39 protein-coding genes are annotated in these 43,614 nt (G+C 62.3%); 13 read left to right on the top strand and 26 right to left on the bottom strand.

The window, feature by feature from the left end; translation table 11 throughout:
* Positions 1 to 163 precede the first annotated feature (163 nt).
* From H3V08_RS07410 to H3V08_RS07310, 21 genes are all read right to left on the bottom strand, one after another.
* Entirely contained in the window at positions 164 to 802 is a 639-nt protein-coding gene (locus H3V08_RS07410; RefSeq protein WP_198182262.1) for a hypothetical protein, read from the bottom strand.
* A 366-nt stretch (positions 803 to 1,168) separates the two neighbouring features.
* Positions 1,169 to 1,933: a hypothetical protein gene (locus tag H3V08_RS07405; protein WP_198182261.1), complete on the bottom strand. Its 765-nt coding sequence runs from the start codon at positions 1,931 to 1,933 to the stop codon at positions 1,169 to 1,171.
* 658 nt (positions 1,934 to 2,591) lie between these two features.
* A complete protein-coding gene (locus H3V08_RS07400; protein WP_198182260.1) occupies positions 2,592 to 3,212 on the bottom strand; it encodes a class II glutamine amidotransferase in 621 nt (206 codons plus the stop codon).
* A 2-nt stretch (positions 3,213 to 3,214) separates the two neighbouring features.
* Positions 3,215 to 4,081 (bottom strand): hypothetical protein, encoded by an 867-nt coding sequence (locus H3V08_RS07395; protein ID WP_198182259.1) that lies wholly within the window; start codon positions 4,079 to 4,081, stop codon positions 3,215 to 3,217.
* A gap of 413 nt (positions 4,082 to 4,494) precedes the next feature.
* A complete protein-coding gene (locus H3V08_RS07390) occupies positions 4,495 to 5,919 on the bottom strand; it encodes a ParB/RepB/Spo0J family partition protein (protein WP_198182258.1) in 1,425 nt (474 codons plus the stop codon).
* A gap of 961 nt (positions 5,920 to 6,880) precedes the next feature.
* Positions 6,881 to 7,456: a recombinase family protein gene (locus tag H3V08_RS07385; protein ID WP_198182257.1), complete on the bottom strand. Its 576-nt coding sequence runs from the start codon at positions 7,454 to 7,456 to the stop codon at positions 6,881 to 6,883.
* A gap of 309 nt (positions 7,457 to 7,765) precedes the next feature.
* A complete protein-coding gene (locus H3V08_RS07380; protein ID WP_198182256.1) occupies positions 7,766 to 8,530 on the bottom strand; it encodes a hypothetical protein in 765 nt (254 codons plus the stop codon).
* A gap of 57 nt (positions 8,531 to 8,587) precedes the next feature.
* Positions 8,588 to 8,926, bottom strand: a complete 339-nt coding sequence (locus tag H3V08_RS07375; protein ID WP_198182255.1) for a hypothetical protein — start codon at positions 8,924 to 8,926, stop codon at positions 8,588 to 8,590.
* A 45-nt stretch (positions 8,927 to 8,971) separates the two neighbouring features.
* On the bottom strand, positions 8,972 to 9,520 hold the full coding sequence (locus tag H3V08_RS07370; RefSeq protein WP_198182254.1) for a hypothetical protein: 549 nt from the start codon (positions 9,518 to 9,520) through the stop codon (positions 8,972 to 8,974).
* Positions 9,521 to 9,880: 360 nt separating this feature from the next.
* Positions 9,881 to 10,081, bottom strand: coding sequence for a hypothetical protein (locus H3V08_RS07365; RefSeq protein ID WP_198182253.1), 201 nt, complete (start codon positions 10,079 to 10,081; stop codon positions 9,881 to 9,883).
* A gap of 455 nt (positions 10,082 to 10,536) precedes the next feature.
* Entirely contained in the window at positions 10,537 to 11,190 is a 654-nt protein-coding gene (locus tag H3V08_RS07360) for a DUF2786 domain-containing protein (protein ID WP_198182252.1), read from the bottom strand.
* 164 nt (positions 11,191 to 11,354) lie between these two features.
* Positions 11,355 to 11,981: a hypothetical protein gene (locus tag H3V08_RS07355; RefSeq protein ID WP_198182251.1), complete on the bottom strand. Its 627-nt coding sequence runs from the start codon at positions 11,979 to 11,981 to the stop codon at positions 11,355 to 11,357.
* A 59-nt stretch (positions 11,982 to 12,040) separates the two neighbouring features.
* Entirely contained in the window at positions 12,041 to 12,595 is a 555-nt protein-coding gene (locus H3V08_RS07350) for a hypothetical protein (protein ID WP_198182250.1), read from the bottom strand.
* Positions 12,592 to 13,203: a hypothetical protein gene (locus H3V08_RS07345; protein WP_198182249.1), complete on the bottom strand. Its 612-nt coding sequence runs from the start codon at positions 13,201 to 13,203 to the stop codon at positions 12,592 to 12,594. The genes H3V08_RS07350 and H3V08_RS07345 overlap by 4 nt, the downstream gene beginning before the upstream one ends.
* Before the next feature lie 131 nt (positions 13,204 to 13,334).
* The gene (locus H3V08_RS07340) at positions 13,335 to 14,102 is read right to left on the bottom strand and encodes a hypothetical protein (protein WP_198182248.1); all 768 of its coding nucleotides are present in this window, start codon (positions 14,100 to 14,102) and stop codon (positions 13,335 to 13,337) included.
* A gap of 70 nt (positions 14,103 to 14,172) precedes the next feature.
* Complete coding sequence (locus H3V08_RS07335) at positions 14,173 to 14,910, bottom strand: Fic/DOC family protein (protein WP_198182247.1); 738 nt, start codon at positions 14,908 to 14,910, stop codon at positions 14,173 to 14,175.
* Complete coding sequence (locus H3V08_RS07330) at positions 14,907 to 15,095, bottom strand: antitoxin VbhA family protein (RefSeq protein ID WP_198182246.1); 189 nt, start codon at positions 15,093 to 15,095, stop codon at positions 14,907 to 14,909. The genes H3V08_RS07335 and H3V08_RS07330 overlap by 4 nt, the downstream gene beginning before the upstream one ends.
* 328 nt (positions 15,096 to 15,423) lie before the next feature.
* Complete coding sequence (locus H3V08_RS07325) at positions 15,424 to 15,633, bottom strand: hypothetical protein (protein ID WP_198182245.1); 210 nt, start codon at positions 15,631 to 15,633, stop codon at positions 15,424 to 15,426.
* Positions 15,634 to 15,763: 130 nt separating this feature from the next.
* Entirely contained in the window at positions 15,764 to 16,372 is a 609-nt protein-coding gene (locus tag H3V08_RS07320; RefSeq protein ID WP_198182244.1) for a ParA family protein, read from the bottom strand.
* Positions 16,373 to 17,706: 1,334 nt separating this feature from the next.
* Positions 17,707 to 18,813, bottom strand: coding sequence for a replication protein RepA (locus H3V08_RS07315; RefSeq protein ID WP_198182243.1), 1,107 nt, complete (start codon positions 18,811 to 18,813; stop codon positions 17,707 to 17,709).
* A 252-nt stretch (positions 18,814 to 19,065) separates the two neighbouring features.
* Positions 19,066 to 19,404: a hypothetical protein gene (locus H3V08_RS07310; RefSeq protein WP_198182242.1), complete on the bottom strand. Its 339-nt coding sequence runs from the start codon at positions 19,402 to 19,404 to the stop codon at positions 19,066 to 19,068.
* Between the two features lie 548 nt (positions 19,405 to 19,952).
* On the opposite strand from H3V08_RS07310, the gene H3V08_RS07305 reads away from it, so the two are divergent.
* The 3 genes from H3V08_RS07305 (at position 19,953) to H3V08_RS07295 (ending at position 25,440) form a co-directional block, all read left to right on the top strand.
* Positions 19,953 to 20,297: a hypothetical protein gene (locus H3V08_RS07305; protein WP_198182241.1), complete on the top strand. Its 345-nt coding sequence runs from the start codon at positions 19,953 to 19,955 to the stop codon at positions 20,295 to 20,297.
* Between the two features lie 12 nt (positions 20,298 to 20,309).
* Complete coding sequence (locus H3V08_RS07300; protein ID WP_198182240.1) at positions 20,310 to 21,353, top strand: hypothetical protein; 1,044 nt, start codon at positions 20,310 to 20,312, stop codon at positions 21,351 to 21,353.
* Between the two features lie 118 nt (positions 21,354 to 21,471).
* On the top strand, positions 21,472 to 25,440 hold the full coding sequence (locus tag H3V08_RS07295) for an LPXTG cell wall anchor domain-containing protein (protein WP_198182239.1): 3,969 nt from the start codon (positions 21,472 to 21,474) through the stop codon (positions 25,438 to 25,440).
* Between the two features lie 363 nt (positions 25,441 to 25,803).
* Here H3V08_RS07295 and H3V08_RS07290 read toward each other — a convergent pair whose 3' ends face one another.
* Complete coding sequence (locus tag H3V08_RS07290) at positions 25,804 to 26,958, bottom strand: hypothetical protein (protein ID WP_198182238.1); 1,155 nt, start codon at positions 26,956 to 26,958, stop codon at positions 25,804 to 25,806.
* 15 nt (positions 26,959 to 26,973) lie between these two features.
* Complete coding sequence (locus tag H3V08_RS07285; RefSeq protein ID WP_198182237.1) at positions 26,974 to 27,366, bottom strand: hypothetical protein; 393 nt, start codon at positions 27,364 to 27,366, stop codon at positions 26,974 to 26,976.
* Between the two features lie 102 nt (positions 27,367 to 27,468).
* Here H3V08_RS07285 and H3V08_RS07280 point away from each other — a divergent pair, with 102 nt between their 5' ends.
* The 9 genes from H3V08_RS07280 to H3V08_RS07240 all read left to right on the top strand — a co-directional run bounded on the left by H3V08_RS07280 (position 27,469) and on the right by H3V08_RS07240 (position 36,927).
* On the top strand, positions 27,469 to 27,696 hold the full coding sequence (locus tag H3V08_RS07280) for a helix-turn-helix domain-containing protein (RefSeq protein WP_198182236.1): 228 nt from the start codon (positions 27,469 to 27,471) through the stop codon (positions 27,694 to 27,696).
* A gap of 21 nt (positions 27,697 to 27,717) precedes the next feature.
* Positions 27,718 to 28,806 carry a peptidoglycan amidohydrolase family protein gene (locus H3V08_RS07275; protein ID WP_232340452.1) on the top strand — a complete coding sequence of 363 codons (1,089 nt, stop codon included), beginning with the start codon at positions 27,718 to 27,720 and terminating at the stop codon, positions 28,804 to 28,806.
* A gap of 1 nt (position 28,807) precedes the next feature.
* Entirely contained in the window at positions 28,808 to 29,146 is a 339-nt protein-coding gene (locus H3V08_RS07270) for a hypothetical protein (protein WP_198182235.1), read from the top strand.
* Positions 29,147 to 29,236: 90 nt separating this feature from the next.
* A complete protein-coding gene (locus tag H3V08_RS07265) occupies positions 29,237 to 29,569 on the top strand; it encodes a hypothetical protein (protein WP_198182234.1) in 333 nt (110 codons plus the stop codon).
* Between the two features lie 26 nt (positions 29,570 to 29,595).
* Positions 29,596 to 31,134 carry a hypothetical protein gene (locus H3V08_RS07260; RefSeq protein WP_198182233.1) on the top strand — a complete coding sequence of 513 codons (1,539 nt, stop codon included), beginning with the start codon at positions 29,596 to 29,598 and terminating at the stop codon, positions 31,132 to 31,134.
* A gap of 30 nt (positions 31,135 to 31,164) precedes the next feature.
* Positions 31,165 to 32,625, top strand: a complete 1,461-nt coding sequence (locus H3V08_RS07255) for an SCO6880 family protein (protein WP_198182232.1) — start codon at positions 31,165 to 31,167, stop codon at positions 32,623 to 32,625.
* Positions 32,622 to 34,199, top strand: a complete 1,578-nt coding sequence (locus tag H3V08_RS07250) for an ATP-binding protein (RefSeq protein ID WP_198182231.1) — start codon at positions 32,622 to 32,624, stop codon at positions 34,197 to 34,199. The genes H3V08_RS07255 and H3V08_RS07250 overlap by 4 nt, the downstream gene beginning before the upstream one ends.
* 20 nt (positions 34,200 to 34,219) lie before the next feature.
* The gene (locus H3V08_RS07245) at positions 34,220 to 36,124 is read left to right on the top strand and encodes a type IV secretory system conjugative DNA transfer family protein (RefSeq protein ID WP_198182230.1); all 1,905 of its coding nucleotides are present in this window, start codon (positions 34,220 to 34,222) and stop codon (positions 36,122 to 36,124) included.
* Positions 36,121 to 36,927, top strand: coding sequence for a hypothetical protein (locus H3V08_RS07240; protein ID WP_198182229.1), 807 nt, complete (start codon positions 36,121 to 36,123; stop codon positions 36,925 to 36,927). The genes H3V08_RS07245 and H3V08_RS07240 overlap by 4 nt, the downstream gene beginning before the upstream one ends.
* Before the next feature lie 589 nt (positions 36,928 to 37,516).
* On the opposite strand, the gene mobF is transcribed toward H3V08_RS07240, so the two are convergent.
* Genes mobF through H3V08_RS07225 form a run of 3 tightly spaced genes read right to left on the bottom strand, consistent with a single transcriptional unit; the run spans position 37,517 to position 43,097 of the window.
* Complete coding sequence (mobF, locus tag H3V08_RS07235) at positions 37,517 to 41,908, bottom strand: MobF family relaxase (protein ID WP_198182228.1); 4,392 nt, start codon at positions 41,906 to 41,908, stop codon at positions 37,517 to 37,519.
* A gap of 3 nt (positions 41,909 to 41,911) precedes the next feature.
* Positions 41,912 to 42,343 carry a hypothetical protein gene (locus tag H3V08_RS07230; RefSeq protein ID WP_198182227.1) on the bottom strand — a complete coding sequence of 144 codons (432 nt, stop codon included), beginning with the start codon at positions 42,341 to 42,343 and terminating at the stop codon, positions 41,912 to 41,914.
* Complete coding sequence (locus H3V08_RS07225; RefSeq protein WP_198182226.1) at positions 42,324 to 43,097, bottom strand: hypothetical protein; 774 nt, start codon at positions 43,095 to 43,097, stop codon at positions 42,324 to 42,326. Before H3V08_RS07225 ends, H3V08_RS07230 begins: the two co-directional genes overlap by 20 nt.
* 213 nt (positions 43,098 to 43,310) lie before the next feature.
* Between H3V08_RS07225 and H3V08_RS07560 the strand changes: the two genes are divergently transcribed.
* On the top strand, positions 43,311 to 43,614 hold a 304-nt coding region (locus H3V08_RS07560; RefSeq protein ID WP_232340451.1), incomplete at its 3' end, for a hypothetical protein.

The raw sequence follows: 43,614 nt of genomic DNA, 5'->3' as shown, positions 1-43,614 counted from the left end.
GTGCGGCAGCCAATGATCGACCTGATTCAGGTCGCCGGGGTGCGGGGCGGGTGCCCCGCCGTCACTCACGACCGCACGTTGATGACCGGCCCGGCCGCACCGGATACGAAGACACCCCCCGCCCGGCCGGTGCCGGAACGGGGGGTGTCTTGAACGGGGGTGTCTATGCGACGGGCTGGAGTTGCGCGTCGGTTTCCTGGATACGGTCATTGGTGGCATGGACCAGGGCAAGGGCACCCTGCCAGGAGTCCGTATCTGACTGTCGAATGGTAATGAGTCCGTTCATGGTGTCTATCACCAGTCTCCACTCCGGGTCCTCCGGCCATGCGTCGGGTCTCTTCGGACTGGACGGGGCAGAAGGTCTAAGCGCAGGGTTACCGAGAAGAACGAACACGTCGTTGTACTGGTAATCCCCGACGGATAAGGCTCTCTGCATGTCGGCCGCCTGCTTGTCCCAGTCGGCTACGGCCCCGAGTAACATGCGGTCGCCGACCAGGGCGAAATCGTACCCCACCTGCTGCATGGCTTCGGCCGCGTCACTAATGACGGTCTCGGTGACAGGCATGTGATGTCTCCATGCCGGGTTGATTCGATCCCAGGATTCCACATACCGGCGAACGTCCTGCTTTATCTCTTCCAGGGGCACCGAGCTTGGCTCCAGGGCGCACCATGCGCAGGGTTCATCCTCGTCCTGCTCGTATCCTTCGAATTCATCGTTTTCCATGAACGCCTGCTCTTCATCAACCAGCCGACCGTCTTCTACGGAGCTGTCGATTTCTGTGTCGTTGTAGTCGTAATTCATGGCTATGATTCCTTACCTCATTTGCGTAACCGGACCTCTGTATCCGGTGGGGAACCCCTCCCCTTACCTCACTGTCTATTGTACCTTTTCGGGGGCTGTTAATCAAGCTGGTTTCCCTTATTTTTCAATGGTTTTCGGACTTTTTTTGATCTCTTTTCCGGGTCTTTCCGGGCCGGGTCCGGAGGGTCTGGCCAACACTCTCCCACCTCCCTCCTCGATGCTGGTTTTTGAACGGGGCACGACACCGGAATGTTCAGCCCCTGGCCGTCGTGGTGTGTGCCGCAACCAGGATCGCAGGGACCGGGCGGATACGAAGACACCCCCGCCCGGCCGGTGCCGGAACGGGGGTGCGCAGGAGGGAAAGGTTCACATGTTCATCGGTTCCATCGCGAAGTCGGGGTCGTAGTCCCTGTATATTTCCAGTTCCTTTTGCTCCTGCTCTCTTGCATTGATTTCGTCGTACTTCTTCCTCAATAACAAGTCCTTGTCCTCCCTTGCTCTCTGGAACCCATCCATCACTGCTTTTATGAGGGAGTCATCTTGGACGGTGCGGCTCAGCATCCGCTGGGCGGCGATTTCGATTTCGGCCTGTGTGAACGGGCGACCTCCGGGTTCCGGCCCGTCCGTCCCGACATACTTCTTGGCTGCATCCTGCATCCACTCGTTGGCTGGGGGGACGAAGGCGGCCAGGTAGATGGTCCGGTCTTTCATAAGACCGTCGTGGGTGACCGCCTCCGCGATTCCGAGAAAATCACTGTCTGTCGTAGCCCAGTCGGTCAGGCTTTGGATTCTCTGGGGGTCGTTATCCAGAGCGGTCTGATAGGCGCGTTTGATTTCGTCTATACGGTCCCGGCGGCCGACGAAGTACTGCTCAACCACCTGCTTCATTACCTCCGGCCGGTCTCGGATTGTGCGATCTATTTTGCCGGTGATTTCCTCGAGTGTGTCGTACACGGACGACCGATTTGCGATCACACCCTGTCCTTTGATCTCGCCCAGGGCGATTACCTGGTCCCAGGCGGCCATGTCCCGTCTGATCTTCTCGGTCAGGGACCCCACCACTTCCCGGACCGCCTGGGCGGTCCACTTGTCGGAGTCATCAATCATGGTTTTGCCCTGGTCGTAATTCATGGCTATGGTTCCTTACCTCATTTGCGTAACCGGACCTCTGTATCCGGTGGGGAACCGCTCCCCCCTTACCTCACTGTCTATTGTACTTTTTTAGGGGCTGTTAATCAAGCTGGTTTCCCTTATTTTTCAAGGGTTTTCGGACTTTTTTTTGCTTCTTTTCCGGGTCTTTCCGGGCCGGGTCCGGAGGGTCTGGCCAACACTCTCCCACCTCCCTCCTCGATGCTGGTTTTTGGACGGGGCACGACACCCGAACGGGAGACCTCCGCCCGTGGTGGTGTGTGCCGCAACCCGGTTTGTCGGCATCCGTGTGCGGACCGGGACACGGCAGGTGCAGCCCGGGTGGCAGGCTTGTTGGCCGGCCGGGCGGAGCCGGGCGTGGATCGGGACGCTCCGGATTCCGGGCGGTTGAGAGTGGTCCCCGGAGGGGGCCGGGAGCAACCGCCTCCCGGGTGCAGGGGGCAGCGGGAGGAAGGGGCTGTTGGAGGCTGCCGAGTCCCACTCCCGCAGGGCGTGGGACGGCGGGGACCAGCCACCGGCCCCATGTGGGCCGGTGTCCGTTTCCCCGCGCCCCCTTGGGGGGGCAGCGGCGGCGAGTGGTCCCCGGGAGGGGGCCGGGAGCCGGCGCACCCGGCCGGCCCGGCCCCAGGGGTTCTCAGGGTCAGAGGGTGAGGTTGTCTGCGGCTTGTTGGTCCTCCTGTCCTTGCTGGTAGCCGTCCAGCCATGCATCCTCGGGGTAGGTGGCGTAGTACCGGTGGGTGGTGGGGTCCCGGGGTTGCCAGTTGGTGTTGCTGACGGTGATGGGTCCTCCTTGTCCGTCGATGGTTTCGGCGGGGGTGAGCCATCGGGTTTCGCCGGTCTGGTCGATGGTCGCAAATTTCCCTTCCTGGCCGTCGGTGAGGTCGGCTCCTTGTTCCCAGGCGGCGATGGCGTTGCGGCTGTCGCACTGGTGGGGGCCGTGGCTGTATGTGTGGCTTATGCCGTTGTGGGCCATGTAGCCGGTCTTGCCGTCCTTGGTCCACCGGAACGGGTGGGTGTTGGCCTGGCAGACGGGGCCGTTGGTGGCGAGTCTGAAGTGCATGAGCACGGGGGCGGCGGTGAGGTCGTCCAGGTGGGTGCAGATGTAGCGGAGCGTGTCCTCGTTGTCGGCGGAGCGGTAGCGGCGGAGGGTGGTGCCGTCGTGCCAGGCTATGCCGGCTCCGTCGGGGTTGGTCTGGCTCATGGCGGCGAGTTGGTGGATGGTGGGCATGGTGCCGGGGGCGGCGGTGCAGATGACGCACATGTTCAGCGGTTTCCTTTCTTGGCGATGGCGGGCACGGCGTTTGCCCAGGCGGTGCGGCTGGTGGCCTCGATGTCCTTGTTCTTGATTAGGTCGGGGTGGTTTTCGAAGAACCGCCACATGGTCCTTATCCAGTGGATGGCGGGCATGAGGGTGTCCACGCTGTCGGTGTTCCAGGGGCCGAACGTCCTCAGCTCTATGGTGTTTCTGTGCTCGCCGTTGACGGCGGTCCGTTTCCCGTCTTCCCTGTGTGTGACCCGGCACCAGCGGTTGTTGTCGGGGTCGGCGTGGCGCATGTTGAGCCATGCGGCCTTGTCGTGGTCCAGGGCGGCCAGGGCGCGTAGCCATCGGCCCCGGGTCTGCCTGGGGGTGCGGGTGACGTGGATGTGGCCGCCCGCGCGGTCCTGGGAGTCTTCCGGGATGATGCCGGCTATGAGGTCGCGGAGCCGGGCAAGGGTTTCGGGGTTGGTTGCGAGGGGTTGGGTCTGGTATTCCAGGCCGCCCCTGGCAAGACTCCCGTCCCCGCACCAGCTAGCCACCAGGTCGTTTGTGGCGATGGCGCGGTGGTTGTGGCCGCCGTTGATTTCGATTTCGATGCCGATGGTCAGGGGCTTGCCCTTGATGTTTTCCGGGTAGGGGTTCCTGTAGGGCGTGCCGTAGGTGTCGGCACCGTACCTGGCGCAATCGAAACATGCGAGATCGTCGCATTCTATGTGCTCCAGGCACCCCAGGCATCCCCTGTTGCCGCAGGCCGAGCAGCAGGTGTAGCAGCCGTCGCAGATTCTTCTTTCACAGCCGTCGCACGTGTGCATGTATTGGGGGTCGGTTATGTGTTGGCATACCCGGCATACGACGATGGTGGTGTCGGTCATGTCTTCTCCTTGCTGTCCGGGCGGGTACCTCCCGCCTGACGACCTCCACCAGGTGCGGGCGGAGCGGAGGGCGCGGCCCGTGTGTGGACCGGGACGCGGCGGGCCGGTGGCGGTGTGGCACGCTGTTGGGCCACGCCGTCGCCGGGCGGGCGCGGATCGGGACGCTCCGGGTCGTGACCGTAGCGACCCGTGCCATGATGGAGGGGGTCAGGCGGGAGACGGCACCGAGTCCCACTCCCGCAGGGCGTGGGACGGCGGGGACCAGCCACCGGCCCCCATGTGGGCCGGTGTCCGTTTCCCCGCGCCTCCTTCGGGGCGCAGCGGCGGCGAGTGGTCCCCGGGAGGGGGCCGGGAGCCGGCGCACCCGGCCGGCCCGGGCCCGCCGGACCCCGTGGGGGCCGGCGGGGGCGGTGTCATTCCTGCGGGGTCTGTTGCGTTTCGTCTTTCATGGAGCCGTCCAGGGCCTGTTGCTCTTCGTCGCTGGCCTGGTATCCGGTCATGGCGAGGATGGCGTAGTAGTCCCTGAGCATGGGCAGGCAATGTTGGTTCTCGCTTCCCCAGGTCGAGGGCAAATGGTCCAGGGTCATGCCTTTGAGGAGGGTGTATATGGCGGCCTGCACGCGGTGCCGGTCGTCCGGTTCGGTCAGCCGGTTCCCGGTTCCCCAGGGGTCGTTGAGCATCGGGTCGCTCATGGAGACACCGACGCTGTACCCGTAGATGTCCGTGTGGAGGACGGCGGCGGCCAGGATGTCCCGGCTCTTCGGGAGCGGGGTGGCGCGCTTCACGATGCGTTCGAGGTGGTCCGACACCAGCCGTGTGGCACGCCTCGCGAACCCGGCCCGGCGGGCGATGTACTCGCTCCTGGCGCGGCTGGCCTGGGCCTGTTCCGCCCTCCGGCGGTTCTCCCGCTCGCTCCTTTCGGCGTTTTCGCGTTCGCGTTCGGCAATCTCCTCCTCGGTGGGCCGGTGAAGGAGGATAGCCCCCCTGTTGTAGCTCTCTCCGGAATCGGCCACGGCGAGGGTGGTGACGCGTACACGTTCCTCCACGCCCAGGTTGGCGAGGCAGTTCCGGAGGTCTTCTCCGGGTGACAGCCGCCATATCCTCTCGTACCCGCTGGGGGTCCTGTATGCGGAGGGCAGCCCATTGACGGTTTCCCAGCCGAGTTCCCGCGCGGTATCGCGGACCTGGCCGAACCAGGCGGCGTGCTTGACCTGTTCGCGGCACTGGTCGAGGGTGTAATCCCAGTTGTTGGTTCCTGCGGCCCGGGAGAGTTTGGCCTGAAGGTCGGGCCGGTCCCCGTATGCGGCTATCTGTTCGAGCTGGTCGAAACTGGTCTGCCCTGCGGGTATGAGGTCGGGCCGGATGGCCGCGACCTTGAGCCTGCGGCGGACGGTGGCGCGGCTCCTGCCGGTGGCCTTTGCCATCGCGTCCTCGGTCTCGCCCAGGTCGAGCAGGCGGGCGTAGCCTCGGGCCTCCTCCATGGGGGTGAGGCCGTTGCGCTGGATGTTCTCGGTGAGCATGAGTTCGGCCTGCTGGCGGGTGTCCGCCTGCCTGACGATGCACGGGAGGGTGTTGAGACCGGCCTTGACGGACGCGGCGTGGCGGCGGTGTCCCATGATGAGCATGTGCTTGCCCTGGCCGTCGGCGGGGGTGACCACAAGCGGCTGCTGGATTCCCTGGGACGCGATGGACGCGGCCAGTTCGGTCAGGTCCCCCAGGTTCCTCCTGGGGTTGTCGGGGTTGGGGGTGATGTCGGAGGCGGCCACCTGGATAAGGGCCGGGCCGTCCACGGCCTTGGTGACGGTCTTGGCCTTTGCCGGAGTCTTCTTGGTGCTCATAATCTGCTCCTTGTCCGTTCTGCGGGTCTCTCCCGCCTGACACCGGCATCAGGCCGGCGGGAGGGTGGAGCGGAGGGCCGTGTGCGGACCGGGACGCGGCGGGCCGGGGCGGTGTGGCACGCTTTTTGTCCACGCCGTCGCCGGGCCGGGCGCGGATCGGGACGCTCCGGCGCGCAGCGATGCCCGGACGGTGGCAGGATGATGGGGTCAGGCGGAACAGGGGGCGGTACCGCATCCGCATGGATGCGGCCGCCCGGAAACCAGCCGCCGGCCCCCATGGGGGCCGGTGTCCGTTACCGGGGCCTTCCCCCGGCCGGCAGCCCTGCGAAAGAACCACTCCGGGATCCACGGAAGGATCCCGGAGTGGTTCTTTCCGAGGCGCTCGCGTGCGTGCCCGGACGGAAAAGCCCTGGGAGATCCTGCTCGGCCGAAAAGCCCTGGCGTGCACGTCGCGGCCGGAATCTTCCAGGGAGACGGCGAGCAGAAAAGGCGGAAAATCAACCTTTTCCCAATCTGGCCACGATGGTTTTACGGATTTGGTGATATGATCTGAGGCAGATTGAGATTCTCAATCTTTGAGGAATGAAGATCTTCCGGAGGGCCTGGCATCCATCACCTGCCCTCTCAGGAAGGACGAAGGCCCCCGACATTCAGCGGGGGCCTTCTGTATACCAGGGGGCGCCTTTCCCAGGGGTGGGAGAGAAATGAAGTGGGGGGCTGAAAATCTACCTTGTCCTTGCCCGCTCCGGCAGTCTCTCCCGCACACACGCACACCGTCACCTTTGGGATATTCTCCGGCAGCCATGACCGCACGCCTGGCCAACCCGGTCCAACCGTCCATGAGGCAAGCGTTTTCAGGGGCGTTGTTTGCCCCTGAAAACGTGCGGCAGCCAATGATCGACCTGATTCAGGTCGCCAGGGTGCGGGGCGGGTGCCCCGCCGTCACTCATGACCGACACCTTCACGACTTCCCGGCGTGCCCGGTCTGGTTCCGGTTGATTGCCTTGTAGATGGTGGTCCGGCCGACATTGAATTTGGCGGCAATCTCCTTGATCGTCACTGATCTGGATTCATACAATTCGCGGATCATGATTTCGTCCTTTTTGGTGAGCTTCCGGGGTCGGCCGCCTTTCCTGCCGCGCGCCCTGGCCGCCATCACCCCGGCCTTCGTGCGTTCCCGGATCATGTCTCGCTCGAGCTGGGCCACGGCCGCGAAAACGTTGAACACCAGGACCCCGCCCGGAGTGGTGGTGTCCATCTGTTCGGTCAGGCTCCGGAACCCGATCTCCTGCTCACGGAACCTCTCCAGCAGGGCCGCCAGGTTCAAGGTGCTGCGCCCCAGCCGGTCCAGCTTCCACACCACCACCGTATCGCCCTTGCGCAGCGCCTCGAGCATCCGATCCAACTGGGGACGGCTGGCCTTGGCTCCGGATGCGTGGTCGGTGTAGATCCTCTCGCACCCGGCCCGCTCCAGCGCGTCCACCTGCAAATCCGCGTTCTGGTCCTGGGTGCTCACCCTTGCGTAACCGATCAGCATGTACCACCGTCCTCGAGTGCTTCTCCCCCACCCCGGGCAGATCTATCCACGCAGATCCTCGTGGACGCGAAGGACACACACCTGAGGTGCAGGGTGAGTACTTTTACTCATACGATTAGGGTACATAGATTTATGGATATATTAATGAACACTTTTGGTTTTCCCGGACCGCCACTTTGCAATCCTCCGGAAACCGGCCGGCCGGCATCCGGAAAGGGACCGTTTTGGGGATGGGGCATTTCCTCCCCGCCGCACCCGCACCGGGACGTGCAGCGACGACCCGGTGCCTGGCGCATCACCCACGCGTTCTCATGACTGCCGCCTGTCATTGATGTTTATCGCCTTGCCGCACGGCGGTAGAGCCACAGTCACGACCCCATCGGGGGAGACATCGCAGTACCCGTTGGCCTCCAACCTGGCAAGATATTCCTGCTCCCGGAGTTCGTGCAGGAAGACCAGCAGATAGACCACCAGGAATCCGGCGGCCACGGCCAGCGAGATCCGGAATCTGCCGCAGGCCGCAAAAAGAAGGATCCACACGGCCGGCACGTGGAAGGTGAATACAACGCCCAACCCGTGATTCACGTCGTCGTCCACGGAGAAGAAGAACTCCCGGAACAGGTCGATGAAAATCACCATTATCCTGCTGAATACCCAAAGTCCCATAACGGCCAGGGTCACGGCACTAGCCGCTTGTATGATCGTCAGATAGACGGCCGGCTGGTCGAGGAAGAGCAGGCGGGCCAGCACCAGGAATCCTGCGGTCACGACCACGGTTCTCACGCCGGCCGCACCCCACTCTTCTCTGCTCCGCCTGGTCTCTACCAGGGTTTCGGCCATGATTACCGCAAACATGGGCAGCAGTAGCCAGTCCACCGCGGCCTCACCCAGGAGCATGACCGCCGCCAGCCCGGCGATGCACGCCGGTATGGTGACAAGTGCCGTATACCCCCAGACCCCATGACCGGTCGCAAAGTACGTGGCCAGGACGCGGGTTTTCTCCGGTACCCAGGTCAGGATGCCCTTCTTCCGGGCCTGACGGTCCTCGGTGGATCCCTTCGTATTGTCATTCATGATCTCTCCTTGCTTTCATATAAAACTCACACCGGCGGGCCGCCGCCGGCACCCGCATCACGCCATGCCGATCCGGAGGGCGACCACGGGGACATCCGGCACATCCTTTTCGTCCCAGCCGGAAAATCCCGCACGGGTCATGATCCGGCAGACTTCACCGGGGTCCATGGAGGGGAACTCGTACACGACCCCCTCCCGGTTGGCGGTGCGGCACGTCGTGGCCGGCTCGGCGGCGGCCAGATCCTCCATGATCAGGTAGAGGGCGTGGAAACTCTCCGTCTCCTGCTTGTCATAGGGGTGAACGGGCTGGATGCGGCGCAGCGAATCGACCCGCCGCCACCCCCCTCTCACCACCTGCTCCAGAGGCTTGGATATCTCAACGGTGACGGTATGCATGGCCTCGCCCCCTTTCCTGCGTGACGTGGATACGGTCAGGGACCCTTACCGGCTCCATCCTGCGGCCCAGGAGGGGTCGGTCCGGTCGGGCTGAGATGTCTTCGCGGCCGTGGCCGGTTCCGGGGCATCGGGACCCCAGCCGGCCGGCTCCTGTCCCTGGTCAGGTTCACCCTGGTCCGGTCCGCCCTGGGCGTTCCCGGCGTTCCGTTCAGCGCCCTGGCGGATGTCCTCCTCCCTGAGGATGTCGAGGGCAAGCGTCTGTCCATCCACCTGGATGACCCCACCGGCCGTCCCGTCCTTCCCCACCCAGAGCCTGGGCATAGCCGCGATGTAGCCGGTTCCCATGACGCATGACTTGGCAGCGAAATCACCCTTGTCGAACATCGCGTTGATCTTCTCGGCCCTGCGCCCCCGGAAGGAGACCTCCACGTTCTCCCACGGGCCTTCATGCCTGGCCTGCTGGTTGTCGGTCCAGGTCTCCCGGTCATAGATGGACACCTTGAGCAGTGCCTTCTTGCCGTCCCTCTCCGGCCAGAAACGGAATTCGCTGACCCTGCCGGTGAAAGTGATTGAATTTCTGATGATTGTTGACATGGTTCCTTACCTCATTTTCGTATTCGGATCTCTGTATCCGGTGGGGAACCGCTCCCCTTACCTCACTATTTATTGTACCTTTTCGGGGGCTGTTAATCAAGCTGGTTTCCCTTATTTTTCAAGGGTTTTCGGACTTTTTTTGACTTCTTTTCCGGGTCTCCCTGGGAGGGGTCCGGAGGGTCTGTCCAACACCCTCCCACCTCCCTCCTCGATGCTGGTTTTTGAACGGGGCACAACACCCAAACGGGAGACCTCCGACCGTCGTGGTGTGTACCGCAACCAGGATCGCAGGGAACGGGCGCATACGAAGACACCCCCGCCCGGCCGGTGCCGGAACGGGGGTGTGCAGGAGGGAAAGGTTCACATGTTCATCGGTTCCATCGCGTAGTCATCGATGCCGGGGTCGTAGTACGTGTACATTTCCCACACCTGCTCCGGCTCCGCCTGCATCCCCTGTTCTTCCTCTATGGCGAACTCCTGCATATCCAGGGCTTCCTTGGCCTCCCGTTCACCCATCGCTTCGGTCCCGGCGGCCGGGCCGTCATTGTGGTCGTAATTCATGGTTGTGATTCCTTACCTCATTTGCGTAACCGGACCTCTGTATCCGGTGGGGAACCGCTCCCCTTACCTCACTGACTATTGTAGTTTCCAGGAACTGTAAAGCAAACTGGTTTCCCTTATTTATCAGCGGTATCCTGACTTTTTTGCTCGCTCTTCCGGGGTCTCCCCCGCTCGGTTCATCTGGTTGAATCTCTTGGCTTGTGCCGCGATTCGAATACCGGAAAAGTTGCTTTCGGCACCTTCTCCGGCAGTCTCTCCCGCACACCTGGCCAACCCGGCCCGGCCGTCCATGAGACAAGCGTTTTCAGGGGCGTTGTCTGCCCCTGAAAACGTGCGGCAGCCAATGATCGACCTGATTCAGGTCGCCGGGGTGCGGGGCGGGTGCCCCGCCGTCACTCACGACCGCACGTTGATGACCGGCCCGGCCGCACACCGGATGGCCGCCAGCGGTGCATTTAGCTTGTGTACTTGTTCATCTCAGGGAGTTCGGGTTCTCTGAGATCCAACCTCTTCATGAATGCATCCACCTGCCCGGCACGAACTCTCGCAAGTTCGTTCCCCGCTTCAGCGGATGTGCTGTCTCCCTCCCGTTTCGGCCCGAGTTCCTCATAACGGTCGGAGATCCTGAGCAGAAAGCCCAGGTAGTAGCCGTTGCGCCACGTTGCACTGGGCTTGTCTCCATTTTGCCGGGCGGCGCCACACCAGTGGGAGCCTCTATAGGCTTCCATGCTGGTCCAGATCATTTTTGCCTGCCGGCAATCCCGCTCGGTCCCGCAGAAGGTGATGCTCTCCACCACCGTCCGCCCGTTGCCGGCCTTGCGTTCGGTGTTGTACACATCGGCCCGGTTGCCCCGAGCCACAACACGGGCCAGGAGGGCCTTCTGCTGGTTCATCGGGTCGGGCCGCAGGATGACCCTTTCTTTGACGATGGGATCGTTCATCCGGTCCTGCCGGTGCAGCCGCCAATCCTCGATGGCGTATTCGTTCATGGTTTTCTGCGCCCGTTCCCAGGCGATTGCGGCCTCGTCCTCACTGGCGGTGGGATTCTCTGCCGATGCCATCAAACGCTTGGCCCGCTTGATCGTCATCTCGTACTGTTCATCCTTCATATTCCCCTTCTTCCTGTGTGTATATTCCAGTAATGCCGGTTTGCCGGCAAAAGAACACAGTCCCTCGGACCTTTCAGTCTCGGACCGTTTCAGGGTCATTCTCCTTGAATCCGGCCTCCAGGGGGGGGGGGCATGAGCATCTTCATCTGGTCAGACCACCTTTCCTATTGCTGTCCCTCTTCTTTCTTCTCCTGGTACGCTTCCGGCAGGTCGGACGCGTGGAGGTGGAGCGCAAGGGATGGCAAACACAGTCCGACTACGCGCTTTCCGTGCCCCACCACCCACCAGGTGTTGATCCCGGTCTCCTCTGTGGGTGCCAATGCAATCGACCCGTACATGCTGCCTGTAACCACCAGACTCAGCCCGACCAACTGGTTCAGGTCGAACGCCACCGGAGTATTGGCTGTCTGTGCGCGGGTGAACATCTTCTCGAAGTCTTTGGTCTTCTCTCCGTCCGGCTTGCGCCACCGCGCCGGCCTCATTAGATCCCAACCCTCGTCTTCGTGGGCCGCCCATGCCCAGTTGGCCATGTTCGTCAGGGTGTCCCGTTCATCACTGCCCTGGTCCGGGCCTGACGGGATAAGGTCTATCCAACTGCCGTCCGGCAAGTCCAGGCCCTCCACATCCCAGCGGACGGCGACGCGGGCGTTTGCAAAGTACGCGAAACGACCCTGCTTGACGATGCGCGTGAGACCGGGGATGTATTTGACTCCCTCGGCCCATTCCACCAACTGGAAGGCCTGATCGCGGGACACCAACAACTGGACCGTTTTCTTCGTGGATTCACTCATGTTCTTTCTCCTTTTCATTGCTTCCGATGATTGTTATCAGCCCATGGTTCCAGATCGATTCATCCATGATGCCCTTCCAGTCCGGGTTGGTCGGGTGCTGACGTTCTGGCCCGCAGGTAGGCGGTTATCATGGACAAGTCCACGCAGAAGGTCCTTAAGTCGTCGCAAACGTCACAAACCCTTATCCCCCAGTTGTCTTCATCAAGGCCGACGACCTGCCACACTATCCCATTGACGACCACTCTCTCTGCGATGTCTACGGGGTCTTCTTCGTCGTCGGGGCAGAGCTCCCATTCACGCTCGTCCCAGGCCAGCTCTATACGCCGGATGCCCCTGAGCGGGCACCAGATACCGTCAGCGGTTTCGAAGAGCAGAGCAGGAAAAGGCATCTCCACCTCGGACCCGTTGTCCACCGGGACCACGAGCGGCTGATTATCCAGCCGCACGTAGCCGCTCTCCTCGTCGAACACGAGCGGCCGATTATCCAGCCGGACGTAGCCGCTCTTTTCGTCGAACACGAGCCGCCCCTCAAGCGTCCCGCCACCGTCAAACTCAACGTACACATGCTTGCCCGTCAGCTCCTCCGCTGGCAGGTCGGAATACCAATCACTCATTGCTGTCCCCCTTCTTTCCTCTCCTGGTACGCTTCCGGCAGGTCGTCTCCGCTGGGGTTGAACCCGTGGTACTGCCTGCACAGTCCGGCTACGCGCCTGTCGTGCCCCATCACCCACCAGGGGCCGCTCCCGTCCTCCCTGGTGGGGGCCAACGCCACCTCCCAGTCCTTGCAGCCTGTAACCATCAGGATCATCCCGGCCAACTCCTGCCGGTCGAACGCCAAGGGAGTCACGGCCGTCTGTGCGCGGGTGAACAGCTTCCCGAAGTCTTGGACCTTCTCTCCGTCCGGCTTGCGCCACCGCTTCGCGTCCTTCAGATCCCAACACTCGTATTTGCCGGCCGTCTGAGACCAGTCGGCCATGTTCGTCAGGGTGTCCCGTTCCCCATCGCAATCGTCCGGGCCGGACGGGAGAAGGTCTATCCAACTGCCATCCGGCACGTCCAGGCCCTCCACCTTCCACCGGACGACAACCCGCCCGTCCGAAAAGTACGCGAAACGACCCTGCTTGTAGATCCGGGGAATGCCATCCTCGGCCCATTCCACCAACTGGCGGACCTGCTCGCGGGACACTATCAACGGAATCGTTTTCTTTGTGGATGCACTCATATTCTTTCTCCTTTTCATTGCTTTTCCGGCCTTGGGTTCTTCGGCCGTATCTTGTTTCATTGCTTCCGATGGTTGTTATCAGCCCATGGTCCCCTCCCCTTCTTTTCCTGTGCCTGGCTTCGATGCCCGGCTCACTGGCCGTCCGCACCGGTGGTGCAGGCTTGCAGTGTGTTGACAGTCTGGGTCTGTTCGGCGGTGCTCATGGTGAGCCGGTACTTGTGTTTGATGTAGGCGCGCTTGGCCATGTAGTCGCAGTGCCAGGCCTTGTTGTCGGGCATCCATACGGGGTCTGTGGCGGCCTGCCAGTCGATGCCGTCCCCCTTGGCCTGGTTGCTCCGGCCGTCGGCGGCCTGGAGAACCTCGGGGTCGTTGTAGTAGTCGGCCCTCTCCCCCGCCCTGTCCGGACTCCACAGGCCGGATGCCCAGGCATCATGGACGGAGACGACGTGATCGATCTGGACCAGGGGGCTGGTGTCCGGCCCCCTGAGAAAACGGATGTCCCGGCCCGTGTACGGGTCATGGAAGTCCCCGGCCGCCACCCTGCACCCCGTCTTGAAACGGACGTTGTCCAGGTCCCGCTGAAGGATCAGGTCCCTGGTCGTGGCGTACTGGCAATCCCCGCCCTGCTTGCGCCACTGCCCGAACTGGCTCTCCCTGTGGTACCCGCCGGTGTGCGGACGGTCCTCCACGGGACCGTCCAACGCGTACCGCGCGGCCGTAGCGTAGTCAACGGGTGCCCTGAAGGACTCGGAGAAGACCCCCGGCTCCGCCCCCGGACGGCCGGCATCCGTCCGCCATACCTGGGGATCCAGGAGCGACGCACAGGCCAGGGCGGCCACCAAACACCCCGTAAGAAACAGGTGCCAGTTTGAATGCCTGCGGGTATGTTTCTTCATCATCCCTACCTCTCTTTGCGATACGGGGAACGCTTGGCCCGTTCCGTGTATCGCGGTTGTCAGTTTCCGTTGGTCATAGTCCCATGCCCGGGCCGGGGGCATGGATTCCCGGGTTCTCCCACGGGTCTTCGAACGCCGGCCCGGGCAGGTGTTCGAGCTGTAGGGCGGCGGGGCCGAGGCCCTGCTCTGACCCCGGTTCGATGGTCCGGAACCTCTCCGGTGATGGCTCCGATATCTCGTCAAACATGTATTTCAGAGGACGGTAGTCCCCTCTTTCCATGGCCTGCTTCGAGGTCCAGGCGATTTGGCCGGCCGTGGTCTTCGTCCAGTCCAGCTGCCATCCGGCCTGGTCCGCCATAAGCGACCAGAACAGTCGCTGCGTGCGGCCGTTGCCCTCTCTGAACGGGTGGAGGACGTTGAAGTTGTCATAGTTGACGGCCAGCCGGTCGATGAACCGGTCGTGATCCATCCCCCGGAGCAGGTTGTCGTTGCGCAGGGTCTCTTCTGCATACACGGCACCGTTGCGGAACATCTCCAGGGGCTGGAAGGGCATTCCCCCGCTCTTGTGGATGTCCACGGTGCGGATCTCCCCCGCCCAGTCGTAGATGTCCTGGAAGACGTACCCGTGGATCCGCTGCAACTCCTCCACGGTGCCCTGCATGGTGGTGTCCGGGTCCGGCTCGTACTGGCCGATGCGCACCGTGCTCAGGTCGCTTTCGACCTCCTCAAGCGTCTTCCGGTCCGTGATCCCCAGCTTGTTGCGGAGCACGTCCGTACCGGGAATGAGATAGGGATCGGCGGCACCGCTCATGGCTGTTCCACCCCGTGCCGCACCTTGATGCGGGCCACCAGCCCGTCCCCGTCTATCTTGCCGTCCACATAGTCCCGGATATCGGATCGGGCACCGGCCGAGACATGGCCGCCTTCCAGTTCGACCGAATGGATGGCCTGCCGCATTTTGAATGCCCTGGCTTCTCTGAGATTTCCCTTGTCCATTACGTTTCCTCCTTACTGACTGGCTGTATTCCCGCTTTTCCCACTCTCAGGATAGGAGATGAATTCGATCCGGCAAACATCCCTTTTCGCCGGGCCCCCTCCCCTTTTCCCCGTCGTCGGCGACGGATCCCTGGACGTGCTCCCGGATGCTCCTGATTCTGCGTCGAGGAACTGCGGTCCGGCCGAGGGCCTGAGGTCCTCCGAACTGGCCAGCCCGAACGTATCGTCGCTGACTCCGTGCCCGCTCCGTGAATGGTCTTGCTTCATGGTCATTTCCTTACCTGTGCGGCGCATCGCTTGGCCCGATGCTGCCATCTGCCTGCCGGCTTCAGTTGTTCCTTTGCTGTCTCTGTTCGAACGACTCCCTCAGGATGGCGGCCATCGAGATGTTTTCTTCGTAGCTGCACCGCTTGAGTTCCTGGAACAGACTCTCCGGGAAATACGTCATCACAGCATGAGTCTTCTCCTTCTTCTTTGTCTTCTCGTCGAGGATCTCACTGACCTTCTTCCCCGCGCCCTTGCCTTTCGCTATCGCCATGCCGGTCTTTCCTCCCGCCTGCCGGTGTCACGGGCGCATCCGCCGCCCGACCTGCAAACTATCTTACTATTATATTAACATATTAACATACTAACATATTATTATATTAGCATACTAATATGATATCGTGCTAGTTGGTTTCGCCGTCCGTATCTTCCCTGAAGAACTCCAGCATCTCGTCAACGACCTCCTCGTAGCCGGTGTCATGGGGGATGACGGCGGTTCCCGCCGCTTTCCTTATGGACTCCCTGGCATTGATGCTGGATTCGAATACAGGCATCTCCTTGCTGCGCAGGGTCTCCATGCACTCCTTCCATGCGGTCGTGTTCCTGCTGACCCTGGTCACCAGGAAGGACATTGGCCCGGAGACGGCCTGGGCTGTGGCCAGGGCGCGGTTCAGGTCCAGGGGGGACGGCTGTGTGGTGATGACGACCAGATCCGCCGCATCTATCGCGGCCTGTATGACGTTCGACTGGAGCGGGGGGGTGTCAACCAGGATCCAGTCAGCACCGGTCTGGGACGGATCGCCCACGTTTTCCACGTTGGAGGTGACGACGGGGTAGGGGAGCGGGTGCCCGTTTTCCGCAGCCATCTTCATCCACTTGGTCGCCCCGGCGGAGGGATCCATGTCCCTCACCTCCACCTTGTAGCCCCTCCTGGCCAGGATGCCTGCCGAAAGCATGGCGCTGGTGGTCTTGCTCACGCCGCCCTTGGTGTTCGCATAAGTGATTATGTTCATCGGATTCTCCCTTGGTTAGAAGTGATACAACACTAACATACTAGTGTACTAACATACTAACATACTAACATACTAACATACTAACATACTAGTATAATAACATCCCTTCGAGCTATCACATGTTTTTATGTTCCCCCTTGCCCTATATTGCCTGCGCGGGCAATCGGGTAGGTCAGGGGTAAGAGGGTTGGACGGGGAACGATATCATACTAATATGCTAGTATACTAATATACTAGCATGATAGCACTCTATCATGCTAATACGTTATAAAGATCCTACCCACTGGCCCCCTTTTGCTCTGAAGGAAGGTGCGGGATGGATTCTCCCCGCTCAAGGTGATATCTGGCGTGGAGAGCAATCCCCGCCGACGGCCATTCAGGCATCCTCCCTGGCGGCCGATTCACCTGAGGCCTGGGCGAATCGGTCTGCGGCCTCCCTGCTGATGCAGGCATCGATGGTTCGCGGGTATTGGCACACAAGCACTGGGCTGTTTGACGTATCTACGGGCGAAATGGGGAACAGACTCTCGGGGCTGCGCCAATCCCTGGGCGTGTACGTCCGCACCAGCGACCGGCTTTCCTGCCCAACTACGTCCACATATGACCGTTCATGCACACCAGGGGTGGGAGAGAAATGAAGTGGGGGGGGGGGGCTGAAAATCTACCTCTTATCCTTGCCCGCTCCGGCAGTCTCTCCCGCACACACGCACACGTCACCTTTGGGATATTCTCCGGCAGTCATGACCGCACACCTGGCCAACCCGGCCCGGCCGTCCATGAGGCAAGCGTTTTCAGGGGCGTTGTCTGCCCCTGAAAACGTGCGGCAGCCAATGATCGACCTGATTCAGGTCGCCGGGGTGCGGGGCAGGTGCCCCGCCGTCACACCCGACCGACACTTCCACGACTTCCAGGTGCTGTAGCTGTCGTCACAGCTTTATATGTATATTCCTATTTGATAACTACTTGATACTATGTGATACTACATGGGGGGTGACGAAACCCCTACGGGCGCAAGGGTTTATAAGGTCCTGTTTACTACTAATCCTGTACCGGGATTCTACTAATCCTGTACCGGGATTCTACTAATCCTGTACCGGGATTCTACTAATCCTGTACCGTTAGACTCTACTAATCCTGTACCGGGAACTCTACTAATCCTGTACCGGCTCATGATGATGCTCGGCCAGGTGCTTATGACTGATGCACTACGAACTGGTGGCGACAGAAACGGGCCTATCCGGCCTCTGATGGTCGAGAGTCGCAAATCTTCCTGGTTGTTGAATCTGTTGTGGTCGGGTGGCGTAGGAGGGGGAGGGCAGAGGGAGCGTCTTCCGTCAGAATGGACTTTGTGGAAGACCTTTCTGGTCCGTTTCCGGCGGCGGCATAGGTGCTGTGTCGTGGGCGGTCGGCGGGGCGAAGGTTCCGGTGTCCGCGCGGTCATGCCTAGGCGGGGCTGGTTCGCTCTGCTGCTCCCGAGCCGTGGTGTCAGACGCATGGTCCGTGCGCTTCTTCTTCGGCACGATACTGAGGGGGGACCTGTACAGGCGGAGGCCGCCCTTTTCGAAACTGTATCTGAGCTGCCCCTCTTTGCCGGCATCGATCAGGGTTGCATCCCACAGGGCGGCCACATGTTGCAGTCCCTTCTTGAATTTGGTGACGAAGTTCCTGGTTTCGGTGTAGTTGGATCCCATCTGTTTCTGCAACGTCGTCCAGGGGATGACCGGGGTTTGGCGGTAGCGCGAATGATTGAGTGCGTATATGCGCTGGGACAGCCAGGCGTAGATGTCGAACTCAACGCCTTTCCCGGTCATGGTGAGCATTTCCACTATTTCAGACGACAGCGGCGTGCTCTTGGCCATCCTGTCCCAGGTATTCTGTGTGAGCTTGATGTATGACCCTTCGGAATCGCCCTTCGGGGTATATCTGGACCATCCTATGCGTGATTCCTCGACCAGGGTCACGTTCTCGCCGGTCTCCCAGACCATATTCGGTGTGGTTTCCGTCTTGGTTATGGTCATGTGGAAGTAGGAGAGGGCGCTGATCTGGTGGCTGAAGTCGTCGTAGTCTGCCGGCCGTGGTTTTCTGCGCATCCCTAGGTCGTTCATCAGTTCCCTCAGCGTGGAGGGGAGCTTGATGACGCGATCGGTGTTGTGGTCCTTCTGGCGCACCACCTGGGTGCTTATCCACACCATGAGCAGCCTGGCCTTCTTCCCGTAGGGCCAGATGTGGGTGACCCCGCCATCGGGTTTCCGGATGACGTGGGGGTGGATAAGGTAGGTCATATCGCCGTTGATCCTGATCCATTCGGTGGCATCAGGCCCGGGATTGCGGATGGGAAGGCCTATGCGGCAGAAGTCCTGCATCAGGTATGAGCGGTTCTGCCTGCCGAGTTGCTGCCATTGCAACCCGTCCGGAGATTCCGGTTTGTGGTAATCCGTCATATGGGGTATACTCTTCTCTTGTACAAACTAGTTGTTATTAACCTCCGTTCTGTTACCGCAGGCGGAGGTTTCTTCTTGTGTAGGCCCATTATACCCATGAATTGGTAGCACATGTCAAAAAAGCGTTGTCAGAGGCCCTGGAAAGCGGTTCTGCGGCCGGTTCTCTCCTGGTTGGACGATTTTCCCGTCTTGGATTTGATAAGGCCGGAAATTCCCCTTTTCCAGTCTTTGAATGATGGGTTGTTGTCGGGTCTATTGGTCTTTTCTATGGAAGTCCGTCAGCGCATCCTCTATGCGTCGAACGAGCAGATCCGTTCGTTGCAGTGCCGGTTTGTCCAGATTCGCCAGGCTCAGGATCCGTGAGTACTCATAGGCCGGGTTCTTGCCGAACACCGTGCATATCGAGGTGAACTCACCCACGGTCAGCGGGTCGCTGCTGTATTGGAATACCCTGTATAACCTTGACTGCGAGCAGTCCAGTACTTTGGCCAGGGTGCCGGTGTTGATTTCCGGCTTGTTTTCACGGAGAAAGCACTTGACAAGGTCGATTGCCTCCTTGTCGATGGTGGTCCATTTGCTAGCCTTCATCATGACGATCCAGTTTACATGAGCGGCTTTTCAAAGCCCGGTAAATCGTCTTCCGTCCACGGGAAGTTTACCGGGGTTGGGATATACCCAGGGACGCAGTATCCATTATTGCATAGAAACACGTTTTTTCCGCATTGACGGAATATGGTGGTATTGTGCTTACTGTGGTTGAGCTCCTTCGCACCGCGGAGTGGGGGAGACCCGGTAGGTGCACGGTTTATGAGCAGTGATGCAGTCGGTGCAGTAAGGGAAGGGGAGACGGGATGATGCATGAGTCGATGAACATTTCCCCGTCCAGGCCGCTACGGCGGCAGATGGCACCATGCTGCACGGACCGGATACCCGCAGGAAATAAGAAAACCCCCCGGGCAACCGGGGGGGTACACGTTCGGGACGGTGGAATCCGGTGACTTATCAGCCAAGATTAATCACCGGCACAACCGAATCCCATTGAGGTAAGGATGAACATGTACAAGAATCTACTGTATCACGGAGCCTCGCGCTTTCCTCTGATGTCGTAGGGAACGTACACGTTCGCAGGAAGAGGGGAAATGAGCAAGGAAGAGGGCGGCCAGAACACGAAGGCCGGTACGGGTACATCCTCAGGTGCGGATGATAAAAACCGTGCACGGCTTGACAAGCTCAATCGTGAGCTCAAGGCGGAACGCGAGAGGCAACGCAGGAAAGAGAAAACCTGGAGAAGGATTGACGAGATCAGTGCCAATTTCCTCGGAATCTCTCGGGCATGTTGCCTGATTGTGTTGGGGGGCTTTGTTGTTTGGGCCGTCATTGACTGGGTGCATCCTACCCTGGCTGTCGAGCGGCCCGCCGTGGCTGTGGCACACCTGGAAAGACCGGCCGGCGTTGCCGCCGCCGTCAGTTCCGATCAGATTTAAGGAAGAGGGGAAATGAGCAAGGACAAGGAAGAGCGGATCACGAAGACCGTGACCGATACGGGGGAACCCAGTCAGGGACGTACACCGGACAAGGACGATGTGGCCACCGGCAAAGAATCCAACCGTCCCAAGTGGTTGGTCCCGGCTGCTTCTGCCGCCGTTGTGGTTGTGCTTATAGCGGCCGGTGTGGTCTGCCTGCGGGTGGTTTCCAATCGTGAACACACCCAGGCCGTCGAGCGGTGCTCCGTGGCCGTGGCGCGTCTGGAGAAGCCGGCCGGCGGTGCCGCCGCGAGGACGGCACGCTACCGGGAGGCCGCCGCCGTCAGTTCCGATCAGGTCAAGGATGCCGAGACGGTGGTCGCCATGGCCAGGGCCGTCAAGAACGCAGGCGGCATCAAGCCGCAGCCGGTCAGGTGCGATGCGTCCATGACGACCGGGGAGCTGAAGGCCGCCGCCGACAAGGCGGAGGACCTGAACGGCAGGAACGACAAGCTGGACAAGGCCGCGAAGGCTGTTCTGGCCTCCCGGGACGCGAAGGACCTGGACGACGCACGCGCCGCCCTGGGCGCGAAGAAGGAAGAGGCCTCCAGGCTGCTGGGCGACAGCGACGGGAAGGTGGCGGACAACACCACCCGCGAAGCCCTCCAGAACGCCATCGGCCAGGCCGGGCAGACCAAGGGCGACAAGGCCCAGGCCTGGCGTGATGCTGTCGGTCCTCTCCAGACGGCCATCGACCAGGTGAACGCCTCCATGCAGGCCAAGGCCCAGGCGGACCAGCAGGCCGCAGAACAAGCCGCCCAGGCGGCGGCACAGGCGGCGGCTCAGCCCGTCCAGCAGGCGGCACCCTCCTACGGCGGCGGATACACACCCTCCTACCGGCCCTCCTACGGGCAGGGCGGCGGTGGCGGCGGCTGGTCAGCCCCCGCGCCGGCCGCACCTGCACCCGCAGCACCGCAAGGCGGCGGCTCCGGAAAAGGAAACTGGCGTGACCGTCTCAATCGGCCTGATAACACAATGCACGGCTGTAGGCCGGATGGCGGCTGCGGCATTGGGTGATTGATTAAAGATGTGCCAGCGGGACTGGCGTTCTTGCAAGGTTCCCCTATCCCGCTGGCTTTTACTGTGGACGACCATAAGGCCGTCCCCTTCATGATATCGGAAGGGAAATAAAAATATGCAAAAGTCAGGGAAGATCAGGGCCTGGGCCGGTCGGCTCCGGCAACTGGACTCCGGGGCGATACTGCGCAAGGGCCTTGCCGCCGTCGTGGCGGGGGCCTCGATGATGGCGGGTGTCCCCGCAGCATTCGCCGGTGGCGGTGCGGGCAATTCGGACGGCTCCGGCGGCGGGGTGATGGCCACGCAGGTGACGTGGGCCTACCAGGATGCGAACGATGGCGCGTTCGGCCCCGCTACGGATCTGAACAGTGTCTACAATGCGTTCGGCCGGATGGGGGTCACCATGCTCCCGGGCGGTGTGGCCCACGCGCAGAAGGCCCTTAATGAGGCCGCTGCCAACTGCTGGCACCGTTTCAATGATGCCCACCCGGACCAGATCGGGCAGGCACAGTGCCGTGTGGTCAGCGTCGGTGTCATGACCGGCCCCAGCAAGCAGTTCAGCGGTGAGGCCCACCACCTCAAGGACGATTGGATGGATGCCTGGGCCGACACCGTGGTAGGCAATGTCTATAGCAATAACGGCGCAGATTATCAGTCCAATTCGATCTTTGCTGATCAGCCTGGTGTTTCTGTTGATTCGCTGGTGGATCAGTACACGAGTGATTCGACCAGCATCGTCGTGGTCGCTTTGAACAAGTATGAGCCGCAGCCTGCGGATGTTCCGCCCGCTGCGCCGTCGAAGTCGGTTCAGCCGGGTACGAGTGCGGATTCCATGTCCAACCATACGAAGGTGTTCACGGGTACCGGCCGGGGTGTCAAGGCCCTGGTCATCCGGGATCTGCTCTTCCCGGAGGGTAAGCAGTATACGATCGAGCGTCAGCGCGTCACGGATTTGACCGACGGCCGGGATGTGTCGGGGCAGTTCGCTTTCGGCACCCCGAACGGTTCCACGCCCGCCGGCGATCTGGCGACGGCGACGTGGACGGGCGGCCAGATGCCGGACGATCATGAGCTGGTGTATGAGCTTGATGTTGTGGTGCACGGTCCGGAGACGGGCCGTGTGCGTGATACGGGTTCGGTGTATTGGAAGGGTTCGTCCGTCGAGGTGGACCAGGAGACCCCTTCGGGGGAGTTTCCGACGTGGAAGCCCAACCCGGACAAGTCGTGGGTGCTGTGGAACGGCGCGGCCGGCAAGTGGGACGCGGTGGTGGACCCTTCGCGTTCGGATGCGACCGGCGGTGACGGGCATGTGTTCATGGACGGCGACCGTGTGGCCGGTGTGGTGAACGCGACCGTGGACCCGGATCTGGTCGAGGTTCCCGGGGTGTTCGTGCTGACGGATGATTGGTCGGCTGCGGATTACCTGGTCGATCAGGACGGGCGTGACGCTATCCGCGTGTATGAGGCTGATGCCGCTGCGGGTGCGGACGGCCATTACCGTCAGAGCAGTGTGGACGACATCACGGCCGTGGGTCGGGATGTGACCGACATGTTCGACATCGAGGTGTCCGCAGGGCGGGCCACGGCCACGGCCAAGCCGGCGTACCGCGACCGTCTCAAGGGCATGGGCGGCGGCCTCCAGGTGACGATGCTGGTGCCGTTCACGGTGAACTTCGCCAACGGCAAGGGCGCGGAGCAGGTCCGCAAGGACCACGGGCGCAGGCCGGGCGACGAACTGACCTTCTGCGCCGGCACCCCGGGCGGCCCCGCATTCGTGAACAAGGGTTCCGAGCGGGTCAACGGGCAGACCGTGGACACCAACGAGCCGGGCATCTGCGGCTACGTGCCCCCGGTGCGCAAGGATGTGGTGGCCGAGGCCAGCCAGGGCGGCGACCAGGCCAGCGTTGACGGCAAGGTGGTACATCCGGGCCAGCGGGTCGAGTACCAGTTGACCACCCAGCCGAAACTGCCCGACCTGCTGGCCTACCAGGGCGAGCGGGTCGTGCTTACCGACGTGTACGACCGGTGGCTTGAGGTGGACAAGCAGACGCTGGAGATCATGGACCTGGGCGACGGGCGCGTGGTCGCCAAGAACAGGTACCGGACCGTGTGGGACGACGACGCGCACATGGTGCAGGTCGTCTTCACCGACCAGGCGCTCATAGGCCAGTGGAGGGCGGGTGGCAACCCCCGTATCCAGGTGCGTTTTGAGGGCACGGTGTCCAAGGACGCCCCCACGGACACCAAGGTGGGCAACCGGTGGATGCTGACCATCAACAACAGCCTGACCCCGAGCAACGAGGTGTTCAACACGCCCCCGAAGATGGACCCGTCCAAGCAGGTCGTCAGTTCCAAGGACCAGACCATCAGCATCGACGGGAAGACCCTCATGCTGGGCGACACCGGCGTGTACCGGGTCACCATCGACGCGCTCCAGGCCGACACCGCGTACAGGGTGTGGAGGCTGGGGGTCGTGGACGACTTCGAGGAGGAGTACCTGGGCATCGACCCTGCGGGGATCGAGGTCCAGGGGTCCGACGGGCGCGACCACACCAAGGCGTTCAACATCCAGGTCAGGGACGGCGTGGTATACGCGTTCGCCAGGACCGTGGACACCGAGATACCCGCCACCGGCATGACCGCCAAGGGCGACCCCCAGCCGTCCGACCTCAAGGCCTACGCCGAGTCCGACAGGTACGACCCGCTCAGGGACCCGGCCATCGACCAGGCGCTTCTCGGCCGCACCTACGACCTGGTGATCCCCTTCAAGGTCATCAAGGTCGAGAAGGGCCACGTGGTGAAGAACCAGGCGGTCCAGGTCACGAACTCCGTGCGCAAGGCCACCAACCAGGTGCACACCCCCCTCGCCCCGCTGAATCCGGCCAAGGACGTGGTGGTGAAGGTCAACGGCGAGAGTTCCAACGGCAAGAGCATCTACAAGGATGATCTGTTCCTGTACCGGCTTGAGAGCAGCATCCTTCCTGCCGACAGGGCCTACCCCCAGACCGACCAGTGGCGCATCGAGGACCAGCTTGACCCGTCCGTGGACCGGTTCACCGGCCAGTGGGCCGTGTATGCCGGCCGTGACCTGTACCGCAACGGCCACCCCCTGGCACGCCAGGGCGAGAAGATAGCCGGCTCCGGGATGGACACCTCACTGATGGGCGGGGACCTGTTCACCATGGACCAGGACCGGACCGGCAAGGTGACCATCAGCGCCACCCCGGCCTACCTGGCCCTGGTGTCCGCGTCCGGTGACCGCGAGGTGGGCTGGGTGGCCTACATCCAGTGCCAGCGTGTGGCCTTCACCGACCGGCATGAGAACAGGTTCACCGAGTATTACCAGGACAAGGAGATCCCCTCCAACGTGGTCTGGACCCGCACGCCGGACATGACCCCTCGCCTGCGGGTGGTCAAGTTCGATACCGCGTCCGGCATCGAGGAGGGCGACCGCAACGACCCCTCCCAGGCCCTGACGGTCGATGGGGATACGGATATCACCGTCCGTGTCTTCAACGACTCGGGCATCGACCCGGAGACCGGCACCGGCCCCGTCTTCCTGGGCCGCGACCTGCGGCTTGACGACCGCACCGTGGCCGGTGACGGCCAGGTGGTGGACTGGCGCTACCCCGACGGGTGGGCGGAGCACCGGCTCAAGCCCGGCGGGTACGTGGACATCCACGGCACCCTGCGCGGTGTCACGGACCACCACACGGATCGCGTCAAGGCCACCGGCACCCCGCTGACCCCATGCCCGGTCCCGGCCGACAACGACCCGTTCGGCCAGAACGGTCCGGACACGGCCCAGGCACCCAAGGATGCCGTCGTCATCGACGGTGTGGCCATGTGCGGGGACACCACCGTGGAATCCAACACGGACGACTGGAACGGCAGGGTCGAGGCCCTGGCCGACACCGGTTCCAACGTGGCATGGATTCTGCTGATGGCCCTCATGCTGACGGTCGTCGCCGGTGCCGCCCTGGGCGGCGGCCGGTGGCTGCAAGCCCGCCGTCTCCGCACCGCCTCCGTTGCCGGCGGCCAGGGCACGGCCCAGCCGGACGACCGGCACACCCCCGGCTCCAGGTGAGCCACACGGTCCGCGCCCCAGGCGGGGTGCGGACCCCCTAACACTTCCCGCCCGGGGGAACCTTACCCCTTCTTTCTTCCCCGGGCGGGATCCCAACGGTGCCGGCCTGGTGGCCTTCGTCCTTTCAGGCCGGTGCCCTTCCCCATGCTTCCCCGCCGTCCTGGCCGTCCACAACATCTCGGGTGCGGCGGGGAACCGGACGGGTGACGGATGCGTAGTCCCCTCTTCCTCCGTCACCCGCCCTTTACCTTTGGCTGTGAAGTGGCTGCGGGGTCGTTCCCGCAAGCCGTTCCCGGCCTGTTTCAGTCTTGTTTGGAAGGTGGCGCCTTGTCTGGATTGCCGTACCCGGAGACGATGGCCCGTTCAGAGATGATCGGGCAAAGCCCCGTTCCCGTTTCCCTCTGCGGGGGGTACGGCCCATCCGCCGCGTGGTGCGGACGGTGCCGGCGCGGGCGCGGGCCGCATACCTCCGCCCTGCCCGTAGGAGGGCCGGGAGGGTGTGTATCCGCCGCCGTAGGAGGGTGCCGCCTGCTGGACGGGCTGAGCCGCCGCCTGTGCCGCCGCCTGGGCGGCTTGTTCTGCGGCCTGCTGGTCCGCCTGGGCCTTGGCCTGCATGGAGGCGTTCACCTGGTCGATGGCCGTCTGGAGAGGACCGACAGCATCACGCCAGGCCTGGGCCTTGTCGCCCTTGGTCTGCCCGGCCTGGCCGATGGCGTTCTGGAGGGCTTCGCGGGTGGTGTTGTCCGCCACCTTCCCGTCGCTGTCGCCCAGCAGCCTGGAGGCCTCTTCCTTCTTCGCGCCCAGGGCGGCGCGTGCGTCGTCCAGGTCCTTCGCGTCCCGGGAGGCCAGAACCGCCTTCGCGGCCCTGTCGGAGTCCCTGTTGAGTTTCCTGCGCTTGTCTATGGATCTGCGCATGTTCCGGGCGGCCCTGTCGAGGGAGGCCGTGGTGTCTCCGGGGTTGCAGCTTTCCAGGGGTGGTTTGCCGTCGATGCTTCCAATGAGCCGGTGCAGCTTCTGGACCGTGGCTGGATCCTGCACCTGGTCCGTGGTGACGGCCAGGGCTTGCCTGTACATGGTTCCCGGGTTCCGGCCGAACGCCTTGCTGGTGTCGGCCCTGGCCTGGTCGCAGCTTTGGTACGCCTGCCTCTGGGCGTGTTCCTGTTCCAGGGTGTCGGCCAGGTTCAGGCCGAACGTGAATCCCGCGTACACGAGTCCCGCTCCGGCAACGGCTACCAGGATGTCCGCGCCGATTTTCAGGACGGTGCGGACGGTGCCGGTCTTCCTGGAGGCTGGTTTCTCCTCCGGTTCGGCTTCCTGCGCCAGGGCGAATGCCTGGCCGTCATCGGCTGCGCCTTCGTCGTCCGGTTCGATGAAATCGATTCCGGCCGAGACGGGTTCCATCCGTTCCTGCGGCATGGGCTTGCCCAGGATGGAGGCCTGTATCCGCGCCATCGCCTCGGCCCTGTCGGCGGATCTGGGGTACTGTCCCCAGCTTTCATCCCAGTCGGCCGCGTTCATCGTTCCTGGGATCCTTCACCTGCGCCGGTACGCTTCGATTGCCCGCTCAACCCAGGCCTGGGCCTCGTCCCTTGTGAGTCCGCCGGGAAGGGAGGACAGGGGGACGCGGATGTAGCTTCTCTCGCTTTTGCCGTTCCCGAGAACCCGTTCGATGCCTTTACGGTCAAGTTTGACCCCCTCCAGTCGCGCCTGTATCAGCAGGCGTGCGTTCCGCGCACCTATCTTCCTGCCTGGGTTGCGTCCAAGCCAGGCCGCCACCCTTCGCTGAGTGCCCGGGGAGAGTCCGACCAGCGTATTCGCGGCCGGGATATCTATCCGGCCATCGACAAAAGCATCCTTCAGCGAATCATCAAGGCTCGCCATGCGGGAGAGTCTCGGATCATTGAGCGCTTTGCTGTCGGTTTCCATTGGTTCGGATTTTATACCAACACCCGGGAACATCAGGTTTTTATCAAGTAATCACCAGTATACCAAGAGAAACATCTATTTAAACAGTTTAGAGGGTATAAAATGGCAAAAAGAATTGAATCAGAAGACCAAAAAATGGCCGTCCGGGCAAACCGCGTGGGTTCATTGCGCAAGGCGCTGAACCTGACCCAGCAGGAGATCGGGGATGTGATGGGCCTCTCCTCTTCGGCGGTGAGCCAACGACTGAGGGGACAGATCCCGTTCAAGGCGCAGGAGCTGGAGAAGTTGGCCAGTTTCGCCAATACGGATGTCGGCTGGTTCGAGCGGTGACGGATCCCGGAGAGGTTGGGAATGAGAGAGAATAAGGGCGTTTCCCGGCTCCTGACGATAGGAGCGGTGGCGGTGGTCGTGTTGTTTGTCGTCCTGCCGCTGTTACTGGTGCCGGCCATGTCCGCGTTCGGCTGCGACCAGGAGGACGGGGCCGACGATTCCGGTGACGGGCCGGCGGTTGTGAATTCCTCATACACGCCACCGGAGCATTCGGACGATCCCGTTGCCGAGAAGATGGCGACCTTCATGGAAGGGGTCGCCGTTGACGACTCCCATGGGTATTCACAGCTACGCAGGCGAGGTGATCCCGATTATGACTGCTCTTCGCTGGTGCATTACGCCGCCAAGTCCGCCGGCCTCGATGTCCCGGCCTATCCGTTCACGACCCACACCATGGGTGCGGTGCTCATGGCAAACGGGTTCCAGCACTTCAGATGGAGCGGGGACTACCGCAACGCCCCCAAGGAATTGAAACGCGGGGATGTGGTGGTGAACTGGTCCGCACATACCGAGCTGTACGCCGGAGGGGGATTGTTCGTGGGTGCCCGCCATGCCTTCCCCGGTGGGATAGATGACGGCAATCCCGGAGACCAGGGCCGAGGCGAGAACCAGGAGATAATCATCAGCCGGTACCTCGATACCGGACTGATCGACGCGTACCGCCATGACCCCAATGCCCAGGTATCACAGTCCGGCGGCACAGGCGAGGAGTCGGACGCATCGTCAACAAGATGCTGGGTCAAATCGGGACCGGACGGATCTCCGGACGTGGACCCGGGGGATGGGACGGAGGCCTCCGCAGACCAGGCGAAAGCGATAGCGAGGAAACTGGTGCCGGCCTATTTCCCGGACGGCGACCCGGATAGGGAATTCGGCTGCCTGGTGACCATCTGGACGAAGGAATCAGGGTGGAACCTCCATGCTGAAAACCCGTCGTCGGGAGCATACGGGATACCGCAGTCACTTCCCGCCAGCAAGATGGCCTCGGCCGGCCCCGACTGGAAGACGAACGCATCGACGCAGATCAAATGGGGTCTGCAATACATCAAAGGTCGCTATCAGACCCCCTGCGGGGCCTGGGGGCGCTGGCAACAGCAAGGCTGGTACTGACATGGGATTAGCTTCCAAGAACCTGAAACCCAAACTGGACTTTTCGTGGGTGCCGAAAGAGCTGCGGAGCTTCGCGGCCGGAACGCTGGGGACCATGCTGATCGTCCTTGTGGCGGTATTCGTGGTCCTGTGCCTGGCCGTCGCCTGGCATAAGTTGACCGCAACGGACGGCGGGAAGACCTGGCTCATGCTCGCCGGGACCGTCGCGGCAGCCGCCCTGGTGGTGTCGTTGCCGAAAGGGATGGACTGGGCGAACAAGAACATCAACCCGGTTCCCGGCGGCATCACGTCAGCAGTGTCCATGACGGTCCCCGGACACGGAGGGGACCTGAAGACGTGACCCATTCCATCACCCGCATACGTGGCCAACCCGACCGTCCGTAGACCAAACAACGTCCGGAAGAAAACAACAAAGAAAATGGAGAAAACAATGAGTGATTTGCTCATGAGTGCACAAATACAGCTGCATACCGTGCTGGCCGACGGGGAGCTGAAGAACATGAAACCCGACTATGAGTTCATGCCGTTCAATCAGATGATCATCAATGTCGTCCAAGGTATGCAGGGAACGGCCCTGTACGTCCTGGCGGGCTTATTCGTCTTGGCCGCCCTCTGCGCCGGCCTCGGCCACTTCCTCATCAAATCCGCCATGATGCGGAACATCGGGCTTGGGTTGCTTGTGACGATTGTCATCCTCGCCGCCCTGGTAGCCAACGCGGGCGCATTCATCGATTGGGGCAGCGGGCAGATCCTGTTCCACTGAGACACAAGCGGGAGAAGACTTCAATAATGTTCGACATCTTCATCAAAGCGTTCCTCAACTGGCTGGTCCAGGGGGCGGTGGAAGGGTGGAAGACCACCTGCAAGTTCGCCCTCCAAGCAGGCAACATCACCGATAACCAGTGGGACGCGGCCACCCAGATGGTAGGTCATCTGGGTGGCGTGATGCTGATGGTCTGCATCATCACCGCAGCCGTGAACATCGTGCGCATGGTCACCAGAAAGCGCTTCGACCTCGCCGTGCTGGTCTTCTCCCAGGCGATCCTTTCCTGGCCACTGACCATGATCAGCCAGTGGTTGCTGGCCAGGATCGAAACCATAGCGGCCAGCGTGACCGGCTCAATACTCAACATGGACTTCTCAGGGGCCGGCGCGGAGTATTCCATGGTGGAGCTGAGCAAGGGCGCTGTCACATCCGCCACAACGGCGTTCGGCCCGGTGCTCATGGTCCTGTTCCTGCTGCTGATCCTCCTGTCGATGGTGTCGATCGTGATCTGCATGGCCGCACGCGATTTCCTCCTGCTCATGTCTGTCTCATTCATCAGTGTGCAGTTCATGAACATTGTCGAGGGTCAGCTGAACTCCATCAAACGCTATTTCTACTTTGTCCTTGGACTGATTCTTTATCAGCCGGTGTGCGCCTCCATGATCTGGCTGACGGGCGAGCTTATGAAACGGTCGGGAGGGGACAACGCCCTCACCTTCATCATGGCCCTGGTCGGGATGGGCCTCTCCTCGGTCGCGCCCTGGGTGCTGATCAGGAAGATTCTTCCTGTCTTCGGGCCTGCGAGGACAGGCCTGGATGCAGCCGCCCGGAACGCCGAGGGGGCTGTGAAGACAACCAAGGCGGTCGCCGAGAAAGCCGCCAGCGTGGCGGCTTCCGCCGTGGGCGGCGGCAAGGCCCCGGTACCATCCGCCGTGGGCAAGGGTGCCGGCCTGCTCGGCTCCTTCGGTGGCAAGAAAAACGGCCCCGGCGGCGGAGCGCCGGGGGTCGTCAGTGTGGACAAGAAACCAGACAGGCAAGGATCCGGCCAGGGGAACGAAACACCCCCCCAGCCGCAACCCCAACAGGAAGACCCAGGAAAACCGAAAGCCTCCAGTGCGGTTCCGGACATGCGCCGCCAGGGCAAAGAGGGATTGGAACGCCTTGCAGCCGCCGCGCGGACCGCAGCGAATGAGAAGAAGAAAGCCACCACGCCGGACGACAGGCAGCCGGTCGAACCGGAGGAAGACCCGCCGGCACCCGTCTCGGCCCTGCCGACAACCGACCCGATAAAGGGTTCAAAGTTCGGACCGTCAGCCAAGGATCATGGGACGGACGGTGGACTGTCCGTGGATCCGCCGCCGGCTCCGGACGACAGGCAGCCGGTCGAACCGCCCTCCGGGAAGAATCATCCGCCGCACGAACAGCCCGCCGTGGACGGCGGCGTGGCCCCCGTACTGCCGGATATCGGCTCGGCGGCCGCCCGGAACGGTGCCGAGGGTGTCGGCGGCGTGGCCCCGGCGAAGGGGTCGTCGGATATCCGAGTGGACAAACCGGAACAGTAAGAAGAGTCATCAAAGGAAGAGGGACAACAGATGGCAGAGTGGAGCGATAAGGAACAACAGCCGTACAGCGCGACGTTCGCGCCCCTGATGCGGCAGAAGTTCATCGGCCCCTGGGCGATGCACCAGGCGGTGATAGGGATGGCCTGCCTTTCCTGGTTCATGTTCGGGCTGAGCGTCGCGGGCGTGCCGTTGGTGTCATGGAACACGCTTGTGCTGGCCTCCCTCATGGTGTTCGACCTGTGGTTGTACCACGGGCTGAGCCTGTGGCAGGTGGTCGGGCTGCGGCTTGGTCTTCTCCTGCGCAAGGCGACCGGGGGCAGCCGTTCAACGGTAAGTCCGATCACGGCGGGCGACCAGGTGGCCGAGCTGGACATCCCGGGTCCCCAGAAGAAGGACATCCAGGAGTACATCGTCATGAACTCCGGGAGTTTCGACGGGGCGTGCTGGCTGTGGTCCGCCTCCCGGGCCGAGGCCACCGCGTCCGTCCGCTTCCGGTCCAACGGATCCCAGTTGGCCAAGTTCGACGATAAGAACATGATGGGGGACGAATTCAGCAAGATGCTGCACAATCTTGCCGACTTCCCGGAGGTGGTGCGGGTCACGCTGCAACTCCGTTCCCTGCTGAAACCCACTCCCTGCGAGGAATACCCGGAGAGCGACAACCCGGTTGCGCGGGATCTGGCATACGTGGAGAACGACATTCTGCCCTATGCGCTGGGCCACGACTACATCCTGTCGATCACTCTCAATCCGACGAAGGCGGAGGGCCTGGGCCGGCATCCCAAGGCGGAACAGGTATCCAAACTCATGGTGGAGAGGGTCAGGGATGTGTTCGACCTGCTCTCGACCGCCGGCATCTCGCCGGGTTCGGCCAGGTGGCTGACCACCGCACAGTTGCGCGGCGAGATGAAGACGATCACCGATCCGGAGGCGGCCGGCCTCCTCGACGGCGTAGGCAACCTGGCGGATGACGTGCCGATTCAGACTTCGTGGAGCGAGCATCACGACTATATGGCGGTCGGCCCCAGCTTCGCCCGCACGTACTGGGTCGATCGGTGGCCGGACCAGAGGGTGTGGAGCGACTGGCTGGCGAGGGTCAATGCAACCAGCGATATGCAGATGGTCTTCACCGAGGTGTTCAAGCCGCGTTCGGAGAAGGAGGCGAGGAACAGCCTGGACACGAAGAGCGCCGGCGCGGGCGGCCTCAACATGCTCAACCGGCTCCTGGCCCGGCCCGACGACAAGAGGGCGGAGCTTGAAGCACAGAATCTCGAACGCCGCCGCCTGGAGAACTCGATGGAGGGTGGGGACATCCTGTTTCAGGGGTTCTTCACAGTCATTTCGCAGGACCTTCCCGGCCTGGACCTGTCCTGTAGGGAATTGCAGTCGAGAATCAAGAGGGTGGCCGACCTGCACCTGGACCACCAGGTGGACCAGCAGTTGGCCAGATGGATCGGGGCGCTTCCCCTGGGACTGGAGGGAAGGGAATGAGGCTGTCATCGGAGAGCGGCGACAAGCCGCTACGGGAAGGCTCCTACGACATGGCCCCGGTCCTGCCGGTCCTGACACTCAACGAGCTTGCCTCCCTTGACAGCGACGGCATTCTGGCCAACACCGGACTGACGCGCCGCATCAAGGGACCAAGGAGGGCACTTGCCCAGGCCCTGGCCCGCAGAAAGGGCGCGATCCCTTCATCCCGCCCCGCAGACGCGGGGAAGACGGAGGACACGCAGACCGAGAAGGGGGCGTTGCCGGAGCGGTCCGGGACTTTCCGGGGCCTGTCCTCCTACGCGCCGCCCATCCCCTGGCACATGGCCACCATATCGGAGTCGAGGCTTCTCACGCCCTTTGGCGTATCCGGCTGGCCGGCCCTGGACGGTCCCATCATCGGCCGGAGCGTCATGAACGGGAATGTATGGCGGTACGATGCCTGGTCCCCGTACCGGTATGACAAGACCAGCGTCAACGGCCTGATCCTAGGCATGATGGGTTCGGGAAAAAGCACGGTCTTGAAGGTCATGTGCTCCAGGGAGACGTTGCCGCCCTGGAACAGGCATGTCCTTGTGGAGGGGGACCCAAAGGGGGAATGGGCACCCGTGGCCAGGGCCGTCGGCGGAGACGTGATCGAGGTCGGCGGCGGCCAGTACCTGAACCCCCTCGATCCGGGGTCCCGGCCGATGAACTTCAGCGAAGAGAAATGGCGTGCGGAGATCCTGGGCAACCAGGTGGACACCATGAAGTCGATAGCCCACGTATTGCGTCCCGCGCAGGAGTTCTCAACCAAGGAGAAAACCCTGACACATGCCGTCCTCCGGGAGCTGGCAGAAACCAGCCGTGTCGCCACGATAGCGGCCTTCTATGACCTGCTCCGCAGCGATTGGATTGAGCATGTCGAAATTGCGGGCATGGGACGTTCCGATGTCCTGGAAACGGCCAACGACCTGGTGCTGCTCTTCGGGGACATGGTGGATGGATCGCAGTCCGGTGCCTTCGAACATGAGTCAACGGTGAACGTGGATCCCGCCTCCCCGATGCTGGTGTTCAACACGGGGAGCGTCATGTCGAAGAACGAGACGAAAAAGGCCCTGTACACGGCTTGCATGAGTTCCGCCGTCGAAAACCTGTGCAACCGGCATGATGGCCTGTTCCGCCTGATCATCGCTGAGGAGGGGTACGAACTGCTGAAGAACCCCCAGGTGGTGGAGGCCTGGGATAAGCGCATGAGGCTGACGGGCGACCAGGGCACGGCCAGTTGGATGCTGCTCCATGAGATGAACGATATAACAAAATTCGCACCGGAGGGAACCGCCCAGTATGAGCAGATCAACTCGGTGCTGACGAAGGCCGGCGTGCAGGTGATCTACAAGCAGACCCCGGCCAGTCTCAACCAGATGCGCAGCATGTTGGGAGACGATCTGTCCCTGACCGAGATCGAAACGATCCGTGAGCTTGCCCCGCACTGCGGCCTGTGGCGGGTGGGTGGCCAGCTCAAGGATGTGGTCGTGGCCGATTTCGGGCCGGACATGCTGCCTCTGGTGGATACGGAACGCAACCGCAGGGGTTGATCAAGGAAGGGAAGGGCACGATGACCGAAGACGACGTTTGGGACAGGAAGGACTCCCCCGGGGGGAAGAAGGACCTGGTGGCCCTGTGGGGGCGGTTCCTGGAGACCAGGCAGGGTGCCTGGGTCAAGGAGCATACCAAGCTGGTCCACAACCTGGGCGGCAACGACGACACCTCCGTACGGAGCCTGACCGTCGCGGTCCTGTTGGTTTCGTCCCCCTTGCTGCTGGTCACATTGTTCAACTTCTCGGGGTTCCTCTTCATCCTGTATCTGCTGTCCCTGGTCGCCCTCGGCACCTGGGCCGGCCGGTTCTGGCGTTCCTACCAGGGCAGCGTCCAACAGGATCAGGACAGGTTCGACACGAACCCGGACCTGATGCAGCGTTCCGAGGTGGAGCAGCGGGTAAGCGGCCTGGCCCTGTCCAAGGAGGCCGATTACGCCCTTCCAGGGATACGGGCCGGCCTTGATGAAGATCCACGGACCAGGGGAAGTGCCATCTCCCCGAGATTGGCGGGCGTGCCGCTGGGACTGTCCCATGGCAAGCCGGTATGGCTGTCGGGCAGGTATCCGGTGTACAACCTCGCCTCCTCCCAGACCGGCAAGACGACAAGGCTCATTATCCCGTACATCATTGAGGCCCCGGGCGCGGTCATCACGACCTCCTCCAGGCCCGATGTTATTGAGGCCACGCTGAAACTCCGCAGGGACGGCTACAGCATCCCCGAGCAGGACGGAAACCCGGGCTACACCTATGGTCCGAGGCCCGTGTACATTTTCGACCCTACGGGCATCCTGCCGGAGGATAGCGAGTTCAACCGGTACCGCATCAACTGGAACCCCGTGCGCGGCTGCACCGACATGGAACGGGCCTCGCATCTGGCCGCCGCCCTGGTGGGCACGGTAGGGCTGAACGGGGAAAACCAGGTGTGGGCACAACAAGGTGTCCAGATCGTCCAGTCGCTGCTTTTGGCCGGTGCGATAGAAGGCCTCGGCCTGGATGGGGTGTATGAGTGGGCGAGGGACGAAACGGGACCCAACGCGGCCCTGCGCATTCTCAACGACTCCGACAATCCCGACTACCGAGACTGGGCCGCCCCGCTCCAGGCCCTGAAGGACTCCGACCCCCGGACCAGGAGCAGCATGATGCTGTCGGTCAGCAACGCTTTCAACGCCCTGGCGCTGCGGTCGGTCCGCGAAAAGTTCCGGCCATCACCGGACCGGCAGGAATTCGACATGAAGAAATTCATAGAGGCCCGTGGCATCGTCTACATCCTGGCACCGTTGAGGAGCACCCAGGGCGGGGCCGAGGCCCCGACAGGGGTGTTCGGCAACATGTTCCTCGCCGAGGCGAGGGATGTGGCCAGATCCCTCGCGTTCTCTGCGCCGAAGAAAAAGCTGGAGCCGTCGCTCTCGATGGTGCTCGATGAAGTGGTCAACATCGCCCCGTGGGAGGGGATACCCCAACTGTTCACCGCCGGTGCCGGCGACGGCATCCAGGTGCTGATAGTCGTCCAGTCCAGGGCGCAGGCCAGGGCTGCGTTCGGGGAGGGCGAGGAAAAGCAGATGTGGGACAACTCGCAGAAAGTGATAGGTTCCGGCCAGTCGTCACAGGACATACTCAAGGAAATCAGTGATCTGGCCGGAGAGCACGAATCAAAGCGGACCGAACACTCATGGTCGAGTATGCCCATGAATCCCGGGCAGCAGGGAATGTTCGGCGGCGTTTCGACCATGGAGCGCGTGGAGACGAAATCGGCGCTCACTGCGTCCGATATCCGGAGAATCCCGCTGGATCGATGCCTGCTGTTGTCCGGAAACATGAGACCTGTGGCCGTCACTTTGATACCGTATTGGAAACGGGGCTGGTATCAGGCCGCTTCCATGGAGGAACCGTTCAAACCAGAAGGCGCAATCGTATCATTATGAGATTCCATCCGAGAAAAGGCGGCATCCGTTCCGCCATGTACCGACTGATCGACTGGTCCAAGGACCACCCCTTGAAGGCGGGCCTGGGTTCGGTGGCCATCGTGGTAGTCCTGCTGGCCATCATGTACCCCATGGGTCTTCTGCCCGTCCATCCCCAGTCGCCGGCACCGTCCGGGCAGGCCGAAACCAGGCCCAGGAAGACCGCCAAGCCTCACCCAAGCCCGAGGGAGGCCAACCCGACGGTGGCCCCTCCCGCATTGACGGGCTGGGAGGACCGCCCAGGCCGCCATGCGACCGACATCATGAAGAACGTGGATGCCCTCCTGGACAGCAGATCAGGTGTCAACATGATGGTCATGCGTGAGCAGATCTCGTTCATCGCCGTGGATCCGGACTGCGCCTATTCCCGCTCGGAGTCGGCCCTGATGGATGCCGTCAAGGATGCCACCACCAGAAAGCCGGCAACGCCGAAGGAGGCCGACAGCATGTGCGCGAACCTGGACGTGCTCCACGACCGGTGGCAGACCCAGCTATGGGCCGCCGCCAATGAGATACTCGACGCGCAGATCGGCGACACCCTGCTCTCGGAGGAGGACGGCAGGAAGGTAATCCTTTCCGACAAGACCGCCCAGGCATCGTGCAGGGAATATGCGGCCGATGATATCGCCCTGGGCGGCTCCGGACGCTCCGACTACCAGCGCAAGCTTTCCCTTTTCAAGGAGCACAATGCCATGCAGGAAAGGTGCGGGATGGATATGACACCCGAACAGGCCGAGCGAATGCCCCAGGTGCCCACCCAATGAGCACCGACAAGGAGAATGAGGAAAACCGCCCTCTCGCCGACATGCCGAACGCTGCGGCGGATCTCAATCTGACCTCGGCCGGCCCCTGGCGGTTCGACCTGCGTGACCGGTCGCCCATGGCAGTCACGGCGGTTGCGGAGTTCGCCGAAATGCTGTGTGTGGTGGATCCCCGGTTCGGTGATGCGCTGCCGGCCAACTGGATGCGTCTGCCCTACATTGTTGCTCTCATGGATGCTCTCCGGTGCGCGTACGTGTCGGCCTTCATCGAGAACAGGCATTACAGTGCGAAAGGGGCGACGTTTAAGGCACCGGCCGTGCCGGGCGAACAGCAGGTGCGGTTCTGGATGAACGAAAACCACATCCTCGGCCTGATCACCGCCTATACACGTGCGGACGGCATCGAGCATCAGACGAACAAGGGCGAGAAGTTCGACAAACTGCCTCCGAGGACGATTGAGCGGCGCGAACAAGAGAGGTCGGCGGGTGTGGAGCCGGTCGAGTACTACGCGTACCTCAACAGCATGAAGGTAACCGCCGCGCCGGATGTATACGAACCGGATGCCGCCATCCCCCCGGAGGAGGCGGCCGGTCAGCCCATTTCCGGTCCCGTAGGGCCGGATGTGTCCGGAGACGGGGAATCCGGTTCCAGGGAAACCGCTTCGCCCCGGGGGTCCGCCGGAAGTGTTTCCCCGTGGCTGGCCGCCGGCTCCGGCGACCCGTCCAGCCAGGCCTCGGCCTGATGCCTCTGCTCGATGTCGAGTCCTTGCAGGATCTCGGCCGTCTGGCCGGCCTCCCCGGCCCGGCTGGCCATCATGCCCTTCCATAGAGGTTCCCTCTCCCCGTCCGGCCCGATGACAACGGTCTTTCCCCGTTCCGCCGGGGTCAGTGCTCTCCACACGCCGGACAGGTCGCTGTCCGGGCCGGCCTTCACGGCCATCCTGGATGGCCCGTCGGCGCGGATGCTCCTGATCTGGTTGATGGTGCCGTTGGCGGTGTCCGCAGTCACGGGGATGCGGATCTCTTTGCCGGCGGCGCCACCGTCCGTGTAGTCCAGGATGATGCCCCTTCCGGCCTTCACGGCCAGTCTTCGGCCGTGTGTTATCGGCTGTGGCTGATCCTGCTTGCCGGCAAGCGATTCCGGATCCTGCACCGGGCGGTGGTAGTCCGATATCCGGCGTTGGATGTCCCTTTTCCACCCGTCGGTCCCGCTTGACGGCCCGAACGCCCGTTGTGGGTCGCTGATCCGGTGTATGGCCCTGTATTCGCGGATGTCCTCAATGATGTTCCTGTAGTCTCCGAGCCTGGGGGAATTGAACGGAGGGACAGGCCCCATGGTCCCTTTCTCCCAGGGTTCCCCGATGGGTCCGAACGCTCGGCCGAAATCGATTTCCTGCTCGGCAAGGTCCTTCCGGCCGATGTACATGCCGCACGTCTGGTTCATCAGGTCGATCACCCGCGCCTGGTCCGGAGGGGTGGAATTGCCTGCCTCCACATAGTGCGGGGGTACTTCCTCGTTCTTCTTCCTGCCCTCCGGCAGAAGTAGGTTGGCGATGTTGATGGCCGTGTAGGTCTGGCCGCGTTTCACGGTGCCGTTAGCGTCTACCGCGCTGCGTTCCCGCGCATTGGCATAGGCATCGAGCATCAGGCCGTATCCGGGATCTGCTTTCAGCCTGTCCATGGTGTCCTTGTCCAGGACGTGGCCGATCTGCCGTTCGGAGAGGATCCTCCGGTAGGATGTCCACTCCGCTTGCAGCCTCTTCTTCGTGTAAAGGCTCTGCTGGTAATGCTTGGCCCATTCGGATGCGAACGTGCCCGTCTGCTGGTGGTCCATGACCTGGTGCAGGGTGAACATGGCCTGCTGGTGCGGTGACGGCAGCAGGTCTTCGCTCGTGTACCACCCCTCCCCGGGTTTCGGCCCCTTCTTGTCGTCCCAGAACTTTTTGTGCTCGATCTTCTCGTAGCGGACCTTGTTGCGCAGCCGCCAGGCGGCCAGCTCATAGGTATCCTCAGTGCCCGTCATCATCTCCTTGACGGCCTTGGTGGCCACGTAAACGTCGTTCCTCTCACGCCCTCTGGTCATGGCCACGTACAGGGTGTTTGCGGAAGATATGCCCGCCTGGTCCTTGGGGATGTAGTAATAGCCGCGGTCCACGGTCTTTCCCTGGCTTCTGTGCGGTGTGACGGCGTATCCGCCTATCACGTTGTGGTCCACATAGCTGGCGGGCAGCATCACGCTGTCGCCTTCCCGGCCGGTCGGGTGGCAGCGGATGGATCCTGCGACGACATCATCCACTATCCATATGTCGTTGTTGTGTACGTAGCCGCCCATCCTGGTGCGGATGCGCCGGTCGTTGTTCCTGGTGCAGATGACATCGCCCTTGCCGGCCGTGGATCCATCGGCCAGGATCACCCGTCGGCGCGGGTCCTTCTCCACGCTTCCGGAGGCCTGCCGTTGGCGGCTGATGCGCTCATTCATGTCGGAGATGCCCTCATTGCTGCCGACTATCAGCAGGGCGCTGATTCCCTGGTCGTAGTCTTTGGCCACCTTCCCGATCAGCACGTCCTCCACGTGTTCGCTCTGGTCCGCGTGTATGCGGCCCGCCTGGTCGTATTCGGCCAGGGCCTGGTAGTCCCCGGTGGACTCGCTCTTCTCCCAGCTCCGCAGCAGCTTGCTGCGTTGGGCCTCGGCCCCGTCTTTGAAACGCCAGATGCTGTCCAGCTCGCTGACCAGCTTCTTCTGACCGGTAACCCAGGTGAACGCGCCCGCTCCGCCGCCCACCGTGTTGAGCTGTTTGTCGTCGCCCACCAGGATCATCTTTGCGTGCCTGGCCGCGCACAGTTCGGAAAGGTGCTGTAGGTCGAAGGTGTTGGCCATGCCGGCCTCGTCCACGATTACGATGCCCCGCTCGGGGATGGTGAGGTTCCCCTTCTCCGCCCGCAGGCTGGCCAGCCGCTGCCTGGCGCGTTCGCGGCGGCGGTAGCGCCGGACAAGGTTCCGGGGGGTGAGGCCGTCCGCGCCCAGGCTTGTGAGGCTTCCTGCGTTCTTGTATTCCGCCTCGGCCATCAGGATGCGCTGGTCGAGGTTCCCCCGCTCGTCTTCGTAGAGGAGTTTGGCCAGGGTGTCGGCGGGCACACCCAGACTCGATCCGAGTTCCTGGGCCGCCACGGCCGTCGGCGCGTATGCCACGACCTGGCGGCCGCCTTTCATGGAAACGATGTCGGACAGGCAGCGCAGGGTTGTGGTCTTGCCGGTTCCGGCCGCACCGGCCAGGGCGACGATCGGCTTCGTGCTGGAGAGCAGCCCTACCACCGCCTCTTTCTGGTCCGGTGCCAGGGGATGCTTGTATCTGTTCTTGCCCTTCTTTGTCTGGATCTCCTCCACGGTCTTCTCCAGCGTCTCCTGGTCCCATCCGGTGGCCGGCTGGTATGTGCCGCTTAACGCGGTTTTCTTGAATCTCTCCTCCGCCGCCAGCAGCTCCTTGGTCGCGTACACGTTGCCTTCCGGGAAGTCGGTGACGGCACGGTTCCCGTTGATGGTGATGCCGGGGTCTTTGCGCTGTTCATCGCTGAGGGTGTATCTGTCCTCGCTGAGCAGGATAAGGTTCTTCTTCTCCTCCTCCACCAGGAGGTCTGTGAGCTGGTCGCGCTGCCCCTCCCTGAGGCGTATTCCCCTGGTCAGCCGTTCGGCCGAGGACCGGATCACGTTCTCGCTGATGGTGGTGGTGTTGTAGGCCGCTTCCTCATGCATGACCGAGAACGGATCCAGATCCCCCGGCTGTTCCCACTCGTCCCCGTGCTGGACGCTGTGCAGCGCCGCATTGTCGGCCACGGACGCGCGCAGCAGGTCGGCCAGCCAGGCCGCCGGCCTCGGCCGGTCCTCGGCTGAGGCCCCCTGCTTGATGACCTGGTGGGCCTGTTCAACGATGTCCGGCTGTTCGAGCAGGGTGTCGATGTCCTGGTTCAGGCCGCCCCTGTCGATGGTGTCCCGGACCAGTTGCCGGGGGTCGTAGCCGTGTCTGGCCAACTCCTCGTTCCACTCGTCCATCAGCTCATGAAGGGATTTCGGTTCCTTTGGCTTGGCCTTGCGGGACAGCCTCCACGCCCTGCGGTGCAGCTTCTTCATTGTCGCGGCATCGGGTTCGATGCCGTCCGCACGCAGCTTGGCCACTTCCTTGGCGACCCGCTTGTTTATTTCCGCATTGCGGCGGCTGAACGTGTCTATGAGATCGTCGTCGATACCCACAAGGTCGTAGACGCAGCTCTTCGTTCCGGGCATTTCACGCTGCCGCCACTGCACGCCGAGGCTGTCGGTCAGCTTGTCCATGAGCAGGTTGGTGTGGCGTTCGCTTATGGCGACCGTCGCGCTGTACACCGCTTTGCCGTCAAGCGCACCCGTGTTGCCGTCGGCGCGTTCGACGATGTTTGAGATCAGTACGTGATCGTGTAGATGGGGGTCGCCTTCCCGGCTGTCCCAATGGGTGAACGCTGCGGCTATGATGCCGGAGGCGTGCTGCTTGACGATGCCGCCCTTGCCGGTCCTTGAGTACGCTTCCCGCTTCTCGAACCAGTCAACGCTTTCCTGCACCGCTTCCTTGTGGCACCGCATGATTGTCCGGCGAACATGCGGGTCGCCCGCCGCCCACAGGATATCGACGCTCTTGGGGAGTGTGAGTGTCAGGTCGTATCCTCCAACGGCCTCGCCGGCATCGATTCTTTCCTGGCCTATCCTGCTGAGCAGTCGGCCGGTATCGGGGTCGCTCAGATTGTCGTAGACGCGGCTGATGTCGATTTTGGATGCGGCGGTTCCGGCCTGTCTGTGGATGGCACCAAGACCATTACCCATCCACACCCCCGCAGGTGTGCCGGGGGTGTTGTAGTAGCTTGCCATGCCTCCGCCATGGTCGGTTGCGACCTCGCTGACCGTCTGCGTGTAGTACTTGGTGCTTGTACCGGCCATGAGCTTCGAGAGGCTTGCACTCATGTGTCAGTCCACGCTCTCCTGAGAGGACGGGAATGTGTCGGTCCGGCTGTCCGGCACCTGCTCCTCCCCGTTCACCTGTCCGTCCTCTTTGGGCTTGCTCTTCCGGCGCGGTCTCGTATTTGAACCCTCCGCCTGTTCGGCCGCTTTGCGGCACTCTCCGATGACGGCCAGGGTGCTTTTGATGCCTTTGCGGCTTGCCGTGCTCTTGCTCCAGTTGTGGCTCTCCAGGATCTCGTTGTACAGACGGCTGTACTCGTCCACGGCCTGGGCCACCTGTTGGGCCTTCTTGTCGATTTTCTTCTTCTGCTTGTCCAGCTCTTCCAGGGCTTCTTTGCGCTCCTTCATCTGCTGGAGCAGTCTGTTTATGGTGGGGTCGTCGCTTGTCGCCTGCTTGAGCAGTTTCTCTATTCCGGATTCAGTGGCTGACTGTCTCATGGGTGGTGGTCCTTTCCTTGTTTTGGTTGTTTGCAAAATCCTGTAGCTTGCTGCGGAGGGGTTCGGCCTCCGTGCCGTCCAGCGGCAGTGCCGTTCCCGTCTCCTGGCGATGGTCGTCTTCCATGTCCTCCAGGGCGAGGTATGCGGCGTACTGCTTGTACTTGGCCATGAGGTCGTTCAGACGGTTCTGGTATTCCCTGTCCAGGTCCCTGATCCAGTCGGCCGGTCGATGCGAGGCTATGGCTTTGCCCCGTTCCTCGCGCCATCGTTGTTTGACTCGGCCGATGTCGGTGCGCTGCTGGTCGATGGTGTCGCGTTCCTTGCTTGACCAGTCTTCCATGACCCGAAGGAAATGGTCGTGACTGTTCAGCAGTTCGACCGAGGGGTTGTTCCTGTCTATGGTCAGGACCCCGGCACTGAAGAGTTCGCTCAGGTCGTCCGCAACCGTCCGCATCATGCCTTCCAGTACGCTGGCCCTGTGTTCGGCCTGACGACGTTCCGTGGACTCGTATTCAATCATCTCCTCTTGTCTGCTGATCGTATCCCTGAGACGGTCGTTGTCGTTCTTGAGGTCGTCGGTACGGTCCACGGCGTTCTTGTCACGGTGTCTGTAGTAGCTCTTCCTGCAAGCTGGGGAGCAGAACACCTGGGTGTTCTCCCTCCCTTTCGTCGGGAGGAATGGTTTTCCGCACCAACGGCACCGACGCACTTTGAATCCGTCTATCTCGATGATTCCGTCCACCACTGATGACATGTTATCCCCGTTTTCCCTTTCGATTTCTTTAGAGAATCTAGCACATTCGGAGTACCGGACACGAAAAAACGGCTTTCTGCCAGCGAAAACCGGCGATAATCCACCACCGAGGTGCAAGAGGTCCATCTCTTAGTTATCTGTCTGATTGGTATGTATGGATGGTCTGCTGATGGGGCTGGTTTGGTCTGGTGGGTGCGGTGGCTCTGGTCATGGATGCTGCTGTGGCTGGTGGGTGCTGTGGTCCTTGCTTTTTGGATGGTTGGGATGATTGCTGATGGTCTTCTTGTGTCCTGGGCGAGGTGTTTGGAACTGTCCGGTTGCGGGACCGTTGTTTTCCGCCTGGCCGTGGGCGGCGCTCTTGGCATTGTGCCCGGAAGTCGGAGGATTCATTTGAGGCAAGCATTTTCAGGGGCGTTGTTTGCCCCTGAAAATGTGCGGCAGCCAATGATCGACCTGATTCAGGTCGCCGGGGTGCGGGGCGGGTGCCCCGCCGTCACTCACGACCGCACGTTGATGA

Source organism: Bifidobacterium sp. M0307, from assembly GCF_016100445.1.
Classification (GTDB): Bacteria; Actinomycetota; Actinomycetes; order Actinomycetales; family Bifidobacteriaceae; genus Bombiscardovia; species Bombiscardovia coryneformis.
The sequence above is the reverse complement of the archived record's forward strand: the minus strand, read 5'-3'. Positions and strand labels throughout refer to the sequence as shown.

What these genes read in the sequence shown, in the direction of transcription:
- H3V08_RS07410 (WP_198182262.1), bottom strand. Translation starts at nt 802, where the DNA reads ATGAATTACGACTACAACGACACAGAAATCGACAGCTCCGTAGAAGAC.
- H3V08_RS07405 (WP_198182261.1), bottom strand. Translation starts at nt 1,933, where the DNA reads ATGAATTACGACCAGGGCAAAACCATGATTGATGACTCCGACAAGTGG.
- H3V08_RS07400 (WP_198182260.1), bottom strand. Translation starts at nt 3,212, where the DNA reads ATGTGCGTCATCTGCACCGCCGCCCCCGGCACCATGCCCACCATCCAC.
- H3V08_RS07395 (WP_198182259.1), bottom strand. Translation starts at nt 4,081, where the DNA reads ATGACCGACACCACCATCGTCGTATGCCGGGTATGCCAACACATAACC.
- H3V08_RS07390 (WP_198182258.1), bottom strand. Translation starts at nt 5,919, where the DNA reads ATGAGCACCAAGAAGACTCCGGCAAAGGCCAAGACCGTCACCAAGGCC.
- H3V08_RS07385 (WP_198182257.1), bottom strand. Translation starts at nt 7,456, where the DNA reads ATGCTGATCGGTTACGCAAGGGTGAGCACCCAGGACCAGAACGCGGAT.
- H3V08_RS07380 (WP_198182256.1), bottom strand. Translation starts at nt 8,530, where the DNA reads ATGAATGACAATACGAAGGGATCCACCGAGGACCGTCAGGCCCGGAAG.
- H3V08_RS07375 (WP_198182255.1), bottom strand. Translation starts at nt 8,926, where the DNA reads ATGCATACCGTCACCGTTGAGATATCCAAGCCTCTGGAGCAGGTGGTG.
- H3V08_RS07370 (WP_198182254.1), bottom strand. Translation starts at nt 9,520, where the DNA reads ATGTCAACAATCATCAGAAATTCAATCACTTTCACCGGCAGGGTCAGC.
- H3V08_RS07365 (WP_198182253.1), bottom strand. Translation starts at nt 10,081, where the DNA reads ATGAATTACGACCACAATGACGGCCCGGCCGCCGGGACCGAAGCGATG.
- H3V08_RS07360 (WP_198182252.1), bottom strand. Translation starts at nt 11,190, where the DNA reads ATGAAGGATGAACAGTACGAGATGACGATCAAGCGGGCCAAGCGTTTG.
- H3V08_RS07355 (WP_198182251.1), bottom strand. Translation starts at nt 11,981, where the DNA reads ATGAGTGAATCCACGAAGAAAACGGTCCAGTTGTTGGTGTCCCGCGAT.
- H3V08_RS07350 (WP_198182250.1), bottom strand. Translation starts at nt 12,595, where the DNA reads ATGAGTGATTGGTATTCCGACCTGCCAGCGGAGGAGCTGACGGGCAAG.
- H3V08_RS07345 (WP_198182249.1), bottom strand. Translation starts at nt 13,203, where the DNA reads ATGAGTGCATCCACAAAGAAAACGATTCCGTTGATAGTGTCCCGCGAG.
- H3V08_RS07340 (WP_198182248.1), bottom strand. Translation starts at nt 14,102, where the DNA reads ATGATGAAGAAACATACCCGCAGGCATTCAAACTGGCACCTGTTTCTT.
- H3V08_RS07335 (WP_198182247.1), bottom strand. Translation starts at nt 14,910, where the DNA reads ATGAGCGGTGCCGCCGATCCCTATCTCATTCCCGGTACGGACGTGCTC.
- H3V08_RS07330 (WP_198182246.1), bottom strand. Translation starts at nt 15,095, where the DNA reads ATGGACAAGGGAAATCTCAGAGAAGCCAGGGCATTCAAAATGCGGCAG.
- H3V08_RS07325 (WP_198182245.1), bottom strand. Translation starts at nt 15,633, where the DNA reads ATGGCGATAGCGAAAGGCAAGGGCGCGGGGAAGAAGGTCAGTGAGATC.
- H3V08_RS07320 (WP_198182244.1), bottom strand. Translation starts at nt 16,372, where the DNA reads ATGAACATAATCACTTATGCGAACACCAAGGGCGGCGTGAGCAAGACC.
- H3V08_RS07315 (WP_198182243.1), bottom strand. Translation starts at nt 18,813, where the DNA reads ATGACGGATTACCACAAACCGGAATCTCCGGACGGGTTGCAATGGCAG.
- H3V08_RS07310 (WP_198182242.1), bottom strand. Translation starts at nt 19,404, where the DNA reads ATGATGAAGGCTAGCAAATGGACCACCATCGACAAGGAGGCAATCGAC.
- H3V08_RS07305 (WP_198182241.1), top strand. Translation starts at nt 19,953, where the DNA reads ATGAGCAAGGAAGAGGGCGGCCAGAACACGAAGGCCGGTACGGGTACA.
- H3V08_RS07300 (WP_198182240.1), top strand. Translation starts at nt 20,310, where the DNA reads ATGAGCAAGGACAAGGAAGAGCGGATCACGAAGACCGTGACCGATACG.
- H3V08_RS07295 (WP_198182239.1), top strand. Translation starts at nt 21,472, where the DNA reads ATGCAAAAGTCAGGGAAGATCAGGGCCTGGGCCGGTCGGCTCCGGCAA.
- H3V08_RS07290 (WP_198182238.1), bottom strand. Translation starts at nt 26,958, where the DNA reads ATGAACGCGGCCGACTGGGATGAAAGCTGGGGACAGTACCCCAGATCC.
- H3V08_RS07285 (WP_198182237.1), bottom strand. Translation starts at nt 27,366, where the DNA reads ATGGAAACCGACAGCAAAGCGCTCAATGATCCGAGACTCTCCCGCATG.
- H3V08_RS07280 (WP_198182236.1), top strand. Translation starts at nt 27,469, where the DNA reads ATGGCAAAAAGAATTGAATCAGAAGACCAAAAAATGGCCGTCCGGGCA.
- H3V08_RS07275 (WP_232340452.1), top strand. Translation starts at nt 27,718, where the DNA reads ATGAGAGAGAATAAGGGCGTTTCCCGGCTCCTGACGATAGGAGCGGTG.
- H3V08_RS07270 (WP_198182235.1), top strand. Translation starts at nt 28,808, where the DNA reads ATGGGATTAGCTTCCAAGAACCTGAAACCCAAACTGGACTTTTCGTGG.
- H3V08_RS07265 (WP_198182234.1), top strand. Translation starts at nt 29,237, where the DNA reads ATGAGTGATTTGCTCATGAGTGCACAAATACAGCTGCATACCGTGCTG.
- H3V08_RS07260 (WP_198182233.1), top strand. Translation starts at nt 29,596, where the DNA reads ATGTTCGACATCTTCATCAAAGCGTTCCTCAACTGGCTGGTCCAGGGG.
- H3V08_RS07255 (WP_198182232.1), top strand. Translation starts at nt 31,165, where the DNA reads ATGGCAGAGTGGAGCGATAAGGAACAACAGCCGTACAGCGCGACGTTC.
- H3V08_RS07250 (WP_198182231.1), top strand. Translation starts at nt 32,622, where the DNA reads ATGAGGCTGTCATCGGAGAGCGGCGACAAGCCGCTACGGGAAGGCTCC.
- H3V08_RS07245 (WP_198182230.1), top strand. Translation starts at nt 34,220, where the DNA reads ATGACCGAAGACGACGTTTGGGACAGGAAGGACTCCCCCGGGGGGAAG.
- H3V08_RS07240 (WP_198182229.1), top strand. Translation starts at nt 36,121, where the DNA reads ATGAGATTCCATCCGAGAAAAGGCGGCATCCGTTCCGCCATGTACCGA.
- mobF (WP_198182228.1), bottom strand. Translation starts at nt 41,908, where the DNA reads ATGAGTGCAAGCCTCTCGAAGCTCATGGCCGGTACAAGCACCAAGTAC.
- H3V08_RS07230 (WP_198182227.1), bottom strand. Translation starts at nt 42,343, where the DNA reads ATGAGACAGTCAGCCACTGAATCCGGAATAGAGAAACTGCTCAAGCAG.
- H3V08_RS07225 (WP_198182226.1), bottom strand. Translation starts at nt 43,097, where the DNA reads ATGTCATCAGTGGTGGACGGAATCATCGAGATAGACGGATTCAAAGTG.